The 57,671-nt window shown below is 67.3% G+C and carries 39 protein-coding genes and 1 tRNA gene (2 of these 40 only partly in view); 16 read left to right on the plus strand and 24 right to left on the minus strand.

Going from position 1 to position 57,671, the window contains the following annotated elements:
- The 3 genes in view from ACOOHP_RS00915 to ACOOHP_RS00925 are tightly spaced (at most 31 nt apart) and all read right to left on the minus strand, a layout consistent with a single transcriptional unit that may run on beyond the window.
- A protein-coding gene (locus tag ACOOHP_RS00915; protein WP_420464587.1) for an MSMEG_0568 family radical SAM protein crosses the window boundary here: on the minus strand, positions 1-293 show its beginning. Its footprint begins 838 nt before the window's first position; 293 of the gene's 1,131 nt are visible here — the first part of the coding sequence; it begins with the start codon at positions 291-293; the stop codon falls past the left edge of the window.
- A gap of 1 nt (position 294) precedes the next feature.
- Complete coding sequence (locus ACOOHP_RS00920) at positions 295-1,347, minus strand: Nit6803 family nitrilase (protein WP_420464588.1); 1,053 nt, start codon at positions 1,345-1,347, stop codon at positions 295-297.
- Between the two features lie 31 nt (positions 1,348-1,378).
- The gene (locus ACOOHP_RS00925; RefSeq protein WP_420464589.1) at positions 1,379-1,861 is read right to left on the minus strand and encodes an MSMEG_0572/Sll0783 family nitrogen starvation response protein; all 483 of its coding nucleotides are present in this window, start codon (positions 1,859-1,861) and stop codon (positions 1,379-1,381) included.
- Positions 1,862-2,255: 394 nt separating this feature from the next.
- Between ACOOHP_RS00925 and ACOOHP_RS00930 the strand changes: the two genes are divergently transcribed.
- A complete protein-coding gene (locus ACOOHP_RS00930; protein WP_420464590.1) occupies positions 2,256-3,656 on the plus strand; it encodes a PLP-dependent aminotransferase family protein in 1,401 nt (466 codons plus the stop codon).
- Between the two features lie 26 nt (positions 3,657-3,682).
- Complete coding sequence (locus tag ACOOHP_RS00935; RefSeq protein WP_420464591.1) at positions 3,683-3,895, plus strand: DNA gyrase inhibitor YacG; 213 nt, start codon at positions 3,683-3,685, stop codon at positions 3,893-3,895.
- Here ACOOHP_RS00935 and ACOOHP_RS00940 read toward each other — a convergent pair.
- From ACOOHP_RS00940 to ACOOHP_RS00950, 3 genes are all read right to left on the minus strand, one after another.
- Complete coding sequence (locus tag ACOOHP_RS00940) at positions 3,871-4,836, minus strand: Nudix family hydrolase (protein WP_420464592.1); 966 nt, start codon at positions 4,834-4,836, stop codon at positions 3,871-3,873. The two genes, ACOOHP_RS00935 and ACOOHP_RS00940, sit on opposite strands and share 25 nt — an antisense overlap.
- A gap of 10 nt (positions 4,837-4,846) precedes the next feature.
- On the minus strand, positions 4,847-6,064 hold the full coding sequence (gene argJ, locus ACOOHP_RS00945) for a bifunctional glutamate N-acetyltransferase/amino-acid acetyltransferase ArgJ (RefSeq protein WP_420464593.1): 1,218 nt from the start codon (positions 6,062-6,064) through the stop codon (positions 4,847-4,849).
- Positions 6,065-6,291: 227 nt separating this feature from the next.
- Positions 6,292-7,176: an alpha/beta fold hydrolase gene (locus ACOOHP_RS00950; protein ID WP_420464594.1), complete on the minus strand. Its 885-nt coding sequence runs from the start codon at positions 7,174-7,176 to the stop codon at positions 6,292-6,294.
- 157 nt (positions 7,177-7,333) lie between these two features.
- On the opposite strand from ACOOHP_RS00950, the gene ACOOHP_RS00955 reads away from it, so the two are divergent.
- Complete coding sequence (locus ACOOHP_RS00955) at positions 7,334-9,388, plus strand: FAD-dependent oxidoreductase (RefSeq protein WP_420464595.1); 2,055 nt, start codon at positions 7,334-7,336, stop codon at positions 9,386-9,388.
- A complete protein-coding gene (locus ACOOHP_RS00960; protein ID WP_420464596.1) occupies positions 9,385-10,170 on the plus strand; it encodes an outer membrane lipoprotein-sorting protein in 786 nt (261 codons plus the stop codon). The genes ACOOHP_RS00955 and ACOOHP_RS00960 overlap by 4 nt, the downstream gene beginning before the upstream one ends.
- A gap of 48 nt (positions 10,171-10,218) precedes the next feature.
- Here ACOOHP_RS00960 and ACOOHP_RS00965 read toward each other — a convergent pair whose 3' ends face one another.
- Positions 10,219-10,602: a hypothetical protein gene (locus ACOOHP_RS00965; protein WP_420464597.1), complete on the minus strand. Its 384-nt coding sequence runs from the start codon at positions 10,600-10,602 to the stop codon at positions 10,219-10,221.
- A 418-nt stretch (positions 10,603-11,020) separates the two neighbouring features.
- Between ACOOHP_RS00965 and ACOOHP_RS00970 the strand changes: the two genes are divergently transcribed.
- Positions 11,021-11,743, plus strand: a complete 723-nt coding sequence (locus ACOOHP_RS00970; protein WP_420464598.1) for a TorF family putative porin — start codon at positions 11,021-11,023, stop codon at positions 11,741-11,743.
- 273 nt (positions 11,744-12,016) lie between these two features.
- Here ACOOHP_RS00970 and ACOOHP_RS00975 read toward each other — a convergent pair whose 3' ends face one another.
- The 4 genes from ACOOHP_RS00975 to ACOOHP_RS00990 all read right to left on the minus strand — a co-directional run bounded on the left by ACOOHP_RS00975 (position 12,017) and on the right by ACOOHP_RS00990 (position 16,748).
- A complete protein-coding gene (locus tag ACOOHP_RS00975) occupies positions 12,017-13,342 on the minus strand; it encodes a spinster family MFS transporter (RefSeq protein ID WP_420464599.1) in 1,326 nt (441 codons plus the stop codon).
- Between the two features lie 55 nt (positions 13,343-13,397).
- Positions 13,398-13,814, minus strand: coding sequence for a DUF1499 domain-containing protein (locus ACOOHP_RS00980; protein ID WP_420464600.1), 417 nt, complete (start codon positions 13,812-13,814; stop codon positions 13,398-13,400).
- A 320-nt stretch (positions 13,815-14,134) separates the two neighbouring features.
- Positions 14,135-15,574 (minus strand): DUF1329 domain-containing protein, encoded by a 1,440-nt coding sequence (locus ACOOHP_RS00985; protein ID WP_420464601.1) that lies wholly within the window; start codon positions 15,572-15,574, stop codon positions 14,135-14,137.
- Between the two features lie 145 nt (positions 15,575-15,719).
- The gene (locus ACOOHP_RS00990; RefSeq protein ID WP_420464602.1) at positions 15,720-16,748 is read right to left on the minus strand and encodes an AraC family transcriptional regulator ligand-binding domain-containing protein; all 1,029 of its coding nucleotides are present in this window, start codon (positions 16,746-16,748) and stop codon (positions 15,720-15,722) included.
- Positions 16,749-17,031: 283 nt separating this feature from the next.
- Between ACOOHP_RS00990 and ACOOHP_RS00995 the strand changes: the two genes are divergently transcribed.
- The 8 genes from ACOOHP_RS00995 (at position 17,032) to ACOOHP_RS01030 (ending at position 25,079) form a co-directional block, all read left to right on the plus strand.
- Positions 17,032-17,418 carry a DUF4282 domain-containing protein gene (locus ACOOHP_RS00995; RefSeq protein ID WP_420464603.1) on the plus strand — a complete coding sequence of 129 codons (387 nt, stop codon included), beginning with the start codon at positions 17,032-17,034 and terminating at the stop codon, positions 17,416-17,418.
- 74 nt (positions 17,419-17,492) lie between these two features.
- The gene (locus ACOOHP_RS01000; RefSeq protein WP_420464604.1) at positions 17,493-18,293 is read left to right on the plus strand and encodes an Abi-alpha family protein; all 801 of its coding nucleotides are present in this window, start codon (positions 17,493-17,495) and stop codon (positions 18,291-18,293) included.
- Between the two features lie 119 nt (positions 18,294-18,412).
- Positions 18,413-19,666 carry a DUF445 domain-containing protein gene (locus tag ACOOHP_RS01005; protein ID WP_420464605.1) on the plus strand — a complete coding sequence of 418 codons (1,254 nt, stop codon included), beginning with the start codon at positions 18,413-18,415 and terminating at the stop codon, positions 19,664-19,666.
- Between the two features lie 76 nt (positions 19,667-19,742).
- Positions 19,743-21,881, plus strand: a complete 2,139-nt coding sequence (locus ACOOHP_RS01010; protein WP_420464606.1) for a DUF1302 domain-containing protein — start codon at positions 19,743-19,745, stop codon at positions 21,879-21,881.
- Between the two features lie 9 nt (positions 21,882-21,890).
- Positions 21,891-22,700 carry a hypothetical protein gene (locus ACOOHP_RS01015; RefSeq protein ID WP_420464607.1) on the plus strand — a complete coding sequence of 270 codons (810 nt, stop codon included), beginning with the start codon at positions 21,891-21,893 and terminating at the stop codon, positions 22,698-22,700.
- Complete coding sequence (locus ACOOHP_RS01020; RefSeq protein WP_420464608.1) at positions 22,697-23,680, plus strand: hypothetical protein; 984 nt, start codon at positions 22,697-22,699, stop codon at positions 23,678-23,680. Before ACOOHP_RS01015 ends, ACOOHP_RS01020 begins: the two co-directional genes overlap by 4 nt.
- Positions 23,677-23,892: a hypothetical protein gene (locus ACOOHP_RS01025; protein WP_420464609.1), complete on the plus strand. Its 216-nt coding sequence runs from the start codon at positions 23,677-23,679 to the stop codon at positions 23,890-23,892. Before ACOOHP_RS01020 ends, ACOOHP_RS01025 begins: the two co-directional genes overlap by 4 nt.
- Positions 23,889-25,079 carry a hypothetical protein gene (locus ACOOHP_RS01030; protein WP_420464610.1) on the plus strand — a complete coding sequence of 397 codons (1,191 nt, stop codon included), beginning with the start codon at positions 23,889-23,891 and terminating at the stop codon, positions 25,077-25,079. Before ACOOHP_RS01025 ends, ACOOHP_RS01030 begins: the two co-directional genes overlap by 4 nt.
- A gap of 127 nt (positions 25,080-25,206) precedes the next feature.
- On the opposite strand, the gene ACOOHP_RS01035 is transcribed toward ACOOHP_RS01030, so the two are convergent.
- From ACOOHP_RS01035 to ACOOHP_RS01095, 13 genes are all read right to left on the minus strand, one after another.
- Entirely contained in the window at positions 25,207-31,155 is a 5,949-nt protein-coding gene (locus ACOOHP_RS01035) for an alpha-2-macroglobulin (protein ID WP_420464611.1), read from the minus strand.
- 94 nt (positions 31,156-31,249) lie between these two features.
- Positions 31,250-32,278: an HD domain-containing phosphohydrolase gene (locus ACOOHP_RS01040; RefSeq protein WP_420464612.1), complete on the minus strand. Its 1,029-nt coding sequence runs from the start codon at positions 32,276-32,278 to the stop codon at positions 31,250-31,252.
- On the minus strand, positions 32,275-35,478 hold the full coding sequence (locus tag ACOOHP_RS01045; protein ID WP_420466923.1) for a response regulator: 3,204 nt from the start codon (positions 35,476-35,478) through the stop codon (positions 32,275-32,277). Before ACOOHP_RS01045 ends, ACOOHP_RS01040 begins: the two co-directional genes overlap by 4 nt.
- Before the next feature lie 210 nt (positions 35,479-35,688).
- Positions 35,689-37,509, minus strand: a complete 1,821-nt coding sequence (locus ACOOHP_RS01050; protein WP_420464613.1) for an acyl-CoA dehydrogenase C-terminal domain-containing protein — start codon at positions 37,507-37,509, stop codon at positions 35,689-35,691.
- Between the two features lie 851 nt (positions 37,510-38,360).
- Positions 38,361-41,276 (minus strand): DUF927 domain-containing protein, encoded by a 2,916-nt coding sequence (locus ACOOHP_RS01055; protein ID WP_420464614.1) that lies wholly within the window; start codon positions 41,274-41,276, stop codon positions 38,361-38,363.
- On the minus strand, positions 41,269-41,538 hold the full coding sequence (locus tag ACOOHP_RS01060) for a hypothetical protein (protein ID WP_420464615.1): 270 nt from the start codon (positions 41,536-41,538) through the stop codon (positions 41,269-41,271). Before ACOOHP_RS01060 ends, ACOOHP_RS01055 begins: the two co-directional genes overlap by 8 nt.
- Positions 41,535-42,218 carry a hypothetical protein gene (locus tag ACOOHP_RS01065; protein ID WP_420464616.1) on the minus strand — a complete coding sequence of 228 codons (684 nt, stop codon included), beginning with the start codon at positions 42,216-42,218 and terminating at the stop codon, positions 41,535-41,537. Before ACOOHP_RS01065 ends, ACOOHP_RS01060 begins: the two co-directional genes overlap by 4 nt.
- A 310-nt stretch (positions 42,219-42,528) precedes the next feature.
- Positions 42,529-42,777: a helix-turn-helix transcriptional regulator gene (locus ACOOHP_RS01070; RefSeq protein WP_420464617.1), complete on the minus strand. Its 249-nt coding sequence runs from the start codon at positions 42,775-42,777 to the stop codon at positions 42,529-42,531.
- Positions 42,778-42,812: 35 nt separating this feature from the next.
- A complete protein-coding gene (locus tag ACOOHP_RS01075) occupies positions 42,813-43,511 on the minus strand; it encodes a hypothetical protein (protein WP_420464618.1) in 699 nt (232 codons plus the stop codon).
- A gap of 186 nt (positions 43,512-43,697) precedes the next feature.
- A complete protein-coding gene (locus ACOOHP_RS01080) occupies positions 43,698-43,997 on the minus strand; it encodes a hypothetical protein (RefSeq protein WP_420464619.1) in 300 nt (99 codons plus the stop codon).
- A 123-nt stretch (positions 43,998-44,120) separates the two neighbouring features.
- On the minus strand, positions 44,121-44,462 hold the full coding sequence (locus tag ACOOHP_RS01085) for a hypothetical protein (protein WP_420464620.1): 342 nt from the start codon (positions 44,460-44,462) through the stop codon (positions 44,121-44,123).
- A gap of 109 nt (positions 44,463-44,571) precedes the next feature.
- Entirely contained in the window at positions 44,572-45,816 is a 1,245-nt protein-coding gene (locus ACOOHP_RS01090; protein WP_420464621.1) for a tyrosine-type recombinase/integrase, read from the minus strand.
- Positions 45,817-45,989: 173 nt separating this feature from the next.
- Positions 45,990-46,065 (minus strand) — tRNA-Thr (locus ACOOHP_RS01095).
- A 423-nt stretch (positions 46,066-46,488) separates the two neighbouring features.
- Here ACOOHP_RS01095 and ACOOHP_RS01100 point away from each other — a divergent pair.
- The 3 genes from ACOOHP_RS01100 to ACOOHP_RS01110 form a co-directional block, all read left to right on the plus strand.
- Complete coding sequence (locus ACOOHP_RS01100) at positions 46,489-47,307, plus strand: sulfatase-like hydrolase/transferase (RefSeq protein WP_420464622.1); 819 nt, start codon at positions 46,489-46,491, stop codon at positions 47,305-47,307.
- 55 nt (positions 47,308-47,362) lie between these two features.
- Positions 47,363-56,455, plus strand: coding sequence for an SDR family NAD(P)-dependent oxidoreductase (locus ACOOHP_RS01105; RefSeq protein ID WP_420464623.1), 9,093 nt, complete (start codon positions 47,363-47,365; stop codon positions 56,453-56,455).
- A gap of 170 nt (positions 56,456-56,625) precedes the next feature.
- On the plus strand, positions 56,626-57,671 hold the start of the coding sequence (locus ACOOHP_RS01110; RefSeq protein ID WP_420464624.1) for a beta-ketoacyl synthase N-terminal-like domain-containing protein. Its footprint extends 3,799 nt past the window's final position; the window shows 1,046 of its 4,845 coding nt (coding positions 1-1,046); it begins with the start codon at positions 56,626-56,628; its stop codon lies off the right edge, out of view.

Consider the following 57,671-nt stretch of genomic DNA (forward strand, 5'->3'; position numbering starts at 1 on the left):
GGCTGGCGCGGAAACTCGATGCGGCCCACCGCCAGGCCGTGGCGTTCCAGCACGCTGACGCCGCGCGCATCCGGTGCGCGGGCGATGAAGGGCGACTGGCGCGCGCCATCGCCGTGCACCGGCACCATCACCGTGCGGCCGAGCACGGTGACAGCCTTGTGATCGCTGGGACCGGCACCGCCCTGGCGCGCCGCGGCGCCGGCGCTTGCGTCTTCCAGGCGCAGACCCAGGGCCTGCAATTCGGTGATCAGGTGCCGGCCGGACTCGGCGGGCAGCCGCAGCGCGTCGTCCATGTCATTTCTCCATCAGTGTGCTCAGGGCCTGCAGATAGGCCGCCTCGATGCCCTGGCCTCGCGTCGGCGGCGCGGCGGCCACGAGCTGGGCGGCGAGGTCGGCGTCGGCCGCGTTCGGCGCGTGCTCCGCGCTGCTCAGCGGCGCGGCGACGCGGCGATCAAGCCGCAGACTCAGCAGTTCGGGGCGCGCGTAGTGGCCGACCGAATCCATCATCCGCTTGCGCTTGTCGATCAGCGCGAAGTCCAGGTCGGCGATCACCATGCCGGCGCCCTCGCGCAGCGGCTCGGCCAGGTGCTTGCCCTCGGGCGAGATGATCGCGCTGTAGCAGCCGCCGCGGAACGCCTTTTCCAGCTCCGGCGTCGGCGCCTGCGCCTTGCACTGTTCTGGCGTCAGCCAGGCGGTGGCGTTGACCACGAAGCAGCCGGACTCGAGCGCGTGGTGGCGCATGGTCACTTCCATCTGCTCGGCGAACACCGGGCCCACCAGCGAGCCGGGGAACTGGCTGCAGTGGATCTGCTCGTGCTGGGCCATCAGCGCGTAACGTGCCAGCGGGTTGTAGTGCTCCCAGCAGGCGAGCGCCCCGAGCGTGCCGACCGCGGTGTCCACCGTGCGCAGGCCGGAGCCGTCGCCCATGCCCCAGACCATGCGCTCGTGATAGGTCGGCGTGATCTTGCGACGCTTCAGCACCAGCGCGCCGTCGGCGTCGAACACCAGCTGCGCGTTGTACAGCGTGCCGTGGTCGCGCTCATTGACGCCCAGCACCACCACCATGCGGGCGTCGCGCGCCGCCGCGCCCACCGCATCGCACAGCGGGCCGGGTACCGTGGGCGAGCGCTCGTAGAGCTTCAGGTGCGGCGGGCCCATCGTCACCGCGGGAGTGACGAAGGAGAAGTACGGGTAGTAAGGCACCACCGTTTCCGGAAACACGATCAACTGCACGCCCTGCGTCGCGGCCTCGGCGATCGCTGCCAGCACCCGCTGCAGGGTGCCGTCGGCCGAGTCCAGATCCGGGTTGAGCTGGACTGCGGCGGCGCGGACGATCGCGTGGGCCATGGCGGTGCCTGACTTGCGTGCGCGAGCCGGCTCAGACGGTCCAGGTGTGGATCATGAAAGCGTTGTCGTTGCGGTGGATCAGGATCAGGTCCAGCACGTCGAGCGGATTGATCGGCACGATGCCCGGCACCAGCGAGTGCTCGCCGTGGCCGTACAGCATCTGCAGCGCGAAGCGGCAGCAGTAGACCTTGCCGCCCTCGGACATGAAGGCTTCGAGCTGCTTGGCAAAGTTCTGCGCGCCGGGGAAGGCCTCGTCGCCGATGGTGGGAAAGCCGCGCTGGATGCCCAGGGTCACGCCCGGACCGTAGAGCAGGATCGAGGTCTCGAAGCCCTTGCGCATGAGGCGCTTGGCCTGAAGGATGTTGACCAGGCCGATGGAGCCTTCGAAGGCCACCGTGTGAAAGGTCACCAGCGCTTTTTCGCCGGGCTTGGCCTTGACGTCCTCGAACACCTTTTCTTCGTAATCGACAAAGAAATCGCCTTTCTTGGTGGCGGGATGGCTGACGGCGGGCATGATCGGATCTCCGTGGCTGCTGCGTTTCAAGGATTCGAAAACGCCGCTGCGATGCGCGTCGGCGTGTGCTCAGGGCTTTTCAGACCTGCGCGGGAATCGGAGCAACGGCGATGCCATGTGGCGGGCCGGACCGCAGGCCTCGATGCGATCAAGACGAGACATTGCGGATCGGTCTGGAGTTTTTTCCACCGCGACCCTGGGGTTCGGCGAACACTCAAGCTGCAACAAGTCGAAACATTGGGCTTCGCATCTGGCATATGCGCGGTCGCGGTGCACAGGCCAGCCGTCGCCGCCCCAAGGCAGCGCGCAAAGCGGTGCCGCGCGCCGCGCAACACGCGCAACGCGACGGAACAATTGTTGCGGTGCTGTTGCCGGGCCTGTGACGGCAACGGTAATGAGCAATGAAACCCGACGCTGGGCGGCAGCGATCCGCGGCAGTCAGCGACCGGCCTACCTGGCCCTGGCCGACGCGCTGGCCGAGGACATCCAGTCCGGCCAGTTGGTGGCGCACCAGCGCCTGCCGACCTTGCGGGTGCTGGCCGCGGCGCTGGGCCTGAACTTCAGTACCGTGGCACGCGGCTACGCCGAGGCTGAGCGGCGCGGTCTGCTGGACGCGCGTGCCGGCAGCGGCACCTATGTGCGCGAGGTGCTGCGTAGTGGGCCGGTGCGCCGCGCGCCACCTGGCACCTTGATCGACATGACCATGAACATGCCGCCCGAGCCGGACGATGCGGCGCTGCTGCAGCGCCTGCGCGAGGGTCTGGGCTGGCTGGCCAGCGATCGCGAGGTGCACGCCTGGTTGCGCTACCAGCCGTTCGGCGGGCAGATCGAGGACCGCGAGGCGGGTGCGCAGTGGCTGCGCGATCTGCTGCCCGCACTCGAGCCCTCGCGCGTGCTGATCTGCCCCGGCGCACAGGGCGCGCTGCTGGGCCTGTTCACCCTGCTGGCGCGGCCCGGCGATCACATCGCCTGCGAGGCGGTGACCTATCCCGGCATCAAGGGGCTGGCCGCGCAGCTCGGCATCCGCCTGGTGGGCCTTCCGGCCGACGACGCCGGGCTCGACCCCGAGGCCTTCGCTGCGCTGTGCGCCGCCGACCTGCCCAAGGCGCTGTATCTGAATCCCACCTTCAACAATCCCACCACCGCGGTGATGACGCCGGAACGGCGCGCGGCGGTGTGCGAGATCGCGCGTCGCTACAACGTGCCGATCATCGAGGACGACCCCTACATCTGGCTGTGCGCGCGCCGTCCGCTACCGCTGGCGGCGATGGCGCCGGAGCTGTGCTTCTACGTCACCAGCTTTGCCAAGTGCCTGGGCGCCGGCCTGCGCATCGGCTACGTGGTGTCGCCCAACGCGCGCTACACCGCGCGCCTGTCGGCGATCCTGCGTACCACCTCGGTGATGGCGGCGCCACCGATGATCCGCCTGGCCACGCGCTGGATCGAGGACGGCACCGTCGAGGCGATGACCGCCGCCATCCGTGCCGAGTCGGCGGCGCGCCAGGCGCTGGCGCGTCGCATCCTGCGGCGTGCGAGCTACCGCAGTCGCAGCGAGGCCTTCCACCTGTGGCTGGCGGTGCCCGAGCCCTGGACGCGCATCGAATTCGCCTTGCACCTGCGCGCCCACGGCGTCGGCGTGGTGGTGTCCGACACCTTCACCGTCAGCGGCAAGGCGCCGGCCGCGGTGCGCGTGTGCCTGGGCGGCGAAGGCGATCGCCTGGCCTGCCAGCACAGTCTGGAAATCATCGAGGACGCCATCGAACAGGCGCCGGCCATCACCTCCAAGGTGATGTGAGCGCTGCCCGCGGCGATAATCCACAGATGACTGCCCACAAGACCGCCGCCTGTCCGCAGTGCCGCCAGCCCTCGTCATTGGAAAAGAGCAATCGCTTCCGGCCGTTCTGCAGCGAACGCTGCAAGCTGCTGGACCTGGGCGAATGGTTTGCGGAGAAGCATTCGATTCCGGTCAGCGAATCTGACTCGGAGATCGAGGACGCTGTGCCGCGCACTCAGGATTCGGACCGGCTCCAGTAGGCCGAGATGCCCGCCACGCCCTGAGCGTGATGCGCAAACGCGCGGTCCCGGTCGCGGGGTCCGATGCCGCCGATGGCGTAGACCGGCAGGTTGGCGTTGCCGGCCAGCGTCGCGAAACCGCGCCATCCCAGTGCTGTCGCGCCGGGATGAGTGGACGTGGCGTGCACGGCGCCGAGCACCGCCGCGTCGCAGCCCAACATCCTGGCCTGCTCCAGCGACGCGCGGTCGTGACACGAAACCAGGCGCAACCAGCCCGGTGGCCGGGGTGAACGTTCTGCGCATGCCATCAGCTCCGCCTGGCGTTGATGCCAGCCGGCGGCACCGAGTTCGCGCGCCAGCGCTTCACCCCGATCCAGGGTCACGCGCAAGCCCAGCGCGCGCGCGTCGGCGATCACGCGCCCGGCAAGTGCGGCGTAGGACTGATCGGATCGCGCCGGCAAGCGCAGCCGCAGCAGCGCCCCCGACGGCAATTGCGACAGGCTGCCGCGAATCAGGTGTTCGTCGGCGTCCGGCGGGGTGAAGACATAGTCGGTGGGCAGCAGCAGCGCACGCAGGATGGGCGCCACCGTCGGCAGTACGTCTAGATTGATCGCCGCATCCGCTGCATGCCACTCCACGCACTGGGATTCACGTCCATGCGCTTCACCGGCCCATGCCATGACCAGCCAGGTGTGCAGGGTGACGATGCGATCATGGTAGGCATGCGTGAAGCGGATCAGTGGTCGCGCCTGCTGCAGCGACACGCCCAGTTCTTCGTGCAGCTCGCGGTCCAGTGCTGCGCGCGGCGACTCGCCCGCTTCGATCTTGCCGCCGGGGAATTCCCACTTGCCGGCGGCGATCTTGCCGGGCGGACGCTGCGCGATCAGCACGCGGCCATCGGCGCGCTGCAGCACGCCGCAGGCGACGTCGATATGCGGAAGCGGGACGGCCGCAGCGTTCACCTGCGGACCCTCAGGTTCGATACTCCGCATTGATCCTGACGTAGTCGTAGCTGAAGTCGCAGGTCCAGATGCGCGCGCTCGCAGTGCCGCGACCCAGGCCGATGCGGATGCTGAACTCCTCCTTGGCGACCACCGCGCTGCCCCGTTCTTCGCGATAGTCGGGATGCGGCTGGCCGCGTTCGATCAGTTGCACTTCGTCCAGGGCGATGCTGACGGTGGATTGATCGAGTCCGTCCACGCCGGCCTTGCCGATGGCCATGGCGATGCGGCCCCAGTTGGCGTCGGAGGCGAACATCGCGGTCTTGACCAGCGGCGAATGCGCCACCGAATACGCCACCTGACGCGCTTCACTTTCGGACGTGGCGCCGCCGACCTCGATGGTGATGAACTTGGTGGCGCCTTCGCCATCGCGCACCACCGCTTGAGCGAGCTCCGTGCAGACCTCGGTGATGGCGGCCTGCACCGGCGCATAGTCGGCATGTGCAGTATTGATCGGCGCGCCGGTGGCACCGGTGGCCACCAGCACGCAGGCATCGTTGGTGGAGGTGTCGCCGTCCACCGTCACGCAGTTGAAGGACACGCCGACGGCGCTGCGCAGCGCCGCGTCCGCCGCCGCCTGATCCAGCCCGGCATCGGTGGCGATGAACGCCAGCATCGTCGCCATGTCCGGGCAGATCATGCCCACGCCCTTGGCGATGCCGGTGACGGTGATCTCGCCCTGCGAGGTCCTCACCTTGCGCGTCGCACCCTTGGGCACGGTGTCGGTGGTCATGATCGCGCGCATCGCGTCCAGCCAGCCGTCGGGGCGGGCAGTGGCGACGGCGCCCGGAATGGCCGCCTGCATGCGCGCGACCGGCAGGCGCTGGCCGATCACGCCGGTGGAAAACGGCAGCACCGCCTGCGGCGCGCAGCCGAGCGCCTCGGCCACCGCCGCACAAGTTGCGTGCGCATCGTCGATGCCGCCCTGGCCGGTGGCCGCGTTGGCGTTACCGGCGTTGATCAGCAGCGCGCGAATGTCGTCTCCGCGCCCGAGCCGTTCCCGACAGACCGTGACAGGCGCGGCACAGAACGCATTGCGGGTGAACACGCCTGCTGCGCGCGTGCCCGGCGCCAGTGTCATCACCAGCAGATCGTGTCGGCCCGGCTTCTTGATGGCGGCTTCGGCCACGCCCAGGCGCACGCCCGGCACGCTGTGCAGGAATTCGGGAACAGAAAGCTTGACGGCCATGGCCAGACTCGGCGCTGTGGGAAAAGGCGCGCGAGTTTATCGCGGGCCAGGGGGTTTCGAGCGCGAATCTGAAGAATCATCCAAGGGCGCCAAGGAGCCGCAGAGGCGCAAAAAGTGGGTGGTGCTGCGCGCGTGCGAGCAGGGATTTTCGCGTCCGTCTGCGTCTTTGTGGCCTCTTCGCGCCTTTGCGTGATTCTTGAAAAAGTCTCTCGCCTGGGAACGCGAACTCACCCGTTCGCCGCACGCCGCTGGCGCAGGGACGCGGCGCGGTCGGTTTCCGCCGGTACGCGGCGCAGGAAATCCAGGATCTGCGGCATCAGCCGTTCCGGCTGCGTGCGCAGTTCCCAGATTGAACGCGCGGCCAGGATTTCGGCATTGGGCAACTGGCGCTTGAGCGCCTTGGCGTCGGCCAGATCATGCAGCGGATCGCGCGCATGGCCGATCACCAGGGTGGGCTGCTGGATGTGCTTGCGGCGACGCAGCGAGGGCACCACCGGGCCGACCAGGATGCCGTGGAGGATCGCGCGGATCACCTCGGGTTCGGCGGCGAATGCGTTGCGCAGGCTGGTCATGACGGCGCGCCGCGGTTCCGGCAGGCGCCGCAGCAGCCGCGCGAACACCCGGTAGGCCGGGGTGATGTAATGCACGGCGATCATCAGCGGCACCAGCATCAATGCGGCAGCGGGCACTGCGTTTTCCATCACCGGCATTTCCAGGATCAGCGCGCGCACGCGATGCGGTGCCAGGCAGGCGGCGGTGAGCGCGGTGATGGCGCCCAGCGACACGCCGCCGAGCACGGCACGTTCCAGACCCAGGTGATCCATCAGGCCCAGGACCTGCTCGGCATAGAAATCTACGCGATGCTCGGCAGCCTTGACTGGCTTGTCGCTGCGGCCGTGGCCGAGCAGATCGAGCAGGATCACGCGATAACCTTCAGCGGCGAGGTGCGCGGCGATATCGCGATTGCAATAGCTGTCCAGCAGGATGCCGTGGACCAGGATCACCGTCGTGCCGCTGGCAGGACCGTGGGTTTCGAAAGCAAGCCGGTAATGGCCGTGGAAGAAGTAACTCTGCTCCACCGGCAGAACCGACGCGGGCAAGGTGATATTCATGGCAGCAAGCCTGACATCTTGGTCAGCCGCATGTCAGCGTGGGGTAATTACCGAGTGAATCGGGCCGACGACCGGCTACAGCGACAGGACCCTGTGCGCGGCAGCGCATGACCGCCGTCGGCGACCGGACTAGGCTCGGTCAACTTTGAAGGCAAGGATGCGGATGTCGCCCTACCCACATTTGCTGGCCCCGCTGGACCTGGGATTCACCACGCTCAAGAACCGGGTGCTGATGGGCTCCATGCACACCGGGCTGGAGGATCGCGCCAAGCATTTTCCACGGCTGGCGGCGTACTTCGCCGAACGCGCGCGCGGCGGCGTCGGGCTGATGGTCACCGGCGGCTTTGCACCCAACGTGGCGGGCTGGGTGTCGCCATTTGCGGGGCGGCTGGCGACGTCCGCAGCAGCCAGGCAGCACCGCGTGATCACCGATGCGGTGCATGCCGACGGCGGCAAGATCGCGCTGCAGATCCTGCATGCAGGTCGCTACGGCTATCACCCGCTGGCGGTGAGTGCCTCGCGCGTCAAGAGCCCGATCTCGCCGTTCGCGCCGCGCGAACTGTCCAGCCGCGGCGTGGAACAGCAGATTCGCGCTTACGTCCGCTGTGCCGCGCTGGCGCGCGAAGCCGGCTACGACGGCGTCGAGGTGATGGGCTCCGAGGGTTATTTCATCAATCAGTTTCTGGTCACCCACGTCAACCGGCGCAAGGACGAATGGGGCGGGGCTTATGCCAATCGCATGCGCCTGCCGCTGGAGATCGTGTCGCGCACGCGCGAGGCGTTGGGCCGCGACTTCATCATCATCTATCGCATCTCGGCGCTGGACCTGATCCTCGACGGCCAGAGCTGGGACGAGGTGGCGATGCTGGCGCGCGCGATGGAGAAGGCCGGTGCCAGCATCCTCAACACCGGTATCGGCTGGCACGAGGCGCGGGTGCCGACCATCGCCACCTCGGTGCCGCGCGCCGCGTTTGCCTGGGTCACGCAGAAACTCAAGGCCGAGGTGGGCATTCCGGTTTGCACCACCAACCGCATCAACGCGCCTGAGGTGGCCGAACGGATTCTTGCGGACGGCCAGGCCGACATGGTCAGCATGGCGCGACCGTTTCTGGCCGACGCCGATTTCGTGACCAAGGCGGCACAGGACCGCGCGCAGGACATCAACACCTGCATCGGCTGCAACCAGGCCTGCCTGGATCACACCTTCAAGCTGAAGATCGCGAGCTGCCTGGTCAATCCGCGCGCCTGCCACGAGACCGAGCTGAATTACCTGAAGGCGCCGCATCACAAGAAGGTCGCCGTGGTCGGCGCCGGTCCTGCGGGACTGGCGGCCGCGACGGTGGCAGCCGAGCGCGGACACACGGTGGACCTGTTCGATGCGGCGGATCGCATCGGCGGCCAGTTCAATCTGGCCAAACAGATTCCCGGCAAGGAGGAATTCCATGAGACCTTGCGCTATTTTGCCCGCAAACTCGAAGCCACCGGCGTGCGCCTGAAACTGCAAGCGCCGATGACCGCAGAAGCGCTGCTGGCCGGGCAGTACGACGAAATCATCCTGGCTACCGGCGTCACGCCGCGCCGCGTGATGATCCCGGGGCTGGAAGAGCAGTCGCGCGCCGGTCGCGTGCTCAGCTACGTGGATGTGCTCGGCGGCAAGGCCGAAATCGGGCGGCGGGTGGCGCTGATCGGCGCCGGCGGTATCGGCTTTGATGTTGCCGAATACCTGGCGCATGAAAGCGGCGCCATGTCACCGACCCTGGACCTGGCGGAGTGGATGAAGGAGTGGGGTGTCACCGATCCGGGCAAGGCGCGCGGAGGCGTCGCACGTCCGCAGCCGCCGTCCGCGGCACGCGAAATTTTTCTCCTGCAGCGCAAGGCCGGCAAGCCGGGCGCGGGGCTGGGCAAGACCACCGGCTGGATCCACCGCGCCTCGCTGCAGGCGCGCAAGGTGCAGACGCGCAGCGGCGTCAACTACGAATCGATGGACGAACGCGGCGTGCTGATCAGTTACGGCAATCGTCGCGAAAAGCACGAGCTGATCGAGGTGGATCACATCGTGATCTGCGCCGGTCAGGAGCCGCTGCGCGAACTGCATCAGCCCTTGCTGGCCGCTGGTGCCAACGTGCATCTGATCGGCGGCGCCGATGAGGCTGCCGAACTCGATGCCAAACGCGCCATCGACCAGGGCAGCCGGCTGGCAGCGGCGTTATGAAACAGACGTTGCACCGGCTGCTGATCGTGGCGCTGGGCCTGCTCGGCACGGCGGCCATGGAAGTCACCACGCAGACGCCGGTGGTGCAGGTGGTGGAGTGCGTGCGCGACAACGCGCCGCCGCACCTGACCATCGGCGACCTGCGCATCCAAGCCCGCGGCGAGCAGGTCACCACGCCGCAGTTGTCGGCACGCTTCTACAGCCATCGCGACCGTGACGGATTGCGCGCGATGCTGCACATCACCGCGCCGTCCGATTTGGCCGGCATGCGCTACCTGCTGGTGGAACAGAGCGGCGACGATGCGTTGCATCTTTACCTGCCGGCGCTGGGCAAGGTGCGGCGGGTGAACAGTGCCGGTCCCGATGGCCGGATCGCCGGTACCACGCTGGACGTGTCCGATCTGCGTCTGATCAGCCAGTTGCTCGGCGCATCGTCGATCTCGCGGGACCGGGCCACCCGCTGGCACGATCGCGCGGCGCAGGTGCTGCGTTTCTCGCCCACGGTGGCGGACTCGCCGTATCGGCGGGTGCTGGCCACGGTCGACGAGCAGACCTGTGTGGTGGTGCGCGCCGAGTTCCAGGACGCGCAGGACACGGTCAAGACCTATCAGGTGGAGCCGGCCAGCCTGCGCCAGGCCGGGCGTTACTGGTACGCCTCGCGCGGGCGCATGCACGACCATCGGCTGGGATCGCACATCGATCTTTCTCTCGGCGCGGTGCGGGTCGACCGCAAGCCGCCGCCGCGCAGCTTCGACCCGGCCCATTTCCACAAGGTCGACTAGGGACAAGCGTCGCCGTCGGGACGGCTTGCCCTGATCGGTGCGGCGGCGCTACTGCATGAACCAGCCCGAGATTGGGCGTGTGCTGGGCTCGCCGCCGTCCTTGTGGCGGCATTTGATTTGGCCTGATATCACGTACTTCCCGCCTTCACGCGATAGCCCGACCTCGTCGGTTGGTGCCATGCCGGAAACGCCGCGTGTGCAGATGGTGTCGGTTTCCAGATAGATGATCTGCGCCAGGTACGGTTCGCCCGGCAGATCGGCGTGGACCTCGATAGTGATCATCGACTGGCTGCCCCCGATCAGGTTGAATTTTTCCAGCTTCCCGAGCTGGGTGCGCATCACCACCTTGCCGTTGAGCTCGGACTGACCCTCAACCGCGATCTGCCACTTGTTGTCGCCAGCAGCGTGTGCGGTCCCCACCATCAGGATCAACACAACGCTCAGGGGGCGAAGCCGGCTCCATCCGTGATTTCGGCTTACGGTCATGCGGGTCTGTCCCCTTGCAATGAAAGCCACGCCTTGACCCGGAAGCCCTGGGGGGGCGATGGCCAAGGCCGAGTTCGGGTCGCCGGGATGAGGTCCCGGTCCGGCACTCGATCGACCGTAGTGCATCTGCGACTTCTTGAACACGCCCGGGGCGGGCCGTCGCGCACCTTGCGGGAATATCGAGCAGGTTTAGCGTGACAGGCCTCACGTGGGTCTCCGGTTGTTGCAGCCGAGCGCTGGGATTACGCGTGAGTGGCCGTCCTAGCTTGCCTGTCACGGGGCCGTCGCACGACCCTGAGATGCGGACCGGACTGTGTTCCGCGGCGCCGCGACATTCCAATGACAACACCTCAGGAGAGAGAAAGTGAATCGAATCCAGCAAGGACTGTGGCCCGCTGCGGCCTGTGTTGCCGGCGCGATCTGCGCGTTCCCGGCGCAGGCCGGCACCACCGCCCACGTCGGCGCCTTCAGCGAGTACGTGTTCCGTGGTGTGGTTGCCGACGGCGGCGCCGCGGTGCAGGGTGGCATCGACTACGCCGGAGACAGCGGCCTGCTCGCCGGCGTGTGGGCCACCAATGCCAACAAGTTCGGCGGCACCGAGTTCGACGTCTACGCGGCCTATCTGTACAAGATCAGCGACACCGTGATGGTGGACGTGGGTGCGCTGTACTACTTCCTCACCGAGGACAAGGAAGACCTGAGCATCAACCCGGAACGTCGCGATTTCGACACCCTGGAGTGGTTCGGCACCTTGTTCGCCGGGCCGGTGAAGCTGCAGGCGTACTACTCGCACGACTATCTGGCCACCCGCGCCGAAGGCTATTACTACTCCGGTTTCTATACCCACGCGATCAACCCCACCATCGCCGTGACCGCGCAGGTGGGCTATACCCACGGCAACGGTGCCGAAGCCATCTACGGTGACAGCTATACCGACTACAGCATCACCCTGGCCAAGACGGTCAGCAAAGGTCTGGTGTTCTCGCTGGCGGCGATCGACACCGACATCGAAGACGACTACACCTTCCTCGGCACCAAGGACGATCCCAAGGTGCTGGTGAGCGTGAAGAAGACCTTCCCGTTCTGAATGCGCGCTCCGCAACCGGCCCCGCCGCCAGGCGGCGCCGGTTGCGGTCTGTGCCCCGCCGCCCGACCGGCTTCAGTCCGGCCGCTAGCCCGCATTTCTCACGAGGGGATCGAGCGATGGCCGTATGTCGAGGACGTGCAGCGCACCGGGACGGAGCGAACCCCATAGCGCGCCGGAGAATCTTCCGACTGTCTATTTCTAAAGCGAGCTTGAAGAACGCAGCGAGGACCGGAAATGGCAATGGATTCTCCGGCGACCTGTGAGAAATGCGGGCTAGCTGCCCTGGAGTTCGAGCAGGCTGCGCCGGTAGTGACGGCAGCCGAGCAGCAATAGCAGACAGGCCAGACCCTGGGCGGCGGCCATGACGATGCCCAGCGACCAGCCCACCAGGCGATCGTCGGCGAACACGTAGTCGGTCAGCAGCGCCACCGCAGTCGGGCCGATGCCCAGGCCGACCAGATTGACCACGAACAGGTAGATCGCCGAGGTCTGTCCGCGCATGCGATTGGGCATCAGGTCCTGGATGGCGCTGGCCGACACCCCGAACGGCATGCTGAAGAAGAAGGTCATCGGCACCACCATCCAGGCCAGCGCGGCGCCGCTGGGCATCAGCGCCACCGACATCGCCAGCAGCGCGCCGCAGCCGGCAGCGATGGCGCCCACGCGCAGCGTGGCATCGGTGATGCCGCGCGACTTCCAGCGATCCGCCAGGGCGCCGCCGAAGACGATGCCGATGGCGCCGAACACCGCCACCACGCTGCCGTAGATCAAGCCGACGTCGCGGATCGGCCAGCCGTGTACGCGCTGCCACACCGACGGCAGCCAGGCGTTGGCCGAATACGAGGCCAGCGCGACCATGGCGAATCCCAGGTTGTGCAGCAGCACCGTTCTGCGATGCTGTCCCAGGGTCCGCAGCACCTCCGCGAGCGGGATCGAGGCCTGCGAGGCGCCGCGGCGCACCGGCTCGCGAATCAGCAACAGACCCCAGGCGAACAGCAATCCCACCGCGCCCAGGACGTAGAACACCAGTTGCCACGGCCGCGTGGCGCCGACCAGCGGCAGCACCACCTCGCCGCGCTCGGCGGCGAAGCCGACGATCAGGCCGCCCAGGATGTAGGCGAGCCCGGCGCCGATGAAGATGCCCATGCCGTAGACGCTGATGGCGGTGGCGCGCCGGTCCGGCGGGAAGTAATCGGCGATCAGCGAGTACGCCGACGGCGACAGTGCGGCCTCGCCGATGCCGACACCGATGCGGCCCAGGAACAGCTGCCAGTAATACTGCGCCATGCCGCAGGCCGCGGTGGCGGCGCTCCAGAACATCACCCCCAGGGTCACGATCCAGCGCCGGCTCCAGCTGTCGGCCAGGCGTCCCAGTGGAATGCCGCAGACGGTGTAGAACAGCGCAAACGAGAATCCCATCAGCAGACTCATCTGCGTATCCGAGATGCCCAGGTCCGCGCGCACCGGACCCACCAGCAGGCTGAGAATCTGCCGATCGATGAAGGACAGCACGTAGGCAGCGGTGAGCAGGCCCACCACTGTCCAGGCGTAGGGTCGCGCTGGGTACGGCGCACGCTCGGACGCGGCGAGATCGTTCACGGGTTCTCCCTGCCGCGCTTGCGGCTTGTCGTTGTCGTGGGTGCCGCCGGCGGGTTCAAGGCGCCTCGGCGAAGCGTCGGCGGATCTCCTCCAGCCGTCGGCGGTTGACCTGGAAGTCGTAGTAGCCGATGCGGCTGGAAGAGCGCAACTCGATCAGGCGGGTGTCGGGCACGAAACGGAACTCCAGATCGTCGACGAAACGCATCCAGCGCGTCACCGCCTGCGCGTAGACGTAGTCGTCGCGGGTTTCGATCACCTCGATATCCGGCAGCGTCGCCAGCACTGCGAGCAGTTGTCGACGTGCGGCGTCGGTGGCGCCGCGGTAGTGGATGGGTTCGATGGCGTGATGCGCCTCGCGGTTGCGTGAAGACACGCAGTGAGGCCCCGAGTCGCAGCGCTGCAGCGCGCTGTCTGCCGGCCGCAGGTTGGCAGTGCCCAGCCCGCAGCCCGCGCTGAGCAGCGCAAGGCTCATGCAGAACAGTCGATGCGTCCGGCACATATGCGTTCCCCGAGTCGCCACCCGACCTTACGCGAGCTACCCGCAACCCAGACGCAAGAGTTCTGCATCAGTTCGACGAGTTGACCGGCCACCAACGGACGCGAGGGAGCTTTGCCGGGGATTTCATGGATCACACGGATTGGATCAAAAGCATCTGGCCGGCGGCTCAGGTGCCCCATGGGTGAGCGAGTCCTGGCCGGTCTTTCGACTTGTCCGGGTTCGTCCGTGCGATCCGCGACAAAAGAAAACGCCGGGACCAGCCCGGCGTTTCTTGCAGCCTGCAACGGGAACAGCTACTTGGTACGCGACTTGCGCTTCAGCGCCGACGGTTCGAACTCCTTGTCGTCGAACGACGCATGGAAGTCGGAGATCTTGTCCTCGTTGGCCATCGCGGTGACGAAGTAGCGCGTGCTCTGCAGGTCGTAGATGATTTCCGGCGAACCGGTCACCGTCGGCACGAACGGCGCGGTGATCAGGTGCGCCTCCTGCACTTTCCACAATTCGCCGCGACCGTCGTAGCAGTCCACAGCGGCAATCGACCAGGAATCCTCGTCGACGTAGAACACGCGCTTGGCGAAGTTGTGGCGCACGCCCTGCTTGACGTTGGCTTCCACCACCCACACGCGATGCAGCTCGTAACGCGCGTTGTCCTGATTGACGTGGAAGGGCTTGAGCATGTCCTTGTACTTCACCAGCGGCGAGTTCATCTGATAGGAGTTGTAAGGGATGTACATCTCCTTGCGGCCGATCAGCTTCCAGTCGTAGCGGTCCAAGGACCCGTTGAACACGTCGATCTGGTCGAAGTACTGCTCGTTGTCGGTGCCCACCGCCGGGTTGTCGTAGCCCACGTCCGGCGCGCGGTTCACGCGGCCCAGGCCCGGCGAGAAGATCCAGGCAGCGCGACCGGAGCCGGCGTCGGGACCGATCAGTTCGTGCGCCAGCGTGAGCTGGCCGGCCACGCGCGGCGGCGAAATGGTTTCCGACAGATACATCAACAGGTATTTGTTGTCCGCCGCGGCCGGGTCCTTGAAGTTCGCGTACTTGAACTTGACCTCTTCGGTCAGCTTGGTGATCTGGTAGCTGCCGTCAGGCTTGACGATGGCCTGGTTGTTGTAGCGCGTGACCGCGTTGCCGCGGTACTTCATGCGATGGTTCCAGATCACCTCGGCGCCGCTCTTGGGAATCGGGAACGGGAAGCCGATGCTGGCGCCGGTCACCAGGTCGGTGCCGGTGAGCTTGGCGGTGGACGCATTCTTGATCGTGGCTTCCTCGATCTCCTTGGGGAAGAAGCCCGTGCGCACGCCCTTGAACAGCGGCATCTTGTAGGTGGGGTACTTCTCCAGCAGCGCCTTGTGGCCGTCGGTGAGCTTGTCCGCATACTTGGCCATGTTGGCCTTGGTCACGGTGTCGAAGGGCTTGAGCAGTTCGGGCTTGATCGCCTTCTGGAATTCCGCTTCGAGCTTCTTGGCGTCCTGTGTGCGCAGGCTCTCCAGGTGCTCCGGCGTCCAGGTCTTCATGTCCTCGGGGAAATTCTTCTCCCCAGTGAACTCCGGAATGGAGCCGTCGGCATTGGCCGCGCGAATGGCACCGATGGGCGTCAGCTCTCCGCCGAGTTTGCTGGCATCGGCTTGCGCTGCGGACCAGGTCAGCGCCGGGGCCACCGCGACCAGCGCTGCGACAGCCAGGCGCCGGCGGGTGTGACGGTTTGTGCTCGGGGTTGCGGAATCGCGCATCTTGATCTCCTCGCGTTGGAGCGTTGTCGAATTCTGCGGCGGCTCGTGACGGTGGCCAGCCTGTGCCGATAGTAGGCCGCGCCTGCCGACCCTGCCATCAGTCCATCCGTCAGGCGCGCCTGTCGCCGCGGCCAAGTGGCTGGATTCAGTCCAGCGGATCGACGGCGCGTGCCGGCCGATTACGGCGCGACTCGCGGTATTGCACCGGCGTCATGCCCGACCAGCGCTTGAACGCGCGGTAGAAAGTGCTGGGCTCGGAGAAGCCGGTGAGATACACGATGTCCTCGACCGGCTCGGCGGTGCGGGCGAGCAGCTTGCGTGCCAGCGCGAAGCGGAAGTCCGCAAGCACCTGCGAGAAGCTGGTGCCGGCGCGGGCGAGCTCGAAACGCAGGCGTCGGGGCGGAATGTCCAGCTCGCGCGACACTTCTTCCAGATCGCAGCGGTCCAGCTCCAGGCGCTGCGCGAACACCGCACGAATCTTCTCGATCAGGTCCTGGCGCTTGAGCGTGGTCAGGCGTTTCTCGGCGTGTTCCTCGTGCAGTTGCAGCAGTTCCGGGCTGGATCGCGGCGAGCGATAGGCCAGCATCTCGGGGTCGAACCAGATTTCGCTCTCGGCGCCTTCGAACTCCACCGGGCAGCCGAAGATGTGCTCGTACTCGCTCTGCGGCGCCCGGCGGCTGGCGCGCAGGCGCACGCGCGACGGCGCGTAGCGGCCTTCGGTGACGGTCTGGCCGAAGCGGATGACCTGGTGGGCCGCGAGGATCTCGGTGTGGCGCAGCTGCGGCGCTTCGATGGTGCTGCCCTTGACCACCACCCGGGTGCCGCGCTCGTCCTGATCCAGCCGCATGTTGAGGGCGTCGGACACCAGCCGCAGGTACTTGACCGCGCGTTGCAGACCCTCGCCGAAGGTGCCGCTGGACAGCATCAGATACTCGATCACCTCGCCGCGGAAGACCGGCGCGTGCGGGCACAGATGCAGGCCGATGTCGGGGTCCCGGGTGGCCACTTCCACGGTCTCCCAGAAGAAGGCCTGCAGCTCGTGAGGGGTACGCATCTGGCGCAGCGGCAGGACCTCGGCGTTGTAGCCCAGGCGGCGATAGATGGTCTCGACGTCGTAGCCGCCGGCCACGAGCGCCTGATGAACGATCTCCAGCAGTTGTCCCGAATCGCGCATGGGCCGGTTTTGGTTATCCGCTTTTGGCATTGGGGCAAGGCCTGCCCGTTGTTGGCCTACCTGCACATAGTTTGCCCCAAGCCCGTCCGCCGTGCGGCCCGGTGGCGGCCGCATCGCCAGTTCCCGACTGTCTCATTGGCCGGTGTCCTTTTCGGCGGGCCGGGCGTAACCTGCCTGCCCCGTCAGCAGAAATGGGACCCGGGCCGCCATGGACCCCGAAGTAGAACGACCAGGCCCCGCGCCTACGGCAGCGGCGGGGGGAGGACCGGAACCGGCGCGGGACATGACCGTGCGCGGCCTGCTGCGGCAGTTGTTCGACTTCGAGATGCGCGAGATCGTGACCACGCGCATGCTGCCCATCATCTACCGGGTCGCGGTGCTGGCAATGGCCGCGCTGGTGGTGCTGGGTATCGTCACCGCGTTCATTCAGTCGTGGTTGGCCGGGCTGGTGTGGCTGCTGTTCGGGCCGGTGGTGTTCCTGATCCTGGTGGTGGTGGTACGGGTGTTCCTGGAGTTCGTGATGGCGGTGTTCCGCATGCTGGTCTATATCGAGATCCTGGACCGGCGCACGTCCACCATCGAGGGCCATACCGAAGAAGTGGTGCAGGATCTGCCGCGTATCCAGTTCTGGAAGCTGAGCCTGTCCAAGCGGCGCGACCGCCTGGGCTGAGCCATTCACGCATGAGCGCCCGTAGCCGCGGGTGGTGCCGGGTGTCGAAGAGCCGTCGGGGGAGACAGGAACGGATGTCGCAACGAGAAAACCGCGAAGACGACGGTGCCGACCAGGCCGCCCCGCAGTCGCAGGAAGGCGGATCGCTGATCGGCACGCTCGCCAACGGCGCCTGGAAGCTGGCCGCCGAGGGGCCGCGTCTGGCGCTGGACCTGGCGCAGAAGGGTCTGTCGGAGGCCGAACGGGTAGCCCTGTCCACCCTGCGCCGGCGCATGGACGCGGTGGCCGAAGAGGAGTTGCCCGAAACATCGGCCACGCGCGAGCCCTTTTCGCGCGCGACATCCGCCGCCGCGGGAGGCGAGGGACCGGTCGCGCCAACGGCTGCCGCCGAGGTCATGGCAGCGCTGCTGGAACAGGCGCAGGAGCAATCCAGGGACGATGCCCAGCGTTATCTTGCGCTGCGCATCGTGCGCCAGCTGGTACCGGACGAGGCGCGCATCCTGGCGGCCTTGTCCGACGGTCACGAGTCGGCCCTGCTGCACCTGGCGGCGGGCCCCAGGATCGGTCGCGCGACCCAGCGCTGGCTGGAAAACCTGAGCCCGGTCGGCCGCGAGGCCGGCATTCAACTGCTCGATCAGGTTCCGCAGTACATCGAGCACCTGCGCGGCCTGGATCTGCTGGAGTCAGGCGAGGAAGACCCGGCGATGCAGGTCAAGTATCAGTTGCTGGAGGCCGACACGCGGGTGCGCGCGTTGTGCGAGGAAATCGAAAAACTGGGCATGCGACCGCGTTTCGTGCGCCGCACCATCCGTTTGTCCGAGGCGGGCAAGGCGTTCTGGGCGGCCTGCGCGACCGAGACCCCGCAGGGCTGGTAGGGGCAACGGGCTGGAATAACGGGTTGGGAGAGCGGCGGCCGGCGGGCTGACCGGCGGCGACGGCACTGCCGGCGGGGCGATCGGACACCAGGGTTAATCGCGGTCCACAGGGGAGCGAGATGCTGAGCTGGGCGGAAGTGGTGGCGGACGTGCAGGCCAACTGGTTTCTCTACGCGTCCATGCCGATCGTGGCCGCGGCGATCGGCTACGTGACCAAGATCGTGGCGATCAGGATGATGTTCCAGCCGATCAAGTTCCTCGGCGTGCCGCCCTATCTGGGCTGGCAGGGCATTGTGCCGCGCAAGGCCGCGATCATGGCCTCGATCGCCTGCGACACCATGACCGAGCACCTGATCAAGCCGCGCGACATCTTCATGAAGCTCGATCCCAAGCGCATCGCCCGGGAGATCGAGGCGCCGCTGCTGGCGGCCATCGAAGACATCACCCGCGACGTCGCCGCGCACTATCAGCCGGGTCTGTGGGAAATGGCGCCGGAGTCGGTCAAGCAGCTCATCATCTCGCGCATCAAGGCCGAGGCGCCGCGTCTGGTGGAGCAGATCATGCTCGACATCCAGAACAACATCGATTCGGTGTTCGACCTCAAGGACATGGTGGTCACCAACCTGATGCGCGATGTGGAACTGCTCAATCGCATCTTTCTGGAAGCCGGCGAGGGCGAGTTCCGGTTCATCCGCAACAGCGGCATCTACTTCGGCTTTGTCATCGGCTGCGTGCAGGCGGTGACCTGGGCGTTCACCCAGAATCCCTGGGTGATGCCCCTGTTCGGCGGCTTTACCGGCTGGTTCACCGACTGGTTGGCGCTGAAGATGATCTTCAACCCCAAGCGCCCGACGCGTTACCTGGGCCTGTTCGAATGGCAGGGCCTGTTTCTCAAGCGCCGCCAGGTCGTTGCCGCCGAGTACGGTCGTCTGATCGCCAAGGAGATCATCACGCCCAACCGCATCATCGACGCGGTGCTGCGCGGGCCGCTTTCGGACCGCATCTTCGGCATGGTGCAGAAGCAGGTGCAGAAGCTGGTGGACGAGCAGGCCGGGCTGGCGCGGCCCATCGTGGTGTTCGCAGTCGGCAGCCGTCAGTACCAGGAAATGAAGCAGGTGATCGCACAGAAGGTGATGGCGCGCCTGCCCGAGGCGCTCAAGAGCATGGAAACCTATGCTGCCGACGCCATGGATATCGAAAACACGCTGGTGGCGCGCATGCAGCAGCTCACCCCGGAACAGTTCGAGGGGCTGTTGCGCCCGGCCTTTGAGCAGGACGAATGGATCCTGATCACGGTGGGTGCGGCGCTGGGCTTCCTGGTGGGCGAGATGCAGGTGCAGGTGATGCTCAATTTCGCAGGGGTTGGAGGTTAGCGGTGGGGGAAAAATTTCTGGCCATGGGTGAACACGGATGAACGCGGACAAATGCAGCGAGGTCGGAATGTGGCGCATGCATTCGAAGCCGACTTCTTCGGAGTTGATCCGAGTCATCCTTGGCAAGTCGGTCGCGCTGGCGGCGCTCGCGATGCTGTCCACCTCGGTGCCCGCCTACGAGAAGGAATTCGATGAGGGCATGCTCGACGGCATGACCCTGCAGTGGCGCAGCCGCATCTCGGTGGGCGCGGCATGGCGCATGCAGGATCGCGCCAATCGCCTGGTCGGCAAGGCGAGCCTGGATCCGAACCTGTGTGCGCCAGACGACTGCATCGCGCTGACGCCCAACAACACCGAGCCCAACGAGCGCTATCTGGCGGCCCCGGGGTCGATGTCGTCCAACACCGATGACGGCACGCTCAACTACGACAAGGGCGACATCGTCAGCTCCGGGGCCAAGTTCACTTCCACCCTGCAACTGGGCACGGTGGACTACGGTATCGAACTGGGCGTGCTGGCCTATTACGACCCGGTCAATACCGACTTCTCCGAGACCCACTTCAACCGCATCGTCGAGCCCGGCCCGGGCCCCGGCGTTGCCACCCGGTCGGATCGCGCCACCGCCACCGAACGACAGATCGGCACCGACATCGAGCTGTTCGAGGCCAACGTCTATTACGTCACCGATTCCTGGGCCGACCAGCCGTTGGAGTTCCGGCTCGGTCGCCAGGTGCTGACCTGGGGCGAGGCCGCGATCAACGTGCAGGGCACGCTCAACTTCGTCAATCCGCCCGACGCCAACAACCTGTCGCGACCGGGCGTGGAGCTGCAGGACATCTATCTGCCGCAGAACATGTTCGTGGTCAGCGGTCCGGTCGCCGGCACGGTGTCGTTCGAGGCCTTCTACCAGCTCGAATGGCGGCCTTACGGGTTTCCCGCGCGCGGCTCGTTCTTCTCCTTCTTCGATGGCGGCAACGAGGTCACCCCCAACGAGTACGTGGTGGCGCCGTTCGCCAAGACCCCGGAAGACCCGTTCCAGATCGGTGTGCCCGCGCTGGAACTGGCGCAGCTGGTCACCGATACCAGCTTCTCGCTGCGGCGCGTGGCCAACCGCGAACCCGACGACACCGGCCAGTACGGCATCGCGCTGTACTGGTTCCTGGACGAGTATTTCGACAGCCCGGTGTCGATCAATTTCTACCACGCCAACTATCACTCGCGGCTGCCCTCGGTGAGCGCGTTCGCCGCCGATGCCGCCTGCACCCGCGCCGAAGGCAATGCGCGCGGCCAGGACACCATGAACGTGGTGGAATTCCTGGGCGACTGCGGCCTGGGCAACCCCGGGCCCGACACGTTCGATGCGCTGCCGCTGGACACCGGCACCTACTTCCTCGACTTCGCAGAGGACATCCGCCTGTGGGGCCTGTCCTTCGACACCGAGGCGTTCAACCTCGCGGTGCAGGGCGAGCTGGTGTACCGCGAAAACCAGCCGGTACAGATCGACCTTGAAGATGTGCTGTTCGCCGCGTTCCAGCCGATCTTTCCGCGCAACGACGTGGTTATCGCCCCCGGCGTGGCGACGCTGGCCGCGTCCACCCGCGCGATTCCCGATTACCTCACCGCTTATCGCGGTGGCACCCCGGGCGAGGTGGTGCCCAACAGCTACATCCAGGGCTACGAGCGCCTCAAGACCGTGCACGGCACCCTGGGCCTGACCCGCATCACCGGCGCCCGGTCCTGGTTTGGCGCCAGCGAGGCGGTGTACCTGCTGGAGGCCAGCGCCAACTGGATTCCGGAACTGCCGTCGCTGGACGAGCTGCAGCTCGAAGGCCCCGGCACCCACACGCATTTTTCACCCGGCATCGCCGACACCGGCGACGCGCTCAAGATCAATCCGATCGCCAACGGCCGCGACGGCTACGTCACCGAGGTCGCGTACGGCTACCGGCTGGCCGCGCTGCTGCGCTACACCAATGTGCTGATGCCGGGCCTGGCCTTGCGACCGCTGGTGATCTATGCCCACGACGTCGACGGCGTGGCGCCCGGTCTGGCCGAGAATTTTCTGGAAGGCCGCAAGGTCATCGTGAGCAACCTGCAGGCGCAGTACCGGGATTTTCGCGTGGATTTGGTCTACGCCATCTTCACCGGCGGCGGCGATGCTCACGTGCTGCGCGATCGCGATGCCTTCGGTATTTCGGTGAGCTATGAATTCTGAGAACAGGCCATGAACGAACATGCAGGAGCGGCTCTGCCGCGGCGGATCAGAGCAAAGCCCCTCCTACGGGATCAGCGCGGCGGCCTGTTGCTGTGGCTGATTCTGCTGATGGTGTTCGTCGGGGCGGTCGCCGGCGGTGCGCTGGCCGCCTACTGGGTGTTCCAGAATATCGACGCGCGTCTGCTACTGCGCGACCAGCCGGCGCGGATCACCATCGACGAAAAACTCGAGGTCACCGCGCGCGCGCTGGAAAATCTCAACATCCGCCTGGACGACTCCATCCGCACCCGGGTGCCGGTGGACCAGATCATCACGGTGCCGGTCAAGGAGAAGCTCAACGTCATCGCCGATTTCGACGGTGAGGTGCCGATCCGCATGAACGTTGCGGTGCGCGACAAGATCATCCTCGACCAGGTGCTGGATCTGAACGCGGTGGTCGACGCCGAAATCCTTGGCGACAAGCTCAAGATTCCGATCCGCGGCAAGGTGCCGGTCAAGGCGGAGGTGCCGGTGGCGTTGGACATCCCGGTGGATCAGCCGGTGCGCATCAAGTTCACCGCGCCGGTGGGCGTGCGCATCCAGCAGGACCTGACGGTGCCATTGCGCACGGTGATCGAGGCCGATATCCCCATCCAGGCCGACCTGTCGGTGCCGGTGAAGTCGGATATCCCGGCCGAAGCCGAGTTCTCGCGCGATCCCATCGCCGCCACCATCGTCGACGCCGATCTGCGCCTGCCGCTGCGCTCGCTGCGCCTGGAGAAGAAGGAGGAAGGCCAGCACAGCGCCCCGCCCGTCGCGGCGCCAGAGTCCACGCCGTGAATCGCGACGACGACTTCTTCGGCCTGCCCAAGGCGCGCAATCCTTTGCGTCGCCAGCCGTCAGCCAGCGAGCCAGCCAAGCCGGCGCCACCGTCGGCAGCGTTGCCAGCGGCCAGCGTAGCCGCCAGCTCAGGCGTATCGACGCCAACACCGCGCCGCACCGCGCCCAGCGCCGCCACCTCGGGGTCGATGTCTCCGCCCCCCGCTCCGCCGCCACCACCCGCAGCCGGACGGCGCGGCTGGCTGTGGCCGCTGTTCGGTCTGGGCGTGGTCGGCGTGGTGATCGTCGGCGGCCTGCTCGGCTACTGGGTGTTCATGAACGTTGCTGCACGCATGCTGCTCACCGATCAGGCGCTGACCATCCGCCTGCCGCCGGAGGCGGACACCGTGCTCACCGCCACCAACAGCATCGACGTCACCATGAAAGGGGTGATCAGCGCCCAGGTCCCGCTGAATCAGACTCTGGACCTTCCCATCGACGGCACCTACGACACCCTGATCGATCTGGACACGCAGGTGCCGCTGGAAACCACCATCGTCTACGAGGGCATCATCCCCATCGACACCATGGCGGATATCGAGGCCAACGTCCCGGTGAATTTCCAGAACGTCAAGAAGTACAAGAATCTGGGGCTCAAGGCCAAGCTGCCGATGAAGCTGAGTCTGCCGGTGAAGCTGGTGGTGCCGGTCAAGCAGAACATTCCCTTCAAGTATTCCGGTCCGCTGCGGGTCAAAATCAATCACGTCATCCGCTCACCGGTCGGCACCACGCTCAATACCAAGCTCAACGTGAACCAGGATTTCACCGTGCCCATCACCACCAGCCTGCCGATCCGCATGCAACTGCCGCAGCACCCGGTGGCCGCCACCATCGTGGAGTCCTACCTGTTCCTGAATCTGGAAACCTTGCGCCTGGAGCGCAAGCAGGAACCGCCCGAGGCTGCCGAAGCACCGCTGGCGACGCCCGGGGCGGCGTCGTGAGCGCGGCCACCGACGCGTTGCGACGCGAGCTCGGCAGTCCGCCGCCGGCTGCGTTCGGCGCGCTGCCGGATGCGGTCTGCAAGCGTCTGGCCGAGGCCTTGCGCGATGCGCGTCTGCGCCAGCAACAAGAGCTGGATCAGGCGCTGACGCGGGCACTGGAATACGTGCCGGCACTGATGCGCCGTCCGGTGCGCAAGATTCTCGGCTTATGAGCAAGCTCGCGCGCCGTGCCGAAACGATCAAGCTGGCGCGCCTGCTGCGCGTGCAGCCCGCCGCCCTGAAGGAAGTGGAAACGCTGGACGCCGCCAGCCTGCGCGAATTCCGCCAGCGTGCCGCTGCGCGCCTGTTCGATGCCGATGAGGCCCGGCTCAAGCGGGTGGCGCTGGCCAGCAAATTGTTGCCGACACCGCTGATCGCGCTGATCGGCGAGCACGTGTTCGGCGCGCTGCTGTGCGCGCGCGTGGCCGGGCTGATCGCGCCGGATCGTGCCGCCGACGTGGCGCTGCGCCTGAAGAGCGAGTTCCTGGCCGACGTGACCCTGGAGATCGATCCGCGTCACGTGCGCGAGGTGATCGCCCGCATTCCGATTCCCAAGCTGGTGGAAGTGGCGCTGATCCTGGCCAGGCGCGGCGAATTCGTGACCTTGGCGCGCTTCGTCGACTACGTGAGTACCGATGCAATCCGCGCAGTGATGGCAGAACTCAAGGACAACGCGGCGCTGCTGCACATCGCATTCTTCATGGAGGACAAGTCACGCCTCAACGATCTGGTCGGACTGCTGCCGGAAGCGCGCCTGCGCGAGATCATCTACGTGGCGGCGGACGAGACCCAGGACCTGTGGGCCGAGGCGCTGGCGTTGATGAACGATGTCGACGATCGCTGGCGCAAATCGCTCGGCGAGCTGGCCGCCTCCCTCGACGAATCGGTGCTGCTGAGCATGGCGCGCTCGGCGCAGGCGCAGAAACTGTGGGGCGCGCTGCTGCCGATCATCGCCATCATGGATGCGCCCCATCAACGGCGGCTGCTGGGCCTGTCGGTGCTGCGCGACGACGTCGTCCTCGAATCCATCCTTGAGGCGGCCGACGGCGAGGCGCTGTGGCCGCAACTGCTGCCGATGCTGTCGCTGATGGACGAGGACACTCAGCAACGCCTGGCGCGGGCGGCCGAGAAGCTCGGCGACGCCACCTTCGGCCGCGTGTTCGACGCCGTGCAGGCGGGACGCGAGTGGGGGCCGCTGCTAATCCTGTTGCTGCGCCTGCGCGGCGAAGTGCAGGATCGGCTCAAGCCGCTGGTGCAGAAGCTGTCGCCGGAAGTGGCCAGGCAGTTGCTGCAGGAAGCCGACCGCCTCGGCGTGCTGACGCGGGTCGACACGCTGTGGCAGCGGTTGTCGCGCCCGTAGCGCGTCGTCCACCGCGCGCGCCGAATCGGTAGCCCGGGTGCAACCCGGGGTCGCACGGCGCTGACTGACCGGACCCGGGTTGCACCCGGGCTACGACACTCCCCGCCGTCCCGGCTTCGTCGCCGGGCTACGGAGAGATCACCGTGATGCGACCGATGCCGGAGCGGGCGTTGAAGCCGCGGTCGTACAGACCTTCGCCATAGGCCGGCGGCAACGTGTAGGTGCCGGTGTTGGTGGCCTTGAGCCGGTAGACGATTTCCGACATCTCCGGGGTGACGGTCACGTAGAACACATTGCGATCCTCGCGGAAGTCGGCATAGGCCAAACCGGCGCGCGTGCCCTGCTGGCAGATGGCGCAGGTCCAGCCATTACCGCCGTCGCCGTCGGCCGTGGCGCTGGCATCGTCCGCGCTTGCCGCACCGATCCGGGTGTCGGCTGCCGTTGTCGGCACCACCGGTTCGAAGCCACCGGGTAGCAGATCCACCAGCGCGACGTTGCTGCTGTGGCCGCCGTCGACGGCGCGGAATTTCAGCCGTGCGACGATCTCCTGACCCTGGGTGACCGTACCGAGCGGCGCGCCCTGCGCGTCGGTGTATTCGCGCAGGATCTCGAAGCCCTCGCGCAGCACGCCCTGGTCTGCGTCGCGATCGAAACCGCTCTGCGCGATCACCGCATAGGCGGGCAGGCTGCCACGGTTGTCGAAGCGCAGGCCGCTGACCTCAGGTTCGATGTCGGTGCGCCGGAACAGGCCGTCCGGCAGCTTCAGTTCGGTGGCACTGCCATCGGCGGCCAGCGCAGCGATGGACAAGGCGTCGCCGGCCTGGGGGCCGGCAACTTCGGCATAGGCGTCGAGCGCTAGCAGCGTGCTGGCGGCCGACAGCGAGTGGTAGCGTTTCTGCGTGATGCGATCGGCCAGGCGCTGTACGAAATCGGCCGGCAGCTTCGTCAGACTTGCGGGGAAATGCCGCGCTGCCAGGTACAGCAGACTGGCGTCGGCGGTCATCGCGTCGAACCAGCCATCGGTGGGACGCTTGGCGCGCCAGTCCAGTTTTGCAAACAGGGCGTCGGCCTCTTGCTGCTGCTGCATCAGCTTCAACGCGGCGGCCAGGTAGGCACTTGCGATGTCGCCACGCCATTGCTCCGGATAGCGCGTCTCCAGACGCTGGCGCAGGCGCGACGCTTGCGCTCCGAGCGCGTGACCCTGCCGGGTGAGCAGGTACAGCGCGTAGGCGGAGTTGCGCTCGCCCTGCAGATTGTCGGCGTCGCGTGCGGCAAGCTGGCGCAGATATTCGTTGCCCTGCTCCAGCAGATCGCGCGGGACTGCGATGGCGCGGTCCTGGGCTTCGATCAGCACGTGCTGGGTATAGACCGACACGAACTCGCGGGTCTCGAAACCGCCGGGCCAGTAGCGATAGGCACCGTCCGGATTCTGCCGCGCGCGCAATTCGGCGATCAGCTCGTCGATGCCGCCGGCCTGCGTATCGCCCTGCACCCGCCCGAATTCGGGCCGCCGCGACAACACCAGCGCCGGCATTGCCTGGCTCACCAGCTGCTCGGTACAGGCGTAGGGATAGTGATCCAGGTAGGCGACGAAACCCTGCGCCAGGCCCAGAGGCAGGGCGGAGATACCGGCCTGCTGTTCGCGGAACTGCGGGAACAGCGTGCGCGCGAGCGCACGGTCCACCGATTTTCCGGGGGCGATCAGCGCCGCATCGAGTGTGCTGCGATAAGGCACGGCCGGGCGTACCGACAGCCCGATCTCGCGCCTGGCCGAATGCGGTCCCTGCGTGGCGATGAAGCGCAGGCGTGCGTCGCCCAGGTCTGCAGTCGCCTTGAGCTGGAAGCGCAGGCTGCTCTCGGCACCTTCGGCGACCGCCAGGGTGTGACGGGCCTGGCCCAGCACTTCGAGGCCGCCGGTGGCACTCAGGGCCAGTTCCACCTCGGCGGCGGCGCCGGAACCCTCGGCCTGGTTGGACACGCCCAGGCTGACCTCGAAGGTGTCGCCGGGCGCCACGAAAGCGGGCGCGTTGGGCGTCAGCACGAAGTCGCCGCGGACGGTGGTGGCCCCCTCGAACACGCCGACGGCGCTGTCCGCCACCGCCACCGCCATCACCCGCAGGCGGCCGTTGAAGTGATCCGGCACCGTGTATTCCAGGCTGCGTTCGGTGCGGTCGGCGTCGACGATGCCGGACCAGTAGGCCACTGGCGGATCGCCTCTGCGCTTGAACGGATTGAGGTGCTTGGCCAGCAGTCCGTCGGCGTCTCCGCCCGGCGCGGCCTGCATCAGGGCGCGGCGGAATTCGGGCAGGATCAGGTCCAGGATCTGGATGGTGCCGACGTCCAGGCTTTTCTTCTGGAACAGGAAGCCGATCGGATCAGGCGTGGTGTAGCGCGCGACCTGCAGGATGCCCTCGTCCACCGCAAACAGCAGCAGCTTCGAGGGCCGGTCGGTGCGATAGCGGAAGTGCGCGGTCTCGCCCGGCTTGACCCGCGCCGGCAGCTGCACCTCCACGCGGCTGCGGCGGGCGTCCAGGTGCACCGAGAACGGCGCCACGCCGTAGCTGAGCGGTCGGGTGTAGATCTCCGGCGAGGCCGGATCGCGCACGAAGCTGACGCTGACATAGGCGTTGCCCTCGATCCCCTCGGGCAGGCGGATGCGCTGGGTGCTGGCGGTGGTGTCGCTGCGGAACCACTGCCAAGCGTAGACCTTGTCGCGTTCGATGGTGATCAGGCCGGCGCCGGTGTAGGGCGCGTTGATCTGGAGTTCGATCTCCTCGCCCGGGCTGTAGTCTTTCTTCGACAACGCGATCTGCAGCTCGGCGTTCTTCTCCAGCCGTGCGCTGAGGTTGGCGTCGCCGGCCACGGTGTAGTCGACGCGCGCGAGCGACTGGTCCTGGGCGTCGACCAGCACGTAGGCGAAGCTGCCGGGACTGCTGCTGTCCAGACGCAGGCGCTCGCCGGCTGCGGCGATGGCGAAATCGGCTTCCGTCAGCAGATTTTCGCGTCGGCGCGACTCGTACTTGTACGTTCCGTTGTTCTGCTTGACCAGGGTGGAGACGTGGACAATCTCCAGCCGGCGCAGCCGCAGTCCCGCCGCCGCGGTTTTTTCCAGGGCCGGATCGACCGCGATCAGCTCGACCGTACGTTCGGCATCGCGGCTCACGTAAGCCAGATCGCCGTCGGCCTTCACGCCCACCAGGAACGGCATGCTGGACACCAGCTGGGTGACTTGCGCCGCCACGCCGCGCCCGCCTTGCGCCTCGAAGCCCTGCGTCACCAGTTGCAGGCGATAGGTGGCCTTGGCGAAACGGTTCAGGCGCAGGTCGAGCTGCGCCATTCCCTGGGCGTCGGTGGTGGTTTCGGCCAGGTCCTCGCTGTAGCCCTCGCGCGCGGCGTGCGGATCCGAGAACTGGTAGGCGGGGTATTCGTCGAAGCGCGGCAGGCTGGGCGACAGCCGCAGCGAAGCAGTGACCCTGCGGTTCTGCGCCGGTGCACCGAACAGGTTCTGCAGGTCCACCGAGGCGCTCAGCTTGTCCGGCGACACCCAGCCCTGAGCGCGCTGCGCGGACAGGCGTGCCGTCATCTTCATGCGATCGGGCTCGAAGTCGCGCACCAGCACCGTGGTGGATCCCACCAGATCGTTGCGATAACGATCGCGGACGATGGACAGCGCGAACGTCCAGGTGCCGGTGGGCGAGGCCGCGCCGGTGAGATGGCGGATGTCCTCGAAACCGACGGCCGACAGCGGCAGACGTTCCCTGCGTACGGTCTGTCCGCGCGGGTCGGTCACCTCCAGCAGCAGCGGCAGGCCCTGCGGCAGCGCCTGCCAGTTCTGCGTACGCACGATCGCGCCCAGGCGGATCTCCTCGCCCGGCCGGTATACCCCGCGGTCGGAGAACAGGTAGGCGCTGAGCGCGCCGGCATCGGCGACGTTGGCGGCGCCGCCAACGTCGAAGCGCGAAAGGTCCAGCGGACGCATGCGCCAGTCGATGGGCAGGAAACTGGTGTCGCCGCCCTTGCGCGCCAGGTACAGCACCGGCTCCTGTTCGCGCTGAAAATCCTTCAAGCCTGGAAAGTGCACATGACCCTGCGCGTCGCTGCTGCGGCTGAGCACCGGCAGGCCGTTGCGGCCGATCACCTCCACCCGCACGTCCGCCACCGGCAGGCCGTCGTGGATCGACTGTACGAACAGGTCCTGCGAGCCATCGAGATTGCGCTTGACCAGCAGCCCGAGGTCGGTGACCACGATCAGGCGAGTGTCGGTCACCGGCCCTTCGAAGCGTTCGCCCCATTGATCGAGTTGCGGTCCGTGGATCGGCTGTTCGCTGTCGGTGTCCCAGCCCTGCAGTTTGAGCAGAAATACACCGCGCCGGTCCTGTGGATCGTCGGCTTTCAGGTAGGGCGCAAGGTCCAGCGCGGTATAGGCCGGTTGCCCCGGCGCCAGGGTCTGCAGGCGTTCCACGCGCGAGAAGCGTTCGCTGAGGTTGTCCTGGTTGAGCGCCCAGTTGTGAAACTGCGGGGTGGAAAAATCCCCGCGCGTCTGCGACACCAGATGCTGCAGCTGCCTGGGCAGCAGGCGCGAGACTTCGATGCGCATCGCCGGCAGATCGCGCGTGAGCACGTCGAGCTGGCGTGCGCCGGACATGGCCAGCAGCGATCCCGGCGCCACGATGCGCAGCTCGCGCGGGTAGTCGGGTACGCGCAGCACGCGCTCCTGGGTCTGCGCCAGGCGATAACCGCCAAAGGATTCCAGGCCCTGGTCGACACGCAGGTAGACGTAGCGACCGGGCGCGGCGGCGTGACGGTAGGAATGCAGCTCGCGTTGTTCGCGCTCGCCTGGCACTGCTTCGAGCTCCAGCGTGGCTGCGCGCTGCAGCACCCGGTTGTCGACACCGCGGGTCCAGTCGTAGGGCTGGCCGGGATGGCTCTGCGCGAAATCGGCTTGCAGCCCGGCGTCGGGATGCTCGGTGGGCAGCAGCCAGCCCTTGAGCTTCGAAGGCAGCGTTTTTTCCGAGACCGGAAAGCCGAATTCCAGGATCGCCACCTGCTGCGGGTCCTGGTTGTCGTCGCGCGCCAGGTCCAGGCGCAGCGTCTGCACCGCCAACGCATCTCGGCCGGGCACTCCGACTTCGGCCTGCAGGGCCTCGGTGGTCTGGTTGCCGCCGCGCGCCGCACGCAGGCCCTTGCCGATGCGAAATTCCAGCCGGCCCTGTTTGGCCGGCACGCTCAGGGCATTGGAACTGACGTAGGCCTCCAAGCCGAGCGCATCGTAGGTCACGCGGTAGGCCACGGCCCCGAGTTCGGTTTCCCGGTCGTCGGCGACGCGGTCGAACAAGGTCAGGCCGATGCGTTCCTCGAACGCCGCGCGGTCCACCGGGTGCGAAAACCCGACGGTCAGTACGGCTTTCTTGTCGGTGACGACCTGCGGGTCCTGGTAGAACTCAGTGTCACGCACCTGCGCCTCGAAAGCGGGCGCCGAGAACGCAAATCCGTACTCGTTCAGGCGCAGATGCGCGGCGATCAGGCCGCTGCGCTTGAAGTCCACGGCGAAGCGCTGGCCCACCGGCCAGTCTTCGGCCGGGTCGAAACGCAGCGTCTTGTCGTCTTCCCAATGCCACTGGCCGGGATGTGCCGGCACCAGTTCGAGGCGGGAAGCGGCGTCTGCGAGTGGTTTGCCGGCCGCTTCCAGCGGTGCCACCGAGGCGGCGAAACGCACCCGCAGGGGCTCGGGCGCGCCGGGCGGATCGCATTCGTAGCAGGTGCGGGCCGGTGCTTCGACCGTGTAGGCGACGACCTGCGGCTTGGGTTGACGCTCGTACCACTGCCAGAGCGCCACCGCGCCGATCGCTGCGATCGCCGCCAGCGCCGCGATGCCCGCAGTCCGCGCCGGGTGTGCGCGGCGATGTTCGCGCAATCGCTGCCAGCCGTTACGCAGGCGGCGTCCCAGCAAGCGCAGCCAGTCCGGGGCGTACCAGTCGACGGAACCGAAAACCGCGGCGAACAGCCCGGCCAGCGCGGCGCCGATTACGCGCAGCGCGCCCACCGCCGCGTTCCAGCCCGCCTTGTATGCCGCCATTTGCCGCTCCTGCACCGGTATCGGCGACATTCTAGAAACAGCACGTGGCAGCGCGCTGGCGTTTTGGTGCAAATGCCGTGGCGCGGCGACGGGCTCAGGGCACGTCCGGGTATTGTTCGCGCAGTGCCATGAATTCCGGCACCAGCGGCAGGCTCAGGTCCACCAGGTGCGGGTCGAAGTGTTTGCCGCGCTGCTCGACCAGGTAGGCCACCACCTGTTCCACCGGCCACGCGGGTTTGTACGGGCGCACGCTGCACAGGGCGTCGAATACGTCCGCGATCGCCACGATGCGTCCGACCAGGGGAATGGCTTCGCCGGCCAGACCGTCGGGATAGCCGCTGCCGTCCCACTTCTCGTGATGGGTTAGGGCGATGGTGTTGGCCAGCCGCAGCAGCTCCGAGCGATGCGTGCCTAGAATCTCGGCGCCGTACTGCACGTGCTGCTGCATGGTCGCCCACTCGTCGGCGTCGAGCTTGGCCGGTTTGCGCAGGATGTGGTCGGGGATGCCGATCTTGCCGACATCGTGCATCGGCGCCGCCAGCATCAACAACTCGGCGTCGGCGGCGGTCATCCCGCAGGCGCGCCCCAGCAGGCGCGCGTAATGGCTCATGCGGATGACGTGAAAGCCGGTGTGATCGTCCTTGAATTCGGCAGCCTTGCCCAGCGAGCGGATGATCTCGACCTGGTTGTCGGCCAGCTCCGCGGTTTTTTCCGCCACGCGTCGTTCGAGGGTGCGTTCGGTGCGGTACAGCGTCAGGTGGGTCTGCACCCGGGCCAGCACCAGCGGCGCGCTCACCGGCTTGGCGATGTAGTCCACGCAGCCCAGTTCGAAGCCGCGCCGCTCGTCCTCCACCTCGCCCATCGCGGTGCAGAAAATGACCGGGATGTGCCGCGTCGGCAGATGCTCCTTGAGCGCTGCGCAGACCTCATAGCCGGACAGCCCCGGCATCATGATGTCCAGCAGGATCAGGTCCGGCGCTTCGGCCGATCGCGCCAGCGCCAGCGCGCGCTCGCCGTTGATGGCGACCTTGACCCGATAGTGCGGCCGCAGGATGCCGCCCAGCACGTCGATGTTTTCGGGCGTGTCGTCGACCACCAGGACGGTGGTTTGCTCTGCGTTCATGGGCCACCTCCTGGAGCGGGGCGGTCGCTGTCCAGTTGTCGGATCAGGGTATCGGCCACGCCACCGGCCACCTGGAAATCGTACGCTTCCACCCGGCGTTTCAGATGCTGCACCAGCGGCCACATGGCGTCCTCGGTGTCGGCCGGTGTCAGTTGCGCGGCCAGATCGAGTGCGGCGATATCGTCCTCGGCCAGGTGTTGGCGGAGTTGCTGCAGCAACGAGCGCAGACGCCCGGCACGCGGCAACGAATCCGCGCTGGATTCCGCCGCGGTCGCGGGGTCGCCGCTGGCGTCGTTGGTCGCGATGGCGCGCGCCAGGCGGGCCAGTTCCTGCTCCAGTAACTGCAGTTCGCCGGCTGCCGGCAACTGGCCGGCGCGCAGGTCGCGCTCGATGCCGGCGGCCAGGCTCTGCACGCCGGCGGCGCCCAGACTGCCGGCCACCGACTTGAGAGTGTGCGACAGGCGTACCGCGGCGTCGCGATCTTCGCCATCGAGCAGTTGGCGCAGACGGGTGGCGGTGTCGCCGTAGGTGTCGCGAAACCTGAGCAGCAGTTTGCGCAGCAGTGCGGGATTGTCGGCGGTGTTCTTCAGCGCCACCTCCAGGTCCAGACCGTCGAGCCGTGGTGGCAGCGGCGCCGCGGCGGCTGACGCCGCGGATCTGATTGGCGCCGGCGTCGGTGTGCGGCGACCGGGCCCGAGCCATCGCGCCAGCTTGGCCATCAATTCTTCGAACTCGATGGGTTTGCCGACGTGATCGTTCATGCCGGCGTCCAGGCAGCGCTGGATGTCCTCGGCCATGACGTTGGCGGTCATTGCGACGATGGGCAGGTCGCGGTGGCGCGGGTCTTCGCGGATGGCGCGGGTGGCGGCGACACCGTCCAGCACCGGCATCTGCATGTCCATCAGCACCAGGTCGAATTCCTGCGAGCCGACCTTGCCGACGGCCTGGCGGCCGTCGACGGCCTCGCTGACCACCATGCCGGCCTGTTGCAGGATTTCGGTGGCGATTTCGCGATTGATCTCGTTGTCTTCCACCACCAGCACCCGGCACCCGCGCAGCGAGGGGTGCGCGGACAGCGTGCTGGCCGCGCGACCGCGCGGGCGCTGCGGCTGGCGCCCGAAGGCGACCAGGGTGGCATCGAGCAGGGCGGAGGGGCTGGCCGGCTTCACCAGCAGGCCGTCGATGGCGACGTCGGCCAATTCGTCGTGCAGATCTTCGCGACCGTAGGCGGTCACCATCACGATCGCCGGTTGCGGCTGGATGTCGGGGTGAGCGCGTACCGCGCGGGCGGTTTCGGCGCCGCTGATGCCGCCCATTTTCCAGTCCAGCACCACCAGGGCATGCGGCTGTCCGGCGGCGGCGGCGGAGATCAGTTCATGCAGCGCCTGTTCGCCGCTGTCGCAGGCGTCTGCGCGAAACCCCAGCGTGTGCAGCATGGACAGCAGGATTTCGCGCGCGGTGGCGTTGTCGTCCACCACCAGCACGCGGCGGCCGACCAGATCATGTGTGCCCACCCAGCTCGGCGAGCGGCTGTCGGCCTGCACCCCCAGCGTGGCGGTGAACCAGAAACAGCTGCCGAGTCCGGCCTCGCTTTCCACGCCCACCGCGCCGCCCATCAGCTCGGCCAGGTGTTTGGCGATGGTCAGACCCAGACCGGTGCCGCCGAAGCGTCGGGTGGTGGAGCTGTCCGCCTGCTCGAACGCCTGGAACAGGCGTGCGGTCTGTTCTTCGCTCATGCCGATGCCGGTGTCGGTGACCGCCAGTTTCAGCACCGCGGTGTCCAGACGGCGCTCCACCAGTTCCACCGAGACCACGATCTCGCCGGTGTCGGTGAACTTGGCGGCGTTGCTCAGAAAATTGCTCAGCACCTGGCCCAGGCGCAGCGGATCGCCGAGCAGACCGTTGGGGACCTGCGGGTCGATGCGGAACAGCATCTCCAGTCCCTTGTCCTGAATTTTCTGGCCCAGCAACAGGGTCAGATTGTCCAGCACCTCGTTGAGCTGGAACGGCACCGACTCCACCACCAGCTTGCCGGCTTCGATCTTGGACACGTCCAGCACATCGTTGACGATGCCGAGCAGCGCATGCGCCGCACCGTCGATCTTGCTCAGATAGGTGTGCTGGCGCTCGTCTAGCCGGGTCTGCAACACCAGATGGCTGATGCCGATGATGGCGTTGAGCGGGGTGCGGATCTCGTGGCTCATGTTGGCCAGAAAGCTGGCCTTGGTGCGCGCTGCCGATTCGGCCGCTTCGCGCGCGCTGGCCAGGTCGTTTTCCAGGCGCTTGATCTCGGTGATGTCGGTGAAGAACCCGCGCGATTGGCGCACGCCGCCGGCGCCCTGCTGTTGCGAGGCGGTCACCAGCAGCCAGCGCACTTCGCCGTTGCCTGCGTGGCGCACGCGAAACGAGGCGCGCGCCTGGCCGCTGCGGTCGTCGAACAGTGCGCTCAACTGCGGGCGGTCTTCTTGCAGCACCGTCTCGAACAGCGCACCGATGTCATCGGTCACGCGCTGCGGGTCGATGCCCAGGATGTCGACCGCGGCGCCGCTCATGAACGGGATGCGGTGCTGCCCACCCGGAAAATGCAGGCCTTCGAACACGATGCCGGGCAGGTGATCGGACAGCTCGACGATGCGCTCGCTGGCGGCATCAGCGGCCGCACTGCGCTCGACGATGCGACGCTCCAGCGTGGCGTTGAGCGCTTCCAGTTCTTCCTGCATGCGCATCTGCTCGGTGATGTCCATGCCGACGCCGCCGACCGACTGGACTTCACCCTGCTCGTCGCGGATCGCAAACCGCACGGTCAGCAGCCGCCGGCCTGGTGCCTGCGCCGCGGCGACCGGTTCGACCGCGCTGTAAGACACCCCGCTGGCCATCACCTGCGCCTCGGTGCGCCGCGCCGCCAGCGCAGTCTTGGCGGGGAACAGGGAATCGTCGCGCTCGCCGACGATGGCGCGCCCGGGCTGGATATCGAACAGATCGCGGTAGGTCTCGTTGGCCAGCAGGTAGCGGCCGTCGCGATCCTTCACCCAGATCGCCATCGGCGCGTTGTTGAGAATCGCCTCGAACTGGGTGCGGGTCTTGGCCAGGTCGGCGCCGGTCTGGGCTTGCGCCCGCCGCAGTTCGCGCTCCAGCGCAGCACGCTGCCGGATTTCGCGGCGCAGGTGCAGTGCCCAGAACAGCAGCAGCACACCGGCCACCAGCAAGGGTAGCGATACGCTTATGTTCCAGAACAGCGTTGTTTCGGTTGCCGCGGCGGCGTCGGACAGGACGGCTCTAGCCGGCGCCGGAACCGCCGCTGCCGCGACCGCAACCCCCGTCCGCGCTGACCCCATGCCGGTGTTGTCCCCACCTGTACGGGACCATACTAACCAGCTTGCTGCGACTGGGCATCAGCGGCCGCGGAGGGCTCAGTGAAAGGCGAAGTGCTCCGGCGCCAGCTTGGTCAGCGACTTGCCGGGCTTGGTCATGGCGCTGGCGTGGGCCTTGGCGCGCGGCAGCAGGTGGTCGAAGTAAAACCGCGCGGTGGCGATCTTGGCCTTGTAGAAGGCGGCCGATTCCGAGCCGTTTTCCTGCGCCAGCTTCTGCGACGCCACCGCCGCCTGCAAGGCCCAGAAGTAGGCCATGACCACGTAACCCGAATACATCAGGAAGTGATGGCTGGCGGCGCTGACCACGTCGCGATCCTTGCGCGCCGCCAGCATGATGCGCACGGTCAGTACGTTCCATTCCGCCGCCAGCTTGGCCAGATCGGTGGCATAGCGGCGCAGCTTGGCGTGGGTCATGTGCTCCATCGCGAACTTGGCGATCATGCCGGTGAACTCGCGCACCGCCTTGCCGCGCGTCTGCAGCAGCACCTTGCGACCCAGCAGGTCCAGCGCCTGGATGCCGGTGGTGCCTTCATAGAGCGTGGCGATGCGGGCGTCCCGCGCAATCTGTTCCATGCCGTGTTCGGCGATGTAGCCGTGGCCGCCGAACACCTGCATGCCGTGGTTGGCTGCCTCCAGGCCCATCTCGGTCAGGAAGCCTTTGAGGATGGGGGTGAGAAAGCCGAGCTTGTCGTCCCACCTCTTGTACTTGGCCTCATCGTTTTCCAGGATGCCGTTGACCATGTGATCGGCGTACTGGCCGGCGAAGTACAGCATCGCGCGGCCGCCCTCGGCGACAGCTTTCTGCGTCAGCAGCATGCGCCGCACGTCGGCGTGATGGATGATGCTGTCGGCGACCTCGTCGGGTTCCTTCTTGCCCGACAACGCGCGCATCGAGCGCCGGTCCTTTGCGTAGGCCAGCGCTCCCTGGAACGACAGTTCGGCATGGCACACGCCCTGGGTCGCGGTGCCGATGCGCGCGGTGTTCATGAAGGTGAACATGGCCTCCAGGCCCTGGTTGGGCTCGCCGATCATGTGCCCGACGGCGCTGTCGAAGTTCAGCACTGCGGTGGCCGAGGCCTTGATGCCCATCTTGTGTTCGATGGACGCGCACACCACCGGGTTTCGCTCGCCCACTGTTCCGTCTGCGTTGGGCAGGAACTTGGGCACCACGAACAGCGAGATGCCGCGCGTGCCGGCAGGCGCGTCGGGCAGGCGCGCCAGCACCACGTGAACGATGTTCTCGGCCAGATCGTGTTCGCCGGCCGAGATGAAGATCTTGGTGCCGGTCAGCGCATAGGTGCCGTCGGCGCGCGGCTCGGCCCGGGTCTTGACCTGGCCCAGGTCGGTGCCGCACTGCGGCTCGGTCAGGCACATGGTGCCGGTCCAGCGGCCTTCGACCAGCGGCGGCATGTAGACCTTGAGCAGCTCCGGGCCGGCGTACTGCATGATCGTGTTCATCGCCCCCAGCGACAGCCCCGGGTACATGGTGAACGACCAGTTGGCGGTGCCCATCATCTCGGACTTGAACAGGCCCATCGACATCGGCAGGCCCTGACCGCCGTATTCGGCGGGATGCGAAAGGCCCTGCCAGCCGCCGGCCACGTACTGGTCGTAGGCGTCCTTGAAGCCTCTGGGCGTCCGCACCTCGCCGTTGTCGAAATGACAGCCCTCGGCGTCGCCGGGCAGGTTGATCGGCGCCAGTACTTCCTCGCAGAAGCGCGCGCACTCGTCGAGGATGCTGTTGACCGTGTCCGGATCGGCGTCCTTGCCGTTGGACAGGCCGGCGTAGTGCTTCGGGTAGTCGAACACTTCGTTGATCAGGAAGCGCATGTCGCGCAGCGGGGCTTTGTAGACAGGCATGAGGCTGATCCGGAGGGGGATCGGCGATTCTTGCCCAGCCACCGCTCGAAGCCATTGGCCAATCGGTTTTGCCACGTGGCGCTCGGGCCGAAGCGTCCGGCCGGATCTCGATCAATGGTGGCAGCAGGGTTAGAGAAGTTTCGCCACGTCTCTGATCGTGCGAACAATCCTCATGACATGCTCGCAGAGATACCCGCAAATGTACCCGCACTTTCGTTGCGTGCCTGCCTGATCGCGCCCGTTGTCATGCTTGTTGAGCCGAATCAGCCGCGAACGGGCAGGGTCGATTCTGACGAACGGCGCCCCTCGCTGGCCGATGTAGTCGCCGGCCGCGCGCGGACACGCGGCGGCTCTGCGCCCCGTTTTTCGGCGCGGCTTAGCAGGGGTCGGGGATCACCAGGAACGGGCCGGATCAGGGGGCGGGCGGTGCCTGCGCGGCGCCGCAGGCTCTGATTGCAGCTCGAATCGGTCCCGCAACCCGGAAACGTCAACCGTCAACCATCCTGTCAAGCCAACCAATAGCCAGCCGCTGGCGCGCGAGGGGGGCTCGAATTACCCCGTACCGTGATGCCCAGAAGGACCCGCGCCCATGCCGAAACCTGCGGGGTCAGCGGGGTCAGCGGGGACAAACTCTCTAACTTCATGATCCTGATATGGTTATTTGTCCCCGCATCAGCGTGCATGCCGGGGGTCACTGCGGGGTCAGCGGGGACAACTTGCGGTCGCGGAATCTGTCCCCGCATGGTGGTGGGCGGGGACAAAGCAGGGGCAGAAGCGGGGACAGGGAAACTCTGTCAACTCAATAGCTTCCATGGAGTGTCCCCGCTGTCCCCGCTGACCCCGCAACATTTCTAGCTCGCCGCCCTCGGCATGTGCCCGGCTTCGCCTGTTTCCGCTGCCGCTGCGTCGTCGCCGGCCTGCCAGATGCTCGGCAGGATCATGTAGCACCAGGTCAGCCCGAGCCGGGGCAAGCGCACCCGCTGGGTGAACTTGCGGCTCTTCTCATCCCGCTGCAGCGCCCCGGCATCCTCCAAGGCCCTGGCCACGTCGCGCGGATCGAATCCGGCGCACATTTCATCGCGGAAGGTCTCGCGCAGCACATAGAACCCATCGGCGGATTCCAGCGTGCCTTCCTGTACGAACGCCTTGCGAAAGCCGGCGCGGTCCTTGGTGATCCAGTCGCCCGAGCCGTCATCCTTCCAGGGTGCAAAGCGGGACTCGCCGTGTCGTTCGAGGAACTGGCGCACCTGCGCCACCATGCGGGCCGGCTCCACATTGGCGGCACCGCCGCGCAGCTCCAACCACGCGCGAAAACAGGTGCGCGCTGCGCCGTCGGCCTCGCCGGCCTCCCATCCGGTGATGCCCAGGCGCGAGGCCAGCTCACCGGCCACCGCCACCAGGGCAAAGCGATTCGCCACGCGGTGCGCCTGGCCGTCGGCCCGCGGTGGCAGCACCGCCGCACAGAACCCGGCGCGCTCGGTCTTGATCGCGTCCGCCAGCGTGCCCACCTGGCGCAATACCCCCTCGATAAAGGCGGGTGCTGCCGTCCCGTGGTACTGCGCGGCGGTGGCGCACAGCGCACGCGAGAACGCTGCGGCATCGCGATGGCCGTGCAGCTGCTCGAACAACCCGCGCCCGGCGCCGGCATCGGCCGGGATCTCTGCCAGGCGTGTTTCCTGCCCGGCCTGTGCGCGCTTGCCGTCCTGGCGCATGTGTTCAGCCAGGGAGATTTCACCCGCACTCAGGAACAGCAGACGCCAGCGCAGCACCGGGCGAGCCGATCCGCCGCGGTGGGCGCGTTGTTTCCCGGCGCCGTTCCCAAGGGCGTACGCCGCAGCGCCGGCCGCCTTAGGCTCAATCTGCGCCAGCTCATCGAGCGTCAGCAGCGCATCGTTGTGCATGGCGGCTACAGGTTCCAGACCATTCGCTGTCGTATTCCATCGCCGCAAATAGTCCGGCCCGCCAAACACGCTCGCCGCCACGCGCAGCGCCGTGGTCTTGCCGGTGCTCGAACCGCCGCGCAGGTGAAAGCCGCCGGATTCTTCATCCACCCAGTGCAGCAGCATCGAGGCGAAGGACATCGACACCGCGAACACCAGGCGCGAATTGCCGCGGCACAGATCGGCCACATCGCTGCGCCACTCCGCCAGCTCGCCAGCCTGGCGATACACGCGGTCGCGCAGGGATTCGGATTGGAAATACACCGCCTCGGCGGCGTCGCCGATGGTGCGATCCGGCAGCACGAACACGCGCCGCGCGCCCTCGCCATGCCAGCCGGTGCGCTCCACCGATCGCGCGTGCTGATTGGGCCGCGCCTGCGCCAGATACTCCACGAACAGATTGCGCGCGCGCTGCGATGGCGGCACGAAGAACCCCTGGCGCAGCAGCTCGGAGCGCATCTCTTCACCCGAGCCGCTGAACATCCGCCAGGGCAAGGCCCATCGATGCGCGTGGCCGTCGGCGTCGGCGAACTCGATCAGCAAACCCCAGTTCTCTTGCTCGGTGTCGCGCAGCCGCGCCAGCACGCGCAGGGGCGGGCTGACGCGAAAGGGCGGCTCCAGGGGTTCGTCGGGACCCCTACCGCGAGCGCGAAACCACACCGCATCGATATCGACCGTGAACCCCGCGGGGTAATCGTCGCGCGCGCGATTCGTGGCCGGCGCCGCGGGCTTGCCGCTGCTGCCGCGCTTCTTGCTGCGCGCTTCGTCCAGGCTCGCCACGCGGCGGCCGGTGGCTGCGGGCTGGGGCGCGGCGTCGGCCACAGGCGCAGGCGCTTCTGCGCTGCGCTGCGGCGGCTCCACCGGGTTGGCCGCGGTGGCAACCTCCACCCCTCGCAAAAGCTCGCTGCGCGCGCGCTCCGCGCCCCAGGCCCGCGCCGCATCGTTCCAGTCGCTCAGCTCGCCTTCGGCCTGGCTGAACTCGGGTGCGATCACCACCGCGCCCACCGCCTGCGCGGCGTCCTGTGCCTTGGCTATTCCGGGATTCAAAAAGGTGACGTGGTCGTTATCGGCGCAGACCACCAGGCGCACGTCCGGCAGCTTGGCGCGCAGGGCCTCGGCAACGGGTCGCAGGTTGCCGGCGTCGAAGGCGATGGCCACCGGCCAGCCGGTCAGCTCATGCACCGTGGCGCCGGTGGCGTAGCCCTCGCAGATCGCGAGCACCGCGCCGGCCTGCGGCCTGCCGATGCCGTGATAGTGGCCAGCCTTGGCGGTGCCGGTGCCGAACTTCTTAGAGCCGTCCGCCTGTATGAACTGCAGGCCCTGCAGCGCGCCAGCGGTATCGCGCAACGGCACCAGCAATTGCTCGCGTAGCTGGCGGATGCCGTAGGGCTTCACACCCTTGGCCACCAGGTAAGGATGCGTGACGGTGACGGCCTGGCGCGCTTCCTTCCACAGCCGTGCGGCCTTGGCCCTGGCCTTGGCGCGGTCGGCTTCCAATGCCGCAGCCCTGGCCGTGCGTGCGGCCTCGATCCGGCGCCGGGCTTGCTCACGCTCCGCGGCGGTCAGCTCGCGCTCGATCTTCGCGCACCAGGTGTGCGACGCGCCGGCGTCCTTCCAGGTGCCGAACTCGCCGGCCGGTATGCCGTCGGCATGCAGCACCAGCCAGCCGTTGCGCGTGTTGCGCTTGTCGCCCTCCACATGAAAGCGATGTAGCGTCCCGTCGGCCACGATCACGGAAGGATCAGACGGTGCCAGTCCCGCGTCAGCCATCGCGGCGCGGAACTGGTCGAGGATTTCCGATAGGGACAGCAGGGGGCGGTCAGTCATGCTCAGTCCGTGGCGAAAACCGGTCGCACCAGTCGTGGATCGTCACCGGCTTGCGGCGCGCAAAGAGCGCGCCTTGCGGGTCGAATAGATCGGCGTCGCACAGCCCGCGGCATGCGTCGGTGGTGTCGCGATTGAAGTGCCGGCAGGCCCTGCAACTCTCGCCGGCCGCGCGTGTGCGCGGCGGCTTGCCGTCACCGCCCGGTGGCCTGGCGCGATAGCCAGGCAGCACCGGGGCGGGGCCTGCGGGCAATAAGTCGCTCATTGCGAATCAGCCGCGCCGATGTCCAGCTCTACGCGGATCGCATCGGCGCGCTCGCGGATGCTGACGCGGTCCAACTGCAGGGTTAGCGGTGCCGCGCTCCACGAACCGGTCGCCAGCGATTGCGCCGCGCGCAGCGCTTCGGCCGCGGGCAGAAATTCCGCCTTGGCCGCTTCGAACCGCAGCTCCGCAACGGACGCGCGGGCGAGGTAAAGCACACGCTGCGCGTTGAGCGCTTCAGCCGCTGCTTCAGCGGTCTCGGTCGTCGCTGCAGCGTGGCGTCGCTGCGCCTCGGTGTGCTCAGCCTCCAGGGCCTGCAGCGTGGTTTCGAACGGCTGCGCGGGTCGCTTGTACTGGCGCCCTTCGATGCGTGCGGCGATGGCTGCAGTCGCCGAATCATTCAGCGCGGCGGTGGCCTGCTCTTTGGCCGTGCTCAGTTCCTGCGCAATGTCGGAAAGCACCTTGTCCATACGCGCGAGCCGTTCGCGGCATTCGGTTGCACGGGCTTGCGCGCTGCGCCGCGTTGCAATGGCCGCCTGCAGATTGTTGTCGGCGTGAATCAGCCGGTCGAGGCGCGAAAGCTGCGCGTCATAGTGGCGCTTGTTGTCCGCGTCGCGCGTGGCCTCGATCTTCGCCGCGTACTCGCTGCGGCTGCGCTTCAGGGATTCAAGAAAGCTCTTCATGGTTTACTCCGATATGTGATGGATCAGCCCGCCAAACGCGGGCCGCAAAGGTCCACACGGCGCCCGGTGGGGCCGTCGTGGGGTGAAACGGGGAAAGGGAGAAAGGGCCGCTAGTCGGCCGGCGTCACGGCGGAGAACTTGCCGCACCACTGGTCCGCGCGAACCTGCGGCCAGCTCGCGTGTCCAGTGCCGGCGCGTAGCCCTGGCGATTGGGCGCGGCAATCCCCCAGGGGTTCGGCTTCGGCCGCATCAAGGGGAGCTGCGTAGAACCGGCAGCGGCGACATTCGAAGGGGCTTGCGGGGCGCGGGCTCATGCTTGGCTCGCGGTCGGGGTGGATCGGGCGGCGGCGATGCGACCCTGCACCCATCGGTCAACTTCACTCGCGACCCAGGCGACGGAACGGCCGCCAGGCACAAGCGAGATGCTGCGGGGAAAGTCGCCACGCGACATGGCGGCGTAGATCGCGGCGCGGGATAGGCCCGTGCGGGCCTCAACCTCGGGGCGGCGGATCAGAGCGCTTCGTAGTTCTTCGGTCATCACTGGAATCCGGTTGCTCATGGGATTCCAGAATCAGGGGGCGGCGGCTGTCCTTACTACGGCGTCATTTCCCGCCCGACGCTGTGTTTTCGCGCACTGGATTTGCCTGCCAGATTGTGCAGCCGCGTGGCCGTCAATGGTGCCGACTTGGCCCATTCCACGGGCTCGCAAGCAGCGAACGTCACGCGCAGAACGCGAATCAGAACACTCTCATGGGTTTGCGTGGCTTGCAGACCGCGGCGCGCGTGCATTGCCTCGGCGATTCGTTGTGCCGCGCGCCGGCGGATCATGCCGATGGCCTTGTGATTTGGTCCCGCCGTGGAGCTGCCGCGCTGCCCGAATTGCTTCGCCTGCGCCGCTGGAACGTAGCGATCCACCAGCGCGGCGTACTCGCGCAGCAGGGCCGGCAACATCCACCCCCATAGGTGCGTTTTCTCGCCCGGGGCGAGGGTCTCGGTCGTGATCCGTTCCGGCGCCGCTTGGATGTCTGCAGCCAGGGCGCGGACTCGCGTTGCGAGCGCGGCCGCTGATTCAGATTCCTTTGCCCTCTCAAGATAGCGCGAGGAATCTGCGTACTCGAATAGGACGATCCTCTCAATCTCGGCAATCAGGCGGTCGTCAATCTGACGGGGCCTTCCATTTGGACGTTTCGGCGTGATCGCCTTCAACTCCGCCCGTTGTGCCTCGGTGAACTTGAACGGGCGCGCGTCCAGTCCTTCGCTGGTCCACTGCAGGCGGGCCGGTTCGACGAACACCCTGCGTCGCTTCCCGCGCCCGCGCGGCGGTGGTTTGTCGCTGTCCCCGTCATCCATCGCGCACCTTCCTGCGCAACCTTCAAGAAGGTCGCCGCACCAGGCCGCTGAAGGTGTCCGGCTTTTCGCCCCGTCGGGCTAGGTGCGGCGATTTAACGATGCCGGATCGCGGGACCCGGCGCCAGCGCCTCAGTCCGCGTCAGGGGGCGGGGCGCCGGGGACGGCCGGGATCGCGGCGTCTAACGCGCCCTTGGCCATCTCCACCAGGCGGGCCGCGGTCATCAGCAGGTCGCCATGGCGCAGTTCGCTGTCGTGCTGCTGCGCCATGCCCATCAGCTCGATGATGGTCTGAGCTTCGCCCATGAAGGTACTGGCATCTTCAAGCAGGTCCGCGGCCAGGGCGTCGGGCGGGATTAGATATCGAGTGCAGTTCGAGAACAGCTCGGCTTCGGTGCCGATGGCGACGGATTGGGGGATCGGGTTGTTCATGATGACTCCAAGGTGAAGGTGCCCCGCGCGAGACGGGGCGGGAAGGTCGAGGGGGCGAACGGCGCCCCTCCCGGATGGGTGCGGCAAAGCGGCTCCAGTGGTGAGCGAAGCGCATTGCTTCGGTTACCGTGGTGCAGCTGCTTGGCTCAGTGCGGGTTCGGCAACCGCGTTCGCCGCATCCATTGCAGCCTTGGCCATCGAAGCCAGTCTGGCCGCGGCCTCGATCAGATCGGGGCATCGTGATTCGGCCGCAACCGCCAGGACGGCCAGCGCCTCCCCGGTAAAGACGCTGGCATCGTTCATCAGAGCAGTGGCGAGGGTGCCGGCGGGGATCACATAGCTGGCGTTCATGCCGAACAGCTCGGCATCCTTGCGGGTGCAGACGGCGCCATCCGACGCGGTACTGGCACCAGGGATCGGCGGGGCCGCTTCGTTTGGGGTAGCGTTCAAATCAGCTTGCTTCATGGGTCTACTCCATGTTGCGAGTCAGGGCCGGCGGCGTGTGTCACCACGCCATCGGCCCGCCTCATGCCCGGCTGTGATCCGCCGCCGGGCGTCGCGGTGAATCGATCAATCAGGCAGCGCGACCGAAAGCGCCCTGCACCACGGTGCCGCGCTTCAATCCGTCCAGGTAATCGGCCCAGGCCTGCATCATCTGTCGGCGCTCCTGCAGGTACTGCGCGCGGTCATAGGCCGCGCCCAATGGGCCGCTGGCCTTGTGCGCCAATTGGCGTTCGATGGCGTCAGGCTTCCAGCCCAGCTCGGACAGCAGCGTGCGCGCCGTGGCCCGGAATCCGTGGCCGGTCATCTGCTCGCCGGTGTAGCCCAGGCCGCGCAACGCGGCATTCACGGCGTTCTCGCACATGGGGCGCAGGCGGCTTCGAGCGCCCGGAAAAACGTAGCGCGGCGCGTCCGGCTTGCCATGGATGCCGCCGCCAGTGAGCGTGCGCAGCTCGCGCAGAATCGCGACAGCCTGCGTGCACAACGGCACGATGTGGTCGGCGCGGGTCTTCGAGACGTGGTAGCGCCACGATGGCGCCGGGCCGTCAATGTCGAACTGCGGCCATTGCGCGGTGCGCAGCTCGCCAGGGCGAACGAACAGCAGGGGCGCCAGGCGCAACGCGCCGCGGACGGTGAATGTCCCGCTGTAGCCGTCGATGGCCCGCATCAAGGCGCCTACCGCGACGGGATCAGTCAGGGCGCTGAAATGGCGCGTCGATGGCTTGGCCTTGAGTGCGCCGCGCAGATCGCGGCACGGATCGCTGGTCGCGGCGCCGATCCCGACGGCGTATCGGAAAACCTGCGATATGCGGGCCTTGACCCGGTGCATCGTTTCCAGCTTGCCGGCGCTTTCGAGGGGGCGGAGTGCGCGGAGCACGTCCGGTGGTTGGATTTCCACCAGGGCCATGTGCCCAAGGTGCGGGTAGACCAACTCCAGCATCCATCGGGCCTTGTCGAATGTGATGGGCGCCAGTGATCCGCGTTGTAGCTGTAGCCACGCCTCCGCAATCGTCCCGAAAGTGTTTGCTGAATCGAGCGTCCGACGGGCCTTGTCGGACTTCCGTTGCGCGCTCGGGTCGATCCCGTCAGCAATCAGGCGTCGCGCCTGCTCGCGGCGCTCGCGCGCCTGCCGTAGCGTGACGGCGGGATAGCTGCCGAAGGACAGCAATCGTTCCTTGCCGCCGAAGCGATAGCCGAACCGCCACAGCTTGCCGCCGGTAGGCGTCACCAGGACAAACAGGCCGGACTCGCGAGGGAGCTTGTGAGGCTTTGTGGCCGGACGCGCGCTGCGAATTAGCGTGTCGGTAAGGGTAGCCATGCGGGTATCTCGGTTCGCCAGAATTCGGCGAATCAGAAAATACCCGCAAAAGTACCCGCATCAAGCAATGGCTTCCCTCGGACGCTCTTGGACGTTGTTTGACGGGAAAACCTGCAAAACCGCGCACTTCCGGGCCAATTAACGCCGTACTCGGAAGCCCTTGGATGTTCAAATGGTGCCGGCAGCAGGGATCGAACCCGCGACCCCCTGATTACAAATCAGGTGCTCTACCAACTGAGCTATGCCGGCTTGGCCTGCGGGCCGCGATTCTAGCCTACTGACCGGACCGACATCCGCCGATCAGCGGTAGGGTTTGGCGCGGCAACGGTGCGCTATGCCAAAGTTGCAGACCGGGTCCGACAAAAGGGCTGCAGCGGAGGGTTGTACGGCGCCGTGTCGGAATCTTGGCGTGGCAGGATGTTGGCAGGCGGGAAAGCATGGTCTGGGCGCGATGCCCGAGCGCTTTTCCAGGGAGCCAGCGCAATGATCATTGCCCACGTTTTCCTGTCATTTCTGCCGATGGCGCGGCGTGTCAGCGGCTTTGCGACGTGCTACAAAGGCTTGGCGCCGATTCGTGAGAGGACCGGCGCTTTTGCATGCCCGCAGTAATTTCCTATTTTCTGCTTTTTTATCAATTGACTACGGATTATTTTTCATGTCAGGCGGTCTTGAATGAGCGGCAACAACCTAATCTTTCTGGTCATGGATAGCTGCCGCTTCGACAGCTACCAGCGGGCCAAGACGCCAAACATGGATCGTCTGGGGTTGGGCGAGCGGCGCTATTCGTTTGCCTCCTGGACGTCGCCGTCGCACTACACCTACCTGATGGGCATGATCCCCCATCGCAGCCCGCAAGGGGTGTTTGCCTCAGAGGTGTACAAGCAGGATTTCGTGAAGTGGGTGGACCGTCTGGGCATCGATGGGCTGTCGTTCAAGAGCTTCGTGCCGAACCTGTCGTTACCCAAGGTGTTGCAGGACCACGGCTACCGCACCTGTGCGCGCATGTCGCTGCCGGTGCTCAACCCGACCTGTCACCTCAACAAGCATTTCGACGACTACAAGCTGATGGCGAACCACAACGACTTCGCCGGCATGGTCAAGGACATCGAATTCGACGAGGACGAGCCGCAGTTCTATTTCTGCAATCTCGGCGAGACCCATTATCCCTACATGCTGGACGGCGACTCACTGCCGCACATCTCTGGCGTGCACGGCGTGTTCAAGCGCATGGACGACGAATTGGGCCAGGCGCAGCAGGATCAGTTTTTTGACGAGCGGCAGATGCAGGACCTGCATCAGCAACAGATCAAGACGGTCGAGTACGTCGATGGCGTGCTCGATGCCCTCATCAGTCAATCGCCGGTCGGCACGCATTTCATCGTGACCGCCGATCACGGCGAATGCTTCGGCGAGAGCGGCTATTTCGGGCATGGCCCGATCGTGCACGAGAAGGTGCTCGAAGTGCCGTTCCTCGAGGGGCGAAAAAAGTGACGGTTGCCGGCGCTCTTGGAGAGGGGCGCGGCTTCGACCGGGGTTTTCAAGAAACATGACTCGATCATCATTTCAGGTCTTCGGCCTGGTTCCTGCCGATCTGTCCCACGCCGGGCTGGCGCTGGCGGTGGCCCGCGCGGGCGGCACCGCGCTGCTGGATCTGGAATTTGCCGCCAGCCCCGCACGCGCGCTGACGCATTTCGAACGCCTGCTCGCCGGGACCGACGGACGGGTGGGGCTGCGTGTGGGTCCGTCGCAGGTGGCGCTGGCCCGCGCGCTGATCGCGCTGGCGCAGGATCGCGCGCTGTGCGTGGTGCTGACCGGTCCGGCAACGGAGCTGCGGCGACTGCGCGAGGCCGTCGGCCTGCGTGACGGCGACACCTGCCTTGCAGAAATTCTGGCGGCGGAAGATGCCGAGATCGCGGCGTCGATATGCGACGGCCTGCTGGCCCGCGGCCACGAGGCCGGCGGCTGGGTGTCGGAAGACAGCAGTTTCATCCTGCTGCAGAAGTTGCACGGTCGGGTGTCGACGCCGGTGTACATCCAGGGTGGCATCGGGGTACGCACGGCCGCCGCCTGCCGTGTGGCGGGTGCGGCGGGCGTGGTGCTGGACGATTGTCTGCTGCTGATGGCGGAGTCTCCGCTGTCCGCGGCATTGCAGCAGGACCTATCCCGTCTCAATGGCGCTGAATGCAAGCTGTTCGGCGAACTGATCGGCCGTCCCTGCCGCGCGTTTGCGCGGCCCGGAAGCCCGGCACTCAAGGCCGCCGAGGAGCTGCAGCGCGGTGCCGAGGGCGGCGAACTCGAACTCGAGGACTGGATTGCACAGACCCAGGCCAGTCTGGGTTGGGGTGGTCAGGGTTTGTTGCCGCTGGGTCAGGGCATCGGGCTGGCTGCGCAGTACCGCGATACCTATCGTCATGCCGGGCGCCTGGTGCAAGCGGTGCGCCGCGCATCGCTGGCGCAGATGGACAAGGCAGCCGGTCTCGGCGCGCTGAACGAGAACGCGCCGCTGGCACGTTCGCACGGCACCCGTTACCCCTTGGCGCAGGGCCCGATGACGCGCGTGTCGGATTCGCCCGCATTTGCGGTGGACGTGGCCAAGGCGGGTGCGCTGCCGTTCCTGGCGCTGGCGCTGATGCGCGGGCCGCAGGTCGCGCAGATGCTGGAACAGACCCGTGCGCAGATCGGCGATCTGCCCTGGGGCGTCGGCATGCTGGGTTTCGTGCCGCATGCGCTGCGCGAAGAACAGTGCGCGGAGATCTGGAAGTGCAAGCCCGGCTTTGCGTTGATCGCCGGCGGACGTCCCGATCAGGCGGCAGAGTTCGAGAGCCGCGGCATACCCACCTACATCCACGCGCCGGCGCCGGCGCTGCTCAAGATGTATCTGGAGCAGGGCGCGCGACGCTTTGTGTTCGAGGGTCGCGAGTGCGGCGGTCACGTCGGTCCGCTCGGCAGCTTCCCGCTGTGGGAGCAGATGATCGAAGTGTTGCTGGCCCACGTGCCGGCCGGCGAAGACAAGAAGATTCATATCCTGTTCGCTGGCGGCGTGCACGACGCGCAGTCCGGGGCCATGGTGGCGGCGCTGGCGGCGCCGCTGGCCGAGCGCGGCATGAAGGTCGGTGCGCTGATGGGCACGGCCTATCTGTTCACCCAGGAGATCGTCAGCTCCGGTGCGGTGGTGGAGGGTTTCCAGGCCGAGGCGCTGCGTTGCCGGCGCACGCTCAATCTGGAGTCCGGGCCGGGCCATGCCTCGCGCTGTGTGGACACGCAGTTCGCCCACGATTTCTACGACACCCGCCGCCGCCTGATCCGCGAGGGCAAGAGCGCAGAAGAAATCCGCGAGGTGCTGGAAGACCTCAATCTCGGTCGTCTGCGCATCGCCTCCAAGGGCGTTGATCGCGACGATACCGGCCGCGTGGTGGACATTGCGCCGGAGCAGCAGCGGGCCGATGGCATGTACATGATCGGCCAGGTCGCCACGCTGCGCGATCACGTGGTGCCGGTGGCGCAACTGCATGACGACGTCTGCGCCGGCTCGCAGCGGGCGCTCGAGCGCCTGGCGCAGGATCGGATGGAGCGTGCGCTGGACGCGCAGCCCTCCGACATCGCCATCGTCGGCGTCGGCATCACCTTGCCCAAAGCCGACAGCGCGGACGACTACTGGAAGCTCATCCTGGACAAGCACTGCGTGATCCGCGAAGTGCACAAGGAACGCTGGGACTCCGAGCTGTATTTCGATGCCGATCGCAAGGCGCGCGACAAGGTCTACTCCAAGTGGGGCGGCTTTCTCGACGAAGTGCCGTTCGATCCGCTGCGCTTCGGCATTCCGCCGAAGTCGATGAAGTCGATCGACCCCCTGCAGTTGCTGACCCTGGAGACCGCTGCCCGCACCCTGGCCGACGCCGGCTATGCCGATGGTCAGTTCGATCGCGAGAACACTTCGGTCATTCTGGGCGCCAGCGGCGGCGCCGGCGATCTGGGCGTGCAGTACAGCATGCGCGCGGAACTGCCGCGCTTCGTGGAAAACCTTACGCCCGACGTGTGGGAGCGCCTGCCGGAATGGACCGAGGAGTCCTTCGCCGGCACTCTGCTCAACGTGGCCGCCGGGCGCGTCGCCAACCGGCTGGACTTCGGCGGCGTCAACATGACTGTGGACGCAGCCTGCGGCTCCTCGCTGGCCGCGATCAGCATCGCGGTGCACGAACTGGAAACCGGGCGTAGCAGCCTGGTGCTGGCCGGCGGGTTCGACACCACCCAGTCCATGTTCGGCTATACCGCGTTCGCCAAGACCCAGGCGCTGTCGGCCAAGGGCCAGCCGCGCACCTTCGATCAGAATGCGGACGGCATCGCCATCTCCGAAGGCGTGGCGATGATCGCGCTCAAGCGTCTGGCGGACGCCGAGCGCGACGGCGATCGCATCTACGCGGTGATCAAGTCGGCATCCGGTTCCAGCGATGGACGTGCCCTGGGCATGACCGCGCCGCGCACCGAAGGCCAGGTGCGCGCGCTCAAGCGCGCTTATCGCAAGGCCGGCTTTTCGCCTGCCACCCTGGGGCTGGTGGAGGCGCACGGTACCGGTACGCCGGTGGGCGACCGCACCGAAGCGCAGACCATTGCGCACACCCTCAACGAAGCGCACGCCGCCCCGCGCAGCGTCGCCATCGGCTCGGTCAAGACCTTGATTGGTCACACCAAGGCCGCGGCCGGCGTGTCCGGCCTGATCAAGGTGGCGCTGGCGCTGCATCATCGCGTGCTGCCGGCGCACCACGGTGTCGATCAGCCGATCGACACCGTCGCCAGTTCCGATTCCCCGGTGTACCTGCTCAAGGATGCCCGCCCCTGGGTCGCGCATCCCGATCACCCACGCCGTGCCTGCGCCTCGGCCTTCGGCTTCGGTGGTGCCAACTTCCACGCCGTGCTCGAGGAGTATGGCGGTGGCGCCGGCCCCAGCGGCGGCAACCGCTGGCCGGCGGAGCTGTGCCTGTGGCGCGCGGCCGACGTGCCCGCGCTGGTGCGCGAGCTGGAAAAAGTGCTGCCGCACGTGCAGGCCGGGTCGCGTCTGCGCCTGGGCGAACTGGCCAACGCGCTGGCGCGCCAGGCCGAGCTGAGGCCGGCGGCCCCGGTGGCGCTGGCGGTGGTGGCCACCGACCTCAAGTCGCTGGCTGCCGATCTTGCTGCGGCCATCGCCCATCTGCAGGGCGGCACCAAGCCGCTGCCGCCCAGCGTGCGCTTCGGCAAGTCGGTGCCCGCGCAGTCGCCGCCGGTGGCTTTCCTGTTCCCCGGTCAGGGTGCGCAATACCTCAATATGGGACGCGAGGCGGCGCTGTACCTGCCCGAGATCCGTGAGGCGTTGGAGCTGGCCGACCGCGTGCTGGCGGACGATTTCCGCGCGCCGCTGTCCACCCGGATCCTTCCGGCCAGCGCGTTCGATCCAGACACCGAAGCCGCGCAGGCCGCGGCGCTCACCGACACCCGTGTGGCGCAACCGGCGATCGGGACACTCGCGCTGGGATACCTGCGCCTGGCCGAACGGCTGGGCCTCGAAGCGGTGGCCAGCGCCGGGCACAGCTACGGCGAATACGCCGCGCTGATGGCTGCCGGCGTGCTCGATCCGGCCGATTTCCTGCGTCTGTCCGCGGTGCGCGGTCGCGCCATGGGCGCGGCGGCGCGCTCTACCGAACCGGGCGGCATGGCCGCGGTACAGGGGCGGCGCGAGCGGGTGGCGGCGCTGGTCAAGGACTTTCCCGGCGTGCGTGTGGCCAATCACAACGCGCCCGAGCAATCGGTGATTTCCGGCCCCAAGGCGGCGGTCGAACAGGCTGCGGCCAAGCTCAGCAGCGAAGGTCTGCGCGCCTCCCTGTTGCCGGTGTCCGGAGCCTTTCATACCGAGTTGGTGGCACCGGCCAAGGCGCCGTTGTCGGCAGCGATCCACGCCACGCCATTCAAGCCGGCGCGCTTCCCGGTGTATTCCAACAGCAGCGGTACGGCCTACCCGGCCGATCCCGAGGCGATGCAGAACCTGCTCGACGGCCACCTGCTGTCCAGCGTGGAGTTCGTCACCGAAATCGAAACCATGTACGCCGCGGGTTGCCGCGTGTTCCTGGAGTTGGGTCCCAAGGGCATCTGCACCGGCATGGCGCGCCAAACGCTGGTGGGACGCGACGCCGTGGCGGTCTCGCTGGACGCCTCCGGCGGCGGCATGCGCGGGCTGCTGTCGGGTCTGGCCGAGCTGTTCGTCGCCGGGGTGCGCTTCGACAGCGCGGTGCTGTTTGCCGACCGCGAACTGCGCGCGCTGGATCTGGGCAAGCTCGCCGATGCGGCGGCGCCGACGGTCTACCCGAAGCACTGGTGGATGCTCAGCGGCGGCTGCGCGCGTCCCATCGACGACCCCATCGTGCGCACCGGCAAGCTGCCGGCACTGACCCGCGAGACCGCGGCCGCCGCCAGAGAGGCCTTGAACGCGCGCCTGTTGGCAGAGGCGCGTGCCAGCCTGCCGCCGGCAGCGTCTGCGATCGCTGCCCCCACGGTAGCCGGCCCAGCTGCGAGCCCTGCGGTCCAGCCCGTCAATGCCTTGAGCAACGAGGCGCTGGTGGCTTACCAGCAGACCATGCGCCAGTTCCTGGCCTTGCAGGAGCGCGTGGTGCAGCAGTTCCTGGGTGGCGCGCCGCTGCCCGGGGTCGGCACCGCGGTGTCGATGCCGAATCCGGCACCCGCGCCGGTGGTCCGCCCGTCTGCGCCGGCGCCCACATCTGCAACTGCGGCGCCGCCGGTGCCAGCCAGCAACGGACCGGCGCCGACCGCGCGCCCGGCGGCGCTGGAAGCGCCGGCCCCGCGGCTCGACCTGCGCGCGAGCCTGCTCGACATCGTGGCCGAGCGCACCGGCTATCCGGCGGAGATGCTGGCACTGGACGCCGATATGGAAGCCGATCTGGGGATCGACTCGATCAAGCGCGTGGAAATTTTCGGTGCCTTGCGCAAGGCCCTGCCGGAGTCCACCGCGCAGGCCATGCAGCAGGCCATGGAGCGGCTGACCCGGGCGCGCAGCCTGCAGGCGGTGCTGCATGAGGTGGAAGCGCTGGCCCCGGTGACCGCGCCGCCGGCCGCGCCGGCGCCGCCGCGCGAGGCGCCTGCCGCGACACCGACCGCAGCGCGGGCCTTCGACGGCCGCAGCCTGCTGCTCGACATCGTCGCCGAGCGCACCGGCTACCCGGTGGAAATGCTGGCGCTGGACGCCGACATGGAAGCCGATCTGGGGATCGACTCGATCAAGCGCGTGGAAATTCTCGGCGCGCTGCAGAAATCGCTGCCGCCGGAGGTCGCCGCGCGGGTGCAGGAGCAGATGGAGCGCCTGACCAAGGCGCGGTCTCTGCAAGCGATTCTGCAGGTGCTGGGCGAACACCTCGCGGCGCCGGTGGCGATGCCGGCAACGGCGCCGACCCGCCCGCTGCAGGCCGCGGCTGCCTTAGACGGCGACCACGATCCGGCGGCGGTCCGCAGCAAGCTGCTGCAGGTGGTCGCCGAGCGCACCGGCTATCCGGTGGAAATGCTGGACCTGGACGCCGACCTCGAAGCCGATCTGGGGATCGACTCGATCAAGCGCGTGGAAGTGCTGGGCGCGTTGCAGAATTCATTGGAGGGCGAGTGGGCCGAGGCGGTGCGCGGGCGGATGGAGCGCCTGACCCAGGCGCGCAGTCTGCAGGCCGTGCTGTCGGAACTGTCGGCGGTGCGGCGCCTGCCGCGTGGCGAGGGCCAGACCCGTGCCAAACCGCCTGCCGGTGCCGCACCGGCGCCTGCCGCGTCGGTCCCGGTGAAAGCCGATTTCCAGACCCTGTTGCTGCAGGTGGTGGCGGATCGCACCGGCTATCCGGTGGAAATGCTCGGCCTGGAGGCCGATCTCGAAGCCGACCTGGGCATCGACTCGATCAAACGCGTCGAAATTCTCGGCGCGTTCCAGAAAGCCGTACCCGCTGCCGCGGCGACCGTCGTGCAGGCCGGGATGGAGCGCCTGACCAAGGCGCGCTCGCTGCAGGCGATCCTCGCCGTGCTGCGCGGTCCCGGCAGCACCGTGGCGGCGCCGAACCCGCCGGCGACCACCGCAGTGGCGATCTCGACGGCGGTCCACGCCGGTGCGGGAGCCGTGTCGGCTGACGGCCGCAATGCGGCTCCGCTGCCGCGATATGTCATCAAGTCGGTGGCGGCGCCGCTGAACGGCAAGGTGCTGAGTCTGCAAGGACTGGCGCTGGTGCTCGGCGCCAGGGACGCGATCACGCGGGAAGTCTGCGGCTCGCTCAAGGCGCGCGGTCTGACCCCGGTGGCGGTGGCCGCAACCGAACCTGCGGCCCTGCAGCAGGCCATCGCGGAAGCCCGGCACCTGCATGGGCCGGTGCGTGCGCTGGTCCATCTGCACGGGCTGGGCATGCAGACGGCCAAGGAGCTTGCGGCTTGGCGCGGCTTGTACCGGCGCGACCTGCTGAGCCTGTTCCACGCCCTGCAAGCGACGCTGGACGATCTGCCGCAGGCGCGAGTGATCGGCGTGAGCCGCCTGGGCGGCAGCTTCGGGCGCGACGCCGTCGGTCGCGGTCAGCCGGTGGCCGGTGGTGTCAACGGCATGCTCAACTGCCTGCGTGCCGAGGTGCCCGGCTGCATCGCTCGCGCGGTGGATTTCGACGGCCAGTCCGACGCCGAAGTGATCCGCTTGCTGGTGGAAGAAATCCTGGCCGAAGACCACGCTCCGGAAGCCGGCTATATCGGCCTGGAACGATTCGGTTCGGCCACCCTGGCGCAGCCGTTGGCGCCGAGCCCGTTTCCGCCTCATGTCACGCCGGAGGCCGACTGGGTGCTGCTGGCAACCGGCGGTGCGCGCGGTATCACCGCCGAGATCCTGCACACGATGGTCTGTCCGGGCATGCAGATGATCCTGCTCGGTCGCACCGCCGAACCCGGTCCGGAGCCGGTCGCTCTGTCCGCCCACGCCGACGCCGCCGCGCTGCGCCGCGCGCTGCTGGCCGAACGCGTTGCGCGCGGAGAAAAACCCCGACCGGTGGAGATCGATCGCGAAGTCCAGCGGCTGCTGGTGGACCGCGAGATCCGTCTGAATCTGGCGCGCCTGCGCCGGGCCGGCGCCAAGGTGCGCTATCTCGCCTGCGATGTTCGCGACGAAGCGGCGCTGGGCCAGTTGCTGGACGAGCTGTATACCCGGCACGGGCGCATTGACGCCGTAATCCACGGTGCCGGCGTCATCGAGGACAAGCGCCTGGCCGACAAGACCGCCGAATCCTTTGAGCGCGTGCTGGGCACCAAGCTCGATCCGGCCTTCGTGTTCGCCCGCAAGCTGCGGCCGCAGACGCTCAAGTTGCTGGCGTTCTTCACCTCCGTGGCCGGGCGTTACGGCAACCTCGGACAGACCGACTACGCCGCAGCCAACGAGGCGCTCAATCGCCTGGCCTGGGAGCTGCAGCGGCAGTGGACGCAGACGCGCGTGGTATCGGTGAACTGGGGACCCTGGGACGCCGGCATGGCCAGCGACGGCGTCAAGCGCGCGATGCGCGAACGCGGCATGGAGCCCATCGACATCGCCGCCGGCTGTCGCTTCTTCAGAGACGAACTCGCTTACGGTCCGCGCCACGACGTGGAGCTGGTGGCCGGACAAGGCCCCTGGGGCGAGGTGTCTGCGGGTGTATCGGCGGATGCCGCACCGCGCTCGGAACAGGCCGCCCGCTATCCGCTGGTGCGCCGGGTGCCGCGCATCGGGGTGGGTGGTGCGCTCACCCTGGAACACCGGCTGTGCCTGGCCGACGATCCGTACCTGGCAGACCACGTCATCGACGGCAAGGCGGTGTTGCCGATGGCCGGCGCGCTGGAATACATGGCGCAGTTCGTCGCCGCCGGCTGGCCGGAATGGAAGCTCGCCGAGCTGCGCGACCTGCGCCTGTTCTCGGGGCTGGTGCTGGATGGCGATCAAGGCCATTGCGACATCGTGTTGCGCGCCCGTGCTGCCACTCATTCCGAGCCCGGCGTGCAGGCGGTGACGGTGGAGATCGCCGACACCCGACACAAGGGCAACCCCAACTACCGCGCCACCGCGGTGCTGATGCAGGACCTGCCGTTGCCGATCGCGCCCATGCTGGACGTGGCCGACGCGATGGAGACACTGGACGTGGCGCAAACCTACGACCGCGTGCTGTTTCACGGCGCCCGCTTCCGCAGCCTGACAAGCTTGCGCATGGCGATGCAGCCGCCGGTGGCGGACGCCGCGCTGCAGGCGTCGACGCCGCAGGGCTTTCTGAGTGCGGCCGACGCCGCGGCGAGCTGGCTGTTCGATCCCGCGTTGATCGACGTAGCGCCGCAGCTGGCCTTCATCTGGGCGGCGCGCGACAGCCAGGCGGGGGCGTTGCCCAACCGCATGGGCTGCGTACAGCGCTTCGGCGAGGCACCGATCCGCGGCGAGTTGCAGTTGCGCCTGCGCGCGCAGGCGGTGAGCGCGGGCGGCGGTTTCGAGTACGAGGCCGAATTCGTCGACGCCAGCGGCAAGGTGCGTCTGGCCATCCGTGAAGGCGAAAGCACCATCAGCGCTGCGCTCGGGCGGTTGTCGCCGGGTAACAGCGCCAGCGCCGCGGTGGCGCCGAAGCCGGGCCCGCGACGCTGACGTCAGGATTCTCTTGGCCGTTCGCGCGGATGAGCACGACGCGGGCCCGGATCGACGGACCCGCGGGTTCCGGCCGGCGCCGGTTCCGGCCACGGGTGGACCCGGGCTGGCGCCCGGCAGAGCGTTCTTCGTAGTCCCGACCACTTGATCGCAGGGCTGAGGTTTTCCGCATGACCGCACCGCTGGACATCGCCATCATCGGACTCGCCGGCGTCTATCCCGGCGCGGCCGACGCGGGCGCGTTCTGGCAGAACATCTGCGACAAGGTCGACGCCATCACCGATGCCGATCCCGAATGGGTGGGCCCGTATTTCGAGGCCGACACCAAGGCCGACGACCGCATCTACACGGTCAAGGGCGGCTTTCTGCGCGAACTGGCGCACGTCGATCCGCTGGAAGTGGGGGTCATGCCCAACATTGCCGCGGGCGCCGATCCCGATCACCTGATTTCGTTGAAGATGGCGCGCGACGCCATGCGCGACGCCGGTTACCTGGACCGCAAGTTCGATTCGAGCCGCGCCGGTATCGTCATCGGCCGGGGCACTTACGGCAATCGCGGCTTTGCGAGCATGCTGTCGCGCGGCTTCTTCCTCGATCAGATGATGGAGGTGATCCATCACCTGCGGCCGGACTTCAGCGCGCAGGACATCCGTGCGCTGCACACCGATTTCAAGAAGCAGTTGCCGCCCTATGGCGGCGATATGGTGGGGGTGCTCACCCCCAACGCCATCGCCGGCCTGATCGCCAATCGGCTGGACCTGATGGGGCCCAGCTTCATCGTCGACGCGGCGTGTGCCTCCACCCTGATCGCGCTCGACGCGGCCACGCGTGAGCTGTCCACCGGACGCTGCGACCTGATGATCGCCGGCGGCACCCATGTGCAGACACCGGCCATGCTGTTTATCCAGTTCTCGCAGATCGGCGCGCTGTCGCGCGACCGCCTGCGGCCGTTCCAGAAGGGCGCCGAAGGCACCTTGCTGGGCGAGGGCTGCGGCATGCTGGTACTCAAGCGCCTCGCCGATGCCGAGCGCGACGGCGATCGCGTCTACGCCGTCATCAAGGGCATCGGTACGGCGTCGGACGGCAAGGCCAAGGGTCTGCTGGCGCCACGCCTGGAAGGCGAGGTACTGGCGGTGCGTCGCGCTTACGAGTCCAGCGGCATCGATCCGTTGACGGTGGATCTGATCGAGGCTCACGGCACTGGCACCAGCGTCGG

It is taken from the genome of Panacagrimonas sp. (assembly GCF_965216805.1).
Lineage (GTDB): Bacteria > Pseudomonadota > Gammaproteobacteria > Nevskiales > Nevskiaceae > Panacagrimonas.

What these genes read in the sequence shown, in the direction of transcription:
- ACOOHP_RS00920 (WP_420464588.1), bottom strand. Translation starts at nt 1,347, where the DNA reads ATGGCCCACGCGATCGTCCGCGCCGCCGCAGTCCAGCTCAACCCGGAT.
- ACOOHP_RS00925 (WP_420464589.1), bottom strand. Translation starts at nt 1,861, where the DNA reads ATGCCCGCCGTCAGCCATCCCGCCACCAAGAAAGGCGATTTCTTTGTC.
- ACOOHP_RS00930 (WP_420464590.1), top strand. Translation starts at nt 2,256, where the DNA reads ATGAGCAATGAAACCCGACGCTGGGCGGCAGCGATCCGCGGCAGTCAG.
- ACOOHP_RS00935 (WP_420464591.1), top strand. Translation starts at nt 3,683, where the DNA reads ATGACTGCCCACAAGACCGCCGCCTGTCCGCAGTGCCGCCAGCCCTCG.
- argJ (WP_420464593.1), bottom strand. Translation starts at nt 6,064, where the DNA reads ATGGCCGTCAAGCTTTCTGTTCCCGAATTCCTGCACAGCGTGCCGGGC.
- ACOOHP_RS00950 (WP_420464594.1), bottom strand. Translation starts at nt 7,176, where the DNA reads ATGAATATCACCTTGCCCGCGTCGGTTCTGCCGGTGGAGCAGAGTTAC.
- ACOOHP_RS00955 (WP_420464595.1), top strand. Translation starts at nt 7,334, where the DNA reads ATGCGGATGTCGCCCTACCCACATTTGCTGGCCCCGCTGGACCTGGGA.
- ACOOHP_RS00960 (WP_420464596.1), top strand. Translation starts at nt 9,385, where the DNA reads ATGAAACAGACGTTGCACCGGCTGCTGATCGTGGCGCTGGGCCTGCTC.
- ACOOHP_RS00980 (WP_420464600.1), bottom strand. Translation starts at nt 13,814, where the DNA reads ATGAGCCTTGCGCTGCTCAGCGCGGGCTGCGGGCTGGGCACTGCCAAC.
- ACOOHP_RS00985 (WP_420464601.1), bottom strand. Translation starts at nt 15,574, where the DNA reads ATGCGCGATTCCGCAACCCCGAGCACAAACCGTCACACCCGCCGGCGC.
- ACOOHP_RS00990 (WP_420464602.1), bottom strand. Translation starts at nt 16,748, where the DNA reads ATGCGCGATTCGGGACAACTGCTGGAGATCGTTCATCAGGCGCTCGTG.
- ACOOHP_RS00995 (WP_420464603.1), top strand. Translation starts at nt 17,032, where the DNA reads ATGACCGTGCGCGGCCTGCTGCGGCAGTTGTTCGACTTCGAGATGCGC.
- ACOOHP_RS01000 (WP_420464604.1), top strand. Translation starts at nt 17,493, where the DNA reads ATGTCGCAACGAGAAAACCGCGAAGACGACGGTGCCGACCAGGCCGCC.
- ACOOHP_RS01005 (WP_420464605.1), top strand. Translation starts at nt 18,413, where the DNA reads ATGCTGAGCTGGGCGGAAGTGGTGGCGGACGTGCAGGCCAACTGGTTT.
- ACOOHP_RS01010 (WP_420464606.1), top strand. Translation starts at nt 19,743, where the DNA reads ATGCATTCGAAGCCGACTTCTTCGGAGTTGATCCGAGTCATCCTTGGC.
- ACOOHP_RS01015 (WP_420464607.1), top strand. Translation starts at nt 21,891, where the DNA reads ATGAACGAACATGCAGGAGCGGCTCTGCCGCGGCGGATCAGAGCAAAG.
- ACOOHP_RS01030 (WP_420464610.1), top strand. Translation starts at nt 23,889, where the DNA reads ATGAGCAAGCTCGCGCGCCGTGCCGAAACGATCAAGCTGGCGCGCCTG.
- ACOOHP_RS01035 (WP_420464611.1), bottom strand. Translation starts at nt 31,155, where the DNA reads ATGGCGGCATACAAGGCGGGCTGGAACGCGGCGGTGGGCGCGCTGCGC.
- ACOOHP_RS01040 (WP_420464612.1), bottom strand. Translation starts at nt 32,278, where the DNA reads ATGAACGCAGAGCAAACCACCGTCCTGGTGGTCGACGACACGCCCGAA.
- ACOOHP_RS01050 (WP_420464613.1), bottom strand. Translation starts at nt 37,509, where the DNA reads ATGCCTGTCTACAAAGCCCCGCTGCGCGACATGCGCTTCCTGATCAAC.
- ACOOHP_RS01055 (WP_420464614.1), bottom strand. Translation starts at nt 41,276, where the DNA reads ATGACTGACCGCCCCCTGCTGTCCCTATCGGAAATCCTCGACCAGTTC.
- ACOOHP_RS01060 (WP_420464615.1), bottom strand. Translation starts at nt 41,538, where the DNA reads ATGAGCGACTTATTGCCCGCAGGCCCCGCCCCGGTGCTGCCTGGCTAT.
- ACOOHP_RS01065 (WP_420464616.1), bottom strand. Translation starts at nt 42,218, where the DNA reads ATGAAGAGCTTTCTTGAATCCCTGAAGCGCAGCCGCAGCGAGTACGCG.
- ACOOHP_RS01070 (WP_420464617.1), bottom strand. Translation starts at nt 42,777, where the DNA reads ATGAGCAACCGGATTCCAGTGATGACCGAAGAACTACGAAGCGCTCTG.
- ACOOHP_RS01080 (WP_420464619.1), bottom strand. Translation starts at nt 43,997, where the DNA reads ATGAACAACCCGATCCCCCAATCCGTCGCCATCGGCACCGAAGCCGAG.
- ACOOHP_RS01085 (WP_420464620.1), bottom strand. Translation starts at nt 44,462, where the DNA reads ATGAAGCAAGCTGATTTGAACGCTACCCCAAACGAAGCGGCCCCGCCG.
- ACOOHP_RS01090 (WP_420464621.1), bottom strand. Translation starts at nt 45,816, where the DNA reads ATGGCTACCCTTACCGACACGCTAATTCGCAGCGCGCGTCCGGCCACA.
- ACOOHP_RS01100 (WP_420464622.1), top strand. Translation starts at nt 46,489, where the DNA reads ATGAGCGGCAACAACCTAATCTTTCTGGTCATGGATAGCTGCCGCTTC.
- ACOOHP_RS01105 (WP_420464623.1), top strand. Translation starts at nt 47,363, where the DNA reads ATGACTCGATCATCATTTCAGGTCTTCGGCCTGGTTCCTGCCGATCTG.